Origin of the sequence: Roseomonas sp. KE2513, from assembly GCF_016107305.1 — a bacterium.
In the GTDB taxonomy this organism is placed as follows: Bacteria; Pseudomonadota; Alphaproteobacteria; order Acetobacterales; family Acetobacteraceae; genus Roseomonas.
In genome coordinates this window covers 56,572-110,444 of sequence record NZ_RCVR01000018.1, presented here as the reverse complement: position 1 = coordinate 110,444, position 53,873 = coordinate 56,572, and the positions used below count along the sequence as shown (strand labels likewise).

Below are 53,873 nucleotides of genomic sequence, written 5' to 3'. Positions count from 1 at the left end.
TAGGCATTCTTAGTGGTCACCTCCCACAGCGGCAATCGACAGGGCCGGCTTCATGTTTACGCGCGAGAACGGGTGTGATACCCATTCTCGTGAAAAATTCGGGTAGTGTACCCGATTTATGGAGAAGGTCTCTGCGCTCCGTTCCCACGCCCATTGCTTGCCAGCTCACTGACCTCTCGACGGACAAGCTTCGGGAGTGGACAAGCCGTCGCGCGCTAGTTCCTGCAGATATCCGTCCGGAAGGCAGGGGCTCTCCTGCGAGGTTTACCTGGCAGACGATCCTCGTTCTCCGGCTCGCGGTTCTCCTGCACGACCAGTTCAGCCTTGAACTTCAGGCCCACAAAGCATCGCTGGACAGACTTCGCATGGCGCTTCGATCGAAGTCGTTCGTCGCGCTCTGGGGACAGCGGCTCGCGCTTCAGGGTAGTCGAGACTGGGTGTTTCTTGCCCAAGCCGAAGATGCGCCTGAAGCGGATGCGCTCGTAATTCACCTCGATCCTCACCTGCGCGTGCTGCGGGACGGATTCGCTCTACCTGACGCCGAAGCTTCGCAGGGACAGACGGACCTTTTCTCGCTGCCGGCGATCCACGATCGAACGGTCGCGGTGGACCCACCCGTCGTCAGCGCGCGACCAGGACGCCGGAGCACCGCATGACTGCGTCCGAGCCCCTCTTTAAGTTGCGAGCAAAGCCACTTTCGGGCCCTAATATTCGTCGTGTGTTCTTGTCCTCAAGAGCATGGAAGGTGTGACCGTGATCCCCGCTGCGTTGCAGGGATGGCTTGAACGACTCGGCTACACGGCCGAGCCGGACCTGCTGCATGTTCGAGGCGAGAGCGTCCCGGAAACGCATCCGTATGCGCTCGAGATCAAGGCCCTGCTGAAGCCCGACGGAGCCGTTCGGGCTCAGGCGGTGTTCGACGTCGAGGGCGTGCCCACCGTCGTCTTCGTCGGAAAGGATGGACGGCCCCTCGGTGCCAAAGGCCTCGACGATGCTCGCAAACGCATCTGGAACCAGAATCTCGCGACCGTGGTCATCGAGGTGCGCGGCGACGAAGCGCTCGCGCTTCCCGCCCGCAAGCTGAAGAAGGCGGGCGAACGGCTTCAGTTGAGCGACGCGCGCCCGGACGGCCCCTTCTCAGCGCAGGACGTCGCTACTGCGAACCTGTCGCGCCGAGTGCCGAAGTGGTTTGAGGTAAAGGCGCGTGTCGACCGCAAGCTCCTGTTCAACCTGTCTACGGCCGTCAAGGACCTGACCGAGAACGGCCTCGACCGCGCGCCCGAGAAGGACCGTCGCCGCCTAGCCGAGCTCCTGATGGGGCAGGTGCTGTTTGTCTCCTATCTCGAGCATCGGGAGATTGTAGGACCCACCTATCGGCAGCGGCGCTCGGTCGCGCGGCTTCACGAGCTCGTCGCCTTAGGCGCTCGAGACGGCGTCCGGACACTCATCGATCGACTGCGTGCGGACTTCAACGGCGACTTCCTCGGCGACGATCGCCACGATCCCTGGGCGGCCCTCTCGGCGGACGGATTCGACATCCTGAACCAGTTCCTCCGCCGCACCGATATGGAGACCGGGCAAGGCGACTTCTGGAACTACGATTTCAGCTACATCCCGGTCGAGCTGCTCTCGGGTCTTTACGAGAAATTTCTCACGCCTGAGCAACAGGCCGAGGAAGGCGCGTATTACACGCCTCGCAATCTCGCAATGCTCGCCGTTGATCAGGCCTTTCTGACCTCCGACAACCCGCTCGAAGAGACGATTTTCGATGGCGCGTGCGGCTCCGGGATCCTGCTCACCACCGCCTACCGGCGATTGATTGCGCTCTCGGAGGCCCGTGAAGGCCGCTCCCTGACGTTCACCGAGCGCGGCAAGTTGCTGAAGCACCGCATCTTTGGCGGGGACATTAACTTCATGGCCTGCCGCGTCACCGCGTTCAGCCTTTACCTGTCACTACTCGAAGGGCTCGATCCCGCCGACATCCTGGAGGCGCAGGACAGTGGAGGTGCGAAGCTCCCCCCGCTCCAGAACAGCAATCTTGCGCACGGCCAGGAGCATGGCGACTTCTTCCGTCAGAGCCATAGCTTCGCGGGCAAGCGCTTTTCGCTCATCATCTCCAACCCACCTTGGGCGGAGCCCGAAGGCCAGTCCGAAACCTCCGCGGACGCCTGGGCCAAGAAGGCCGGCGCACCGTTCGTCCGTCGTCAGATCGCCGGCGCGTATACGCTCCGAGCGCTCGACTTTCTTGAGAAGGACGGCCGAACCTGTCTCATCCTTCCGATCGGACAGTTCCTCGGTGGCTCCAGCGCGACCTTCGTCACGCACCTACTCGAGCGGGTTCAACCGCTCCGGCTGATCAACTTCGGCGATCTTCAAGGTCTTCTCTTCCCCACGGCGGAGAACACCTGCCACGTGTTCGTTGGCGAACGTCGTGAGCGGGCGTTGCCGCGGCAGATCCCCTTTCGGGAAACTTTCGATTACCTCGTACCGAAGGCCGATCTGAGCTTGGCGCTCGGCCGGCTAACCATGCAGTCGGCTGACCGACATATCCTGCAGACACGCTCGGTCGCCGAGGACCCGCAACTGCTCGTCACCAACATGTGGGGAGATGCTAGTGACCTCGCGATCTGGACGCGCCTGTCGCTTCGCGGGTCCTTCGCGGACTTCTGGAACGGTCCACAGAACGAGCGGCGTTGGGTCAATCGCAAGGGCATCCATCTCAAGGACAAGAGCCGCGAGGCGGTCAGCTCAGCACCGCTCCGCGACAGGCCGTTCGTGCCGATCACGGCGTTGAGCGCGGGTTCCCCGGTCTTGCACCCGGATCTCCTGAGGCCTTGGCCAGCCAACCACTCAACCGTGGTCGGCCTGAACGACGCCGTGCTGGCGGTCTTCGATGGCCCGAGGGTTCTGTTCCCGGACGGCTTCTCCAAGGAGGAGCAGAACATCAGGGCCGTCTACTACGATGGCCCAGCTACCTTCACGCACAGCGTGGGCGTGATCGCGTCCAAAACGAAGGACGACGCGAAGCTCCTTCAGTTCGCCGCCATCTACCTGCGATCCACCCTCGCGCGCTACTTCCTAATGATGCGTGGCTGGAAGATGCTGTGCGAACGGAATGGCGTTCACTTGGCTGACGTCGAGACGTTTCCGTTTTTCCCACCGGAGAGCGCGCTAAACATTGAGACGGCGCGGGCTGCCCTCGCGCGAGTTGGCGAATATCTCGACGCGTTACGACAGCTTCCGGAACTCGAGCAGGGTTCCCACTATAGTCAGATCCGGGACGCCCTCGACAATGCGGTGTTCGACTATTTCGAGCTGACCGATCCCGAGCGAAAGCTGATCCGCGAGACCGTCAAGGTCCTGATGCCCTCGATCCGGCCACGGAGCTTCAAGAGCTTGGACACGCCAGCACAACATCTTGCCAACGCTGACGACTTCAAGACCTATGCTCAAACCCTGGCGGACTCCCTGACCTCATGGCGCAATCGCACCAAGGGCCAGGGCCGGTTTCTTGTCGATGTCGTCGTAAGCGATCCTGAACGCGCAGGACCCTCGGGCATCATTCGGATCACCTACGATCAAGACGTCACGGAAGCGCCCGTCATTCACACCGACGTCAGCGATGAGATCGTACTGCAAACATTAGCGCAGCTGCGGGTTGCGGGGCTTCGTGCGATCCCGTCGGGAGACTTCCTGACACTGGTTCCGGACACCCATCTGTGGATCGACGGTGCTCTCTACCTCGTGCGGCCGCTCACCCAACGCAGCTGGACGATTCGTCAGGCGACGCGGGATGCCGAGCAGATCGTCCGGAGAGTACAAGCACGCGCTTCACGCGATAAATCCGAGGTGAGCGCGTGACCTCGGCCGATGACTGGCGCGCCGCCTTCCCGCTCCAGCCTGCCACGGAAGCTGTCGAGGCGCTCCGGCAAGCCTGGATCGAACTCGCGACGCGCCCCCTTCGCGACTTTAACCCGAAGACGAAGGAAGACGCCCTCACAAAGCGCTTAAAGATCTACATCGAGAACTACGTCGCGCCGCAGCGCGGGCTTCTGGGGATGTGGGCGGCAGAAGATATTATCGGAGCCATGGACCCGGCAACGGGCGCGATGATCGAGGAGCGTCGGACCGACATCGCCTACGGGTGGAACGATCAAGACCAGGACATGAAACTCGTCTTCGAGTTCAAGCGCCTCGGCCGGCAAAAGCGCCACCGCGATCATTATCTACAGGATCGAGGGCTTGGACGCTTCGTGACCGGCATCTACAGTCGCCGGCAGTCGGTCGCAGCCATGGTTGGCGTCCTTCTGGATCCCGAAGACGAGGTTGTGCCCCCGATCCGTCAGGCGCTCGGCGACGCAGCGCTCGCGACCGCCCTAAGGCTGCGGAAGACCGCAGCCGGCGATCCGCTCACGCGGCCATCGACCTTGTTCACGACCGCTGATTTCGATACTGAGCATGAGCGGGATGCTGCATTCGCACCGTTGCACGGCACGATCAACGTGTCCCACTTCTTCCTGGCGTTCGGCTACGCAGTCTCCACCAGAAAATCCAAGAAGCAAAAGGCCTGACAGCTGCTTCGCTGCGTCGTTCACCCGTGTTCATGAGAGCTGCAGTCCGCGATCAAGGAGAGCGGCCAGCTGGTCCTCTCGGCTCCCGCTCACAGTGGCATTCGCTTGCTCGATGAGGGCAGCAACGACCTGACGAGCGAGGTTGCGTGCGAGAACACGCTCGGCAGTCGAGATCGCGCCCATTGATCGTCCGTGAAGAAACGCGCTACGGACTCGAAACAGCTGCTCGTATTGGTCAGCCAAACTGCGGGTTCCAGTAAGAGCCGCGACCCGGGCAGCTATGCGTTTCGTCGCCCCAAGTCCCTTTTCTGGCTTCGCTCGAAGCTTTCGGTCATGGTCAGCCGGGACCCCGACCGCCGCCTCGATTGCGGTTATGTGGCTCAAAAATTCATCGACGCCGTCGTGAAGATAGGCGCGAGCAAAGAAATGCGCGACTGGAGTCTGGAACAAGGGCGACTGTCGGGCTCGGCAGACGGACTCCCATGCCGCCTCGTTCCAGTCAGAAAGAGAGGCCTCCGCTTGATCTTCAAGCGGAAGCACGACCGGGCGTTCAGCCTCGACAATTTCGCCCCATGCATCGGTTAGAGCCAGCGGCTCCCAACTGAGGCTCTCCGGCGAGGGAGGCGCCTGCGGTCGGACGAAAAGATCTTCGTCGATCGTATACACCCACGGCACCCGAAACCCGCGCCAGTCGACCTCCGGCATACGTGACCAGTCCTCCCAAGGCGCGAGCAGGAGGAAGAACAAGGCGTCCTCCACGGCCAACGGGAAGCGGCCCTTGTGCGGCTCAATGCGCCGGAAATCCTGTCCCATGTCTGTGAACAGCACCGGTACCGCACGCGCCTCCGGCGGCCGGTCGAGTGACACGTCCTCCTCGACGACGAGCCACTGAAACTCGGCAAAGCGCTCCGCTTCGAACAGGGCGCCAGGCAAGGCCCGCGCCAAGCCCGGCGCATCCACCAGCGTCCGGAGCTCGTCAGCGCTGAAGCGGCGCAGTTCGGCAGGCCCGAAGCGCAAACTCGGAAGATCGTCGGCGAGATCCAGTGGCGCCAGATGCCAGCGCCGCGCGTGTCGAACTCGAAGGCCAAGATCGAGGCGACGTGCCGCCTCGTCGGGCGGAAGGCTTAGATGCTGCTGATTCCGTGGTAACCCGCACGGCAGGCCCAGGCTTCGCAGCGCCGTGCCAAGAGCGAACACCGGCTTTCCCACTTCCGGGTAAAGGCTCTGCAAGGCCTCCTTCAGCCTCACGAACTCGGGCGAAGAGAACAGGTTATCCGGCCCCGGCGGCGGCAGACCCCACAGCTCCGCAACAGCGCTCTTCACAGCATCCGGCGGCTGGGTGTCAGTCACGCTCACCGCGTCTTCTTTTTCTTCGGCGCCATGAACAATAGGACTTGCTCGACACTGATCGGGTCACCCAAATCGTCCAATGCGGTGTCACCGAGCTTGCCCGTAGCGCCGGCCAAGGCCCATTTCACCGCCGCATGATTCGCCGGCAGCATCCGCGCGATCCGCTGCGCCGCAGCAGCATCCCGTTCACGAACGATCCAGATCGCGAGAAGCAGCAGGACGCGGCGCTTCTCGATCGTCGACAGCGCCTCCGCCGCCATTACTACTTGGTGGATCTCGGCGCGCAGGGCAACGAGCAGCAGCAGCCGAGACGCCACCCCTTCGATCCGCGTCGTGAGCAGCTGCGGGGTAATCCGACTGACGGTCTCGGGCGTGACCTGCTCTTGGCCCGCGATGAGCGCTCTGGCAGCCGCGAGGCGAACCGTCCGCCGCCCAGGATTAGTGGCAAGCTCGAACAGCTTGCTCTGAAGCCGAGGATCGCCGGCATGCAAAAGGAGGACGAAGATTTCATAGCGGAGGTCGGAGTCGCGCGTGTCGATCGCCAGCCTATAAAGTTCGTTGGTCACCTCGCCTTGTAGCGGCCCGACCTTCCTGATTGCGCCGATCGCCGCTTGCGCGATGGGGTAGTCGTCCTCCTCGCCCTGGTAGGAGGAGCTAGACGACCAGCTGTCCTTTGCGAGAACCAGCAACGCCGAAAGATGCTCAGGATGAGGTTTTGCGTCTAGAAGCTCCACCAGCGCCCTGCGGACAGAGTTGCCCTTGTGGCTGGCAAGCGCGAGCAGCGCGCCGGGCAGTGGCGCCGCCATGGGCGTCGCTACCGCTTTGAGCGCGCTGGAGACTACGGCCGCAAAACGGTGCGACAATGCCGCCTCGAACTCCGGTCTCATGCCGTGCCGGATCGCGACCTCGATCGCTTCTACTGCGCTATTCGCTTCGTCCGTGTTGGCCAGCAGCCACCACACATCGTCGGGGACGAACGTCGGCACGTACTTGTCCAGGGTGACGCGGAACAGGCGCACCGCCTCGCTCGGTGACGCGGCGCGCATCAGCAGTTCGCGCGCATCCTTCGAGAGGATGGGCGCAGCCTTCATTTCTAACGCGAAGGCTGCATCGCTGACCTCCTTGAGAAGCGGCGGCAGAAGCGCCGCTGCTCGCGCGGCGGCTTCACCGTGGCGGGTACCGTCGAAGTCCGACCGCTTGCGGCGCATCTCGCCGAGGTCGATCGCGATCTCGACCAGCCGGCTATCCTGTCCTCGGTCAGCCAGTTCCTGATAAATCGCCGGCAGCCGCTCGGCCGCCTGCTCGGCAAGGCACGCAAGCGATGCTAGCCGCACCTGCGACTCGGCATGCCCCTCAATGATGCGCTCTACCAACGCCTGTTCGAACCCGGGGTCCCAGGCCTTGGTCAGGACGTGCCAGAGGTCGTCCTCGTCCTTGCTTCCGTGGCCCACTGCGAAAGCTCCGGCGACTTCGTTTGGATCCGGCCCCTCCTCCTTCGCCAACTCACGGAACCAGTAGTAGAGCAGGCTGTCCCGGTGCCGATGCGCGACCAGGTGACGCCAGCCCATGGTCTGGCGGACGCGTTGGACATAGGCTTCCAGGAACTCGCCCGCGGTCCAACCATCATCATTCTCGCCAAGATACTCGGCATAGTCACCGCTGTACTCGCCGTTAACGATCGCGAGATGGGTTTCCGCATTGCGCTGGAGATCAGCAGCGCTTGGGGTGCGTACCGCGACAGCGGTATCGACGATCGCCTCGAATCCAGCGAGATCGTTGAGCGCACCTTCTGCAATCGCGTCATAGGTATGCGTAACACCGTAGTGAACAGCCGTGGCCGCTGCAGCCAGGAACGCCGGTGTCAATCCGGGCGCGACCCGCTCGGCCTCCGTTACGAAGTTCACCCCGAAGTCGTCGCGGGCGCGTGGAAGCACGTCTCGAACAAAGGTTTCCACGATCGCCTTGACCGCTGGGTCTGCCCGCATCCGGGCGTACCAAGCCTCGTCGTGCTCCAGCGGGCCCCAGATATGCATCCATTCGAATGTGCGATCCGGCCGGTGAAGGAGGAAGCGCGCGACCTCGGAAACGTTGCTGTCCGTCGACCCTGCCGCCTCGGCGAGGTTGAGGTTGTCCTCGAACTCCTTGCCACCCTTGGCCAGCTCGCTCGCTAGCCAAGTGTCGATCTTGGCTTGAGCCGACGCCGAGGGGGTCGGCTTCAGCTCCGGTGTCCGATCGGAAGCGAGAAGCTGTCGCGCTGATGCGGCGACGCCCCAAGCTTCGCTTGGCCCATCAGGCGACACGAGGATATCGATCAGAACCCGCAGGGTCCTCCGCGCGACAAGGCGGTCACGGTCCAGCGCCTTCTCTATCCCGGCTTCGACCCGGGGATGATAGTAGGTAATCGTGCTTTCGGTTTGGCGCAGGTTCCTGGCCGCCACGAAGAACGTAACTAAGGGCGAAACGCCCTTTTCGAATTGGGAGCCAGCCTCGGCAAGCGACTCTTCGATCTCACGCAGTAGCCGGAGCGAGAGCTTGTCGCTGGCTTTAAGCAATCCCCACAGGACGGCGGCTGCCCGCACGTCCCCTCGCTCCTCGATCTGATCGACCACGGTGCGCTCAATCGAGTCCTGATGCGCCCGCCGGATCGCCTCGGCCACGAGCCCGGCCGAATGGCGCCGCTCCTTGTCTTCAAGCGTCGGCAGGGCGTCGAAAAACTTCTGGATCTCGAGCGGCGTCGCTAACTCCGCCAGGACCGCCCCTTCACTCTCCTTGGCAAGCGCCTGCAGCTTGCGGGGCAGCGCGTCGATCCGAGCCCGGTACAGACGCCGGCGCTCCGGCTGACCGTAATGTTCCGATTCTAATCCGACTCGCCATGGCTTTACCGTGTCGAGCGCCCCCGCGCTCTGGGCGACGTCCAATCGAGATGTTGCAACGATCATCCGGTCCCGGCGAGCCTTGGCGAAGAACTGCGCTAGCTGATCGTTCCAAGGCCGGCTTTTCGGGTCGAAGTCGTAGCGCCCCCACGGATCCTCGATGTCGTAGAGGACAGGCGGCTCTGTCCCGTCGTTGCGCAGCTGGTCGGGACCCAGCGTAATCGGCACCCGCGCGAGGCCGGGAATTTCTTTGCGCAGCTCGTCATAGAGCTTGCGCGTCGCCATTGTCTTACCCGTTCCGGACTGCCCGATGATCAGCGCGGCGTGCCGCTCACCCATCGCCGCACGGAGTTCACCCCAGTTCGTGGGATGGACATAGTGGTCCAGTTCCGGCGAGCTCGCGATATAGCCGTCGTGGCGGCGTATAACTTGCTCGAGTTGCGCGCGCGTCCAGCGTCCGCCGCCCGCGCCGCCGATCCGGATCCGCGCTTGGTCGCGCAAGGCCTTGCGGCAATTGTCCAGTCGGGCGTTGGGAACGCGAAAGCTCTCGGTCAGTAGCGTATTAATATCGTTTGACAGACGTTCCGGGTCTTCGTTGCCGATGATCGCGACCCGCCCCGCCGAGCCCGCAGGCAGAGCGCTTTTGATCCTCGCCGGCATGTCGCCCGGATTTGGCCAGCTTCCCGCCCGACGAATGCGGAGGCCGCGCGTTCCGCCGTTCAGGCCCGCCGAGGTGATCAGCAGATACCGAGCTTTACCATCTTCAATCCGCTTCGCGGCGGACGGCCGAGCCTCGCCGTGCTTTAGCAAGGCTCTTACCCCTGCGACGGTCCACGCATCGCCGCCGCGCAGCTTCGCCTGTACGATCAGCCGATAACCATCCAGCGCCGCCGTGCTCGTCAACCGGCCGGGCTCATTTTCGACGAGATCAGCCTCGATGTCTTCTTCAGAGGCAGGCTCGAGGATCAGTTCTTGCGTCAGGCGGTTCGCCAGAACCAAGTCGAGCGCAAGCCAAACCGAGACGTCGATCTGATACTCGTAACCGGCAAGGGAGTGACCGCCGGACCCGCCGCCGTCCTCTCCTTGCTTACTGTCTTCGCCTACACTCACCGTTTGCTCGTCCACTAGGTCCGTTTCGCCTGGGCATAACACATGGGCAGGCGCTCCTGCAGACCGCGCCGGCAGTCGGTCCGGAAGGCTCCGAGCATCTCGGCCGGCGCATCCTTGTAGATCGTGTCGTCCAGCCCACCGATCAGGCGCACGCAGTCCAGGGTCCGGCGGGTGATGCGAGGCTCTTCCGTCTCGGTGCGTGACATCGGTGTCGGATCCGCGAAGGAAGCCGTGAGCTGCTCATCCGTCGCGCCGTCCACCTTGTTCCGCAGCCCGCAAGGGCCAGTAGCGAGAACAAGGCGGCCATGGCCCCCATGGTGGAACAGGTTGGCCGAACGCCCGACGTGCTCTGTTCCTGCAAACTCTTCGCTCCTTGCCAGCCCAACCGCGGCCAGGTTTCCCTGCCCTGCCTATTCGTCACCTGAACCCGACGCCAGCTTTGAGCGGGTGGCTTCGCAGGAGGCAGCCAGAACACCTCGGTGCGAGCGGGTCCAGCCGGACGGCTCCGACGTCCACCCTCGGCGGTAAAGCGGACATCCGGACACAAGACCTCTACAGCCGCCTTCCACCCTACCCGACGCTAGCCTCCGGCTGGGAGTGATCGCTCGGAACGGCCGGCCTAAGCTGCAATTGACCTTGGTCCGAGGCACCCAGGGCATTAGCCCGTCGAGGCACGAAGAAAGCCTCTGTCGCCGCTTTCCGTTCGCGCCGTTCAGCGGCATCAGGGCGGCTCACTAGAGGAGCGCTCGGTGTCCCCGTCGTCCATCTTCGATGCTATCCCAGTGGTCGGGCCGCTCCTTGCCACCTTCGGCCCATACGGGGTGATCATCCCGCTCGGCTTGGTCGTCCTGTTGCTGTTCTTGGCGGGTCGAGCATTCCCTCGCCCGGCGACCCGACCAGACCAGGTGGCCGCCGTGAGCCGGCAGGAGGTGATGTGGCGGCCGAAGCGCGTTCTCAACCACGGCGAGGCGTCGGTTTATGCCAGCGCCTGCAGCGTTGCGTGCAGCATCGACCCGCACTGGAAGGTGTGGCCACAGGTGAGTCTGGGCGAAGTGCTCAGGACCGAGGGGCGCTCCGAGATAGATCGCGAGGCGTTTCGCTGGATCAACAGCAAGCGGGCCGACTTCCTCGTGGTGGACCGCGAGGGGTGGCCCGTGGCGGTAATCGAGTACCAGGGCAGCGGGCACTACCAGGGGAATGCGCGCGAGCGAGACACCGTGAAGCGGACGGTGCTGGCCCGCGCCGGCATTCGCTACATCGAGGTCGCCGCACCTTTTTGCAAACGCCGCCTTCACCTCGATGCGTTTCTCAGCGAGGAGCTCCGGGCAGCTGCTCCGTAGCACGGCACGCGCAAGCACATGGCTGAGCGAGCAGGCCATCGAGGGCGTCTAGCGCCGTTTCGAACGATATGTCGGGCCGCATTTGGCACTCCGGCACAACAGGCCACATCCCTGGAGCCGAATAGCTCGGGCATTGTCGTCTGGACTGGCTGGACTTGGCCTGGATGTTCTAGGGAAGCACGAGATCGAGCCTGCATAGGAGCTGCAAGTGCCCAGAAAGCGCGTGTCCACACCGAACAGGTCTCAGCATACCGAAGATCCGAACACCAGCAACGATCCGGTGCTTGCCCTTTACTGGAATTATTTCGTTGTAGCCCGACGCGCCTTCGAGATGGTCGAGGAGGCCAAGCGAGCCGCCGCGAACGCGAGGCCTGGCGAGCGCGAAGTCCACTTCTCGAGGTACCAAGCCTTCCTGCCGATGTGGCTCGCAGCCTTGTTCACCACATGCGAAGGCTTCCGAAAGGTCGGCGGCAAGAGGGCGCCTCTTGAGGCGCAGATGGACGCGCTTTTTGAGTCGCTGCGCACGGTGTGGCTGCACACGGTGAACTACCATGACGATGGCACCCAGAAGCAGGGCCGCGCCCCATTCTACGATCCCAAAGCCGGCTGGCTGCAGAAGGCAGCGGATCTGCACAACGCACTGGTCGACTTCTTTCGGGACCATGTCGTAGCTCTTTCAGAGCAGGCCGGGGGTGGCGTAGATAAGCACTGATCGCAGGCACCTCCGCCGCGGTCACCCAGCCTGTCAGCGACCCGGCGGCGTGCCTCCGTAGACAAAGAATACACGCCCGTTTGGTCCGCGGCGTGCCACACATTTCATGTTGATCCAGGTGTCGCGCTCAACGGCTTCCTGCATCACCCAGCCGCGAGGCCCGTTAGGCGTCTCGACCGGCAGAAAGCCGTTGCGGGCTGGCCCTGTCACGGCCACCCATGAAGAGACGTACCCCATGCGCGGCGCGGAGGTCGCGGGCTCCTGAAAAACGAAGGTTTGGGCCGACGGCCCTCCCCGGACACCCCAGCACCGCAGGCCAGGAGCATTCACGGCGTCGGGCACTGGGCGGCCAATGGCCTGCTGCGCCGACACTTCAGGAGAGAAGGTTGTAAGCACGATCACCATCGCGACGTGCGCCAGAAGCGTTCGCACTGGCATCATGACATCCTGGGAGCGCGACGCCGACGCTCCAACTCGAACAGGGAGGCCTCGGACCCGTTCATCATGAAGCTGGCGGCATCCTCGCCAGGTCGCAGGTTGCCGAGGGGGGCATACCGTTCCCACCGTTGAGCGGCCCGCGCGCGCTGGAAGAAGGGAAGTTGGCGATCATTCCCCGGTGGGCCACCCGAGACCTGCTGGTCTATGCGAAAAGCCAGCATATCCAGGACCAGGCAGTTGCGAACGTCCTGAGGTCGCTTGCCTGGCGCAATGGCCGATAGATAGCACTCGTCGATCGCTGCAATGACGCCCGCCATCCCCTGTCGAGCAGAGGCGAAGGTGTAGCGGTCCACGACGAAGTCAATCATCGCCGCGGCAGCCGGAGTAAGGCTCTCACGGCCGGTCACCATGCGGCCGGGCTGTGCGCCTGCAACGAGTGGCGCCGATGGACTGCTCATCTGACATGCCGTCAGGGTCAGAGACAGCAGGGCCACGCCTGCGAGCCGTTCAAAGCTAAGTCCGGTTCTCATCGGCGTTCCCGCTTCTCTTACCAAGGAGGCTTGGCATGTCCGACCCATCCGCGCTTTCGAGCGTCGAAGTCCGGCTTGTACGTTCGTTCAGGGACGAGATGTGCGTTGCTGGCTTAAGGGCCTCGAACTGCGGTGACCTTGCCGCATAGAGAACGATGCTGCCCTCATACCGGCATGCCGTGCGGATAAAGACGAGAAGTCGGTTGAAGTCCTTGTAGACCTTCTCGGCGTGTCCGCGGAACGTCAGCATCTGTCGAAAACCGGTCGCCCAACTCGGCCGTACGAACAGCTCGTACTCACCGTCTTCGCGGATCAGAACTGCAACCTGCTCGATCACAGCGCCCTTTGCGATGGATGTCGCAATTTCGTACTCACGGATTGTCGGTCTTGCCTTGTCAAGTTCAGGCTTGGTGTCGTGTGTTAGCGGAGCCGTTGCTGCAACGCGAGAAGGCTCCTCGCGGATCTCCGTCATCTCGCTGAGAAGCTCTTGCGCTCGGAGGCGCCAGTAACCATCCACCAAACGGGCAAGCGCCGTGTGGCTCAGGTCATCCCCTTGTTGCCGAAATATCGCGTCGGCAGGTCCCAAGGCTCCAGCCAAGAGGATCGCGAAGCCACTGCCACTATCGTAGTTCCAGATGGTCTGGGTTGATCCGGTAAGCTTGGTCACAGCCTTGAAGAACACGGGCGCGTTGGAGGGAAAATGCTCACCCTCGAAGGAGTGCCCGAACGCAGGAGCTTCTTCGAGGGTCACGCTAGACTTCACGTACATATCGCGGCAGCCGGCAGCCGCTAGAATATCGAAGCATCCTGCATGATCGGCTCGCTCGCACAGGATCATGGCTCTTGCGCATAGAGAGTGCTCAATGACGGCATCCAGCACGAGCGGAGCCATACTGGCGATGTCCGACGCCGTCCCTGTCACATGGGAGAGTTCGCGCTCGAGCCTAGTCTGCAGCTGATATCGGCGAACCTCGCGGACCAAACGCTCGCTCTCGTCCTGAACCCGTTGCAGGTCCTTCCCGAGCTCGTTGCACATCCTTCGATAATACATCAGTTCCTTCTCGGCCGCGGCGCGGACGGGCGTGTTCATCAGCCCCTCACCGAGTAGGTAGCCAGCACCCCGGTCCAGTCGAGAGGACGGCTCCGTCCGCAAAGCGGCGCGATCTCGACCCCTGAGTAGAATCCCAGAAACGGCGTGTCGTCTGGTAACGCCGCGGCAACGACGTCGGCCTCCTCCACCAGCGTCCCACTCATCGCACTCGCTCTACCGGCGCAGTCGATGTAGAGACGCAGGAATGGCTGACCTGCGCCATCACCACATGTCGTTGCTTTGGTGACGCGGTTATGTGCCATGTCCAGCATCATCGCCGGATCATTCTGCATCAGCTGCACAAGCGCACCTTTGTAGAAGTCGGGCTCGAAAAGTGTGATGCTTCCTTTGTCACGATCCGCGGTGACAATAAGGCGGTTCACATAGTCGTCCGGCGTGCCATCCTCCCACTGCTCACCCAGCTTGAGCCCGAGCGTCATGATCCTGCTCGGATGACCAGCAGTGTCCGTCAACGGCGCGTCAAGGTGGCCCTCGACGACATCGAGCGCGCGTCGGCCATCGAGTGTGTAGATCTCGGCGCCGTCGATGTCGGTCACCGACATGAAGGAGCTGATCGGCCGCGCGGCGCGCAGGATGATGGCGTCAGCAGTCACGCTCTCCGGAAATACAAGAGCCAGCGCAGCATGCCGCCTCACCGCCCCATTCAGCAGCATCCAGCCGTCGGTCAGGTTGAGGTCGGTCAGCAGTCCTCCCCCCATCGCGGCCATGCCGCCCGGCCACTCGGTCTGGAAGCCTTGCAGAAGGAGCCCGGCCGAGTGCAGGCGCCGCGGCTGAAATGAGAGCACGCTATCGTACAAGACCAGCACGGCCGCGTTGGAGCCATGCTGCTCGCGAACGAGGCGCCCCAGTTGGTGCCCAGCTTCGAGATCGCCGTGCGCGAGCAGATCAACGTAATGGGTGCGCGGAGCGAACTCGGGCGACATGAATGCAACCATGCCGATCTCTGACCCAGAGCAGCTACTGCCCTCAGTGACGATGATGCCCGCACAGGCTCCGCCGACGACGCAGCTCTGCGGATACACTCCGGCGATCGTTTCCACGATGACTTCCGGCGTATGCTTCCCACCGCCAAAAACGAGGAGCATGGTTGGACACGCGCTCGTCGCTCGCCTTAGTTGCTCGCAGCAGCTGAATGTCACCGCATGGGTCGAAGCACCTCGCGCACTGACGACGATGATGCCACTCTCCTTGCGGTAGTATGATTGAGGGCCCTCCCTCCGCCCTCCTGACGTTTCGGCAGCCTCCTCTATCGTCCGGATACGATTCATGCAGGAAGTCTCTCCACGTCGTATCATTAATGATACGTAGGGGCTTATCCTGTGATAAGCTTGCATTTTATCACTTGAGGTTCAAGACTCTATTAACAGTTGCCTATAGGTTCTCCTGCGCGCTAGTCCTTCGCACCGAGACCGGTGTGTTGCTTCCCCCGAGCAGTCCAAAGGTGCCTGGTATGATAGCCTCGAGTATCGGTGAAAAATCCCTAAAATTCACGGCATCCCAGGACAGACCCTTCGTTGGCTCGCGTCTCGTGCCCGTGCGTTACCTCTGCAGGGTTCCACCTGGGATGAACGTGCGGAACCCGCTGCGGCGTACCGACCAGAGTGCGCCATGTCTGTTGCACTCCATGAAGGTGAGTGTCGGCATCGCTTAGAACGCTGCGCTGGCAAGAAAGACGACACATGCACCTGCCGAGCAGACCCCCGGGCATTTCTGCACTGACCTCCACGGCGTCGCAGATCATCGTGCTCGGGTATGCCGAACTCAAGGACCTCGATCGGAAAGTCGCGGACGTCTGCCACAGGATCCGGCTGCTGGACGATCAGTATCAGGCTGCGACCCGAATGGTCGCAGAAGCGGATAGCCGGGGTGATCAGAATGCCTCCGATCGCTTCGAGCGGGAGTGTGCTCGTTCGGCCGAGCGTTTCCTCGACGCCTTGGTCGAACTGGGTTCGACAACGGCCACGTCGCTCGTCGGGATCGGCTTCAAGGCCGCGACGCTTGCTCACTTCCTGCCTCGTTTTCGCGACGAGGTAGCGGAGGAGCACCTGCTGCTGGTGGCGGCTTTCGCCGACGAGGTTTCAGCGTACTATCCGAGGGCACTTGCACGCGGCGAGCAAGAGGAACCCCCCTTGTGCTTCGAAAGCGATGAACTGCGTGCGCTCACCTTCTCTATTGCCGACTACATCTCCAAGCGTGAAGCCTTGCTGGTCTCATTGGCAGCCGCTGCACAGAGCTGCGCGCCCGAACCCGTGCATGCGGTGCCGGGTGAGGCAGAGTACCTCGATAAGGAAAGGTGGCTGGCTGCGCAGCTGATGACGCTGGCTCACCAAGACCTTCACAGCATCACGGAGTTGCTCGGGTTGGCCGGCATCGTCGCCTGTCTCGCGCGGCAGGATCCCGGGGCGGCGATATCGAACTTCGTTATCATTCTCGGCCTCAAGCTCTGCGACACGGTGCTCGTTCGCCTCGTCGTTTGAAATGGGATGGCGCGCCGTTCGCGCCACCGACCGGCACCATGGGATCGTCAAGGTTTGGACGAGGCCCATGAAGCGCATCCTTCTGGCGACGTGCATTGCGTCGCTCCCCGCCTACGCGTTTGCCAATCCCCTCTGTGGCATGCCGGCTTCGGCAGAGATTCCTCCTGCCCTTGCAGCTGCGGCCCCGCTCGCCCTGCCACAGCCTGTCCCGGGAACAGCACCGTCCGCCGCCCGCCCCGCGGGCGCCGACGTCCTTCCAACGCTGCCGGTTCAGCCGCCCCGCGCCGAGGCCGCCGCCGCTACCCCCTCACCCTCCCTGAATGCCTCGGTGCTGCGGCACATCGCTGCTTCTGGTGCTTCGCTCCAGGATCTCGGTGTTCGCGACGGCCTCCGCATGGTCGTGGCTCGCTCCGCAGCCGAGTTCATGCTGCTCAGCGTCGCCCCCTCGGGCGAGGCCATGGTCGCCGGCATCCCGGCGGACCTGTCGGTGACCCGTCTGCGTGAGATCGCGGGCGCCGGCGTCACCGAGCTCGGCGATCGCCACGGTCTGCGTGGCTTCCTTGTTCGCAGCGGGGAGGCCTTCCAGGTCTTCTACGCCACGCCCAACGGTGAGCGCGTCATCCCTGGGGTGATGTGGGACGCCACGGGAAAAAACCTCAGCCGCGAGCAGGTATCGTCGATCGAAGGCGCCATTCCCACTGTCACCATCGGCGACGTTCCCAGCACCGCGACCCCTGCCGCAAGCCCGAGCCCTCGCCCCGTCACTCCTCCGGTAGCCCGCGTCGCGGCCGCGGCGCCGTCGCGAGGTACGCTGGCAATCGCCGAACGCACGGCAGCTGGGTCGGTCGGCAACCCCTCAGCTCCCCATGTCTGGATGTTCGCCGATCCGCAGTGCGGCTACTCGGTCCAGGCGATGCAACGCCTACAGCCGTTGGTCGCCAGCGGTAGGGTCCGGGTTTCGGTGGTGCCAGTGGCAATCCTCGACCACCAGAATGCCGGGCGCAGCACGGCGGACAGCTTGGCGATGCTGAGCCGTCCCACCGAGCAGATGGTGCAGGCCTGGAGCCGCGGCGACCTCCGGGACCCTCCCGCACCGGAAGCGGCAGCGCGGCTGCGGGGCAACATGGAAGCGGCACAGTCCATCGGCCTCCGGGGGACACCGACCCTGGTGTGGCGACGGGCGGACGGGAGCGAGGGGCGGCAGGATGGCATGCCGTCCGATCTCGACGCTCTCGTCGCCTCCATGCAGGGAGGCTGAGCATGTCGATCGACCTCGGCCCCGGTCTGCGGGATGCCGCCAAGGAACCCCGGGGGCGCATGAGCTGGGTGTTGGCAGGTCCCCGATGGGTGCTCCGCCGCTCCGGTGAAGCGGCAGGCACGGGAGAGATCCGTGGCGGGGCCCGGCTGATCCGTCACCTCGCGGCGGCGCTGCGTCGCGGGCAGCCGGTAGGGGCGGGCCCCATTGCAGACGAGTACGGCCGGCTGGATGTCGCGGCGACGGCGTTCGTCATGGGGATCTCCGACAACGAGCTGCGGAGGATCTGGGCTGCCCGCCGCAAGCAGTCAGCGCGGGTGGCCTGGGGTTGCTTCGTGGCCGGCTGGGGTTTCCTAGCGCTCTGGGCCTGGCAGGCGATGGGCACGCCGTGGTCGCAGGAGCGGGTCTGGGCAGCCGTGCAGTTTCTGCCCTTCTGCGCGGCATTCTTCGTGCTGTCGTTCCGCAACGCCTGGCAGAACTGGCAGCTGCGGACGGAACAGATAGGCTCGGCCGGCGACTACCTCCGCACGACCGAGCCCTTCTGGCCAAGCGCGGGTTAGAACGTGCCCGGCGGTGCGGCGGTCGAGCCACCGGCCGCCCCGGTCGCCCAGGGGGCGCGTTCGTAGTCCGGCCGCCCCGCCAGGGCACCGGGATCGTGGGGCCGGACGATGGTGCCGTTGCGGTTCACGACTGGGGGCGCCCAGGTTGCGTTTACCGAGCCGGGCGACGCGAAGGGATCGTAACTCGGGTGCTGGACGGTCGGGGCAGCCGGGGCCGTGTAGCTGCTGACCGAGCGGATATTGCCTCCGCTGCAAGCGCCGAGGGCAAGTGCAGCGACGAGGAGGAGGGTTGAGGAGCGGCGCATAGGTCCATCCTGGTTGATGACACATGCTGCCGGTGAGCGGCGCGAACGAGGCTGCCTACTTGTCGCCTTGCTTGAGGCGCTCGTTCTCCTCCCGTAGGTCGGCAAGTTGAGACGACATACGGGCGACGGCCAGTTCCAAGTCTTCGAGTTGGCCCGTTCTATCGCTCAGCATCGCATTGAGGCCACGTTCAGCCCGCTCCAGGGAAGCGAGTTCCACTTGGCGCTTCACGTCCTGCGCCTCCAGCTCGGCAACCCGGGCGAGCAGCTGGTCGCGCTCGGCCGTCAGTGCCGTGCTGTGCTCACGCCACTGCTCGATGGATCTCTCCTTCGAGCGAACAGAGGCCCTCCAGCCGTCAATGACTTCGTGGACTTCTGCAGCATCGTAGGTCTTGCGACGTGGCGGTTCGGGATTGAAGGCGCGCCGGGTGAACTCCGCCATCCTCCTGTCGCGATCAGCCGCCATGCGACCAAGAAGATAGCCGGCACCACCGCTGATCCCAGAAGTCAGCCCACCTGCTTCATCGTCGTCCATTCTACCCGTCCCGAGGCGAACCCGATTGATCGGTCTGCGCTCTCATCGTGCTGTCCATACCCTCAGGGGTTGCAGCCGTACTACCATGCTGTCCACCTTCAGCCATGAGACGAGAAGACCCAAGCTTTTTCTTTCCCTGATCGGCCGTTTCGGCCACCGCATTTTCGATGCTCTTCAGCGCTCCGGCAGCCCCGACTAAGGCGGCATCCCGGCTGAAGCCGTCCATATCGACCCGGTTGGCCGGGAGGAACCCGATCAGGCGGGGAACGTGGTGCGGCACGAGTGAGATCATCCGGAAAGACATGATCGCCAACACGACGTGACAGAGCACGAAGATGCACATCAGGACGATCACGCCGATGACGTTGGTCACCACCCAGCCGTTGCCCAGCACGAAGCCGGCCGCCACTCCGAACCCCTGACGCAGCAGCCATGACATGCTGGCAAAGATGAAGTAGCCCAGGAACAGCCCGAGTAGCATCAGGACGGGCCGGAACAGGACGTTGAAGGCCAGCGAGTACCCTTCGGTCGCCTTCCCGTGGAGGCCCTCGCCCCGCATGGTCATGTGCGCCAGCATCCAGAGCGGCACGGCGATCACGGCCTCGCACACCAGGATCAGCCACCCCGCCACCCCTGCCAGCCAGATCAGGAAGGGGATCATCGGCAGCACGTAGGCGATGGTCAGGCCGGGGAGCAGCAGTCCACTGGCTAGGGCGAAGATGGCGGGAGAGAAGAACTCCAGTGCCTTCCCGATGCCGGCCGAGGTGGCGCCGAGCAGCCCGCCAACCAGGGGGACACCCCCTGTGGCCGTGGTGGTGGCCTCGGCGCCGCCGACCGCGACCCCCGCCGCGCCCAGAGCCCCAAGGCCGGCCGTGATCATGGCGTGGCCGACCTGCATCAGGCTGCCGAAGGGGTCCGTCCAGACGCTGCCCCCCGGGGCAAGCAGGTAGTTGGTGATGATCCCCAGGAGGGATTCACCCAGGTTCATGTAGCGGAACAGGCGGTCGATCAGCCCAGCGCCGTCCTCTGCGGGCGAGGCGCCAGCAAAGAGGGTGGCACCGCCGATCGGCGTGTTCACCTGGTCGACCGTCGCGACGTGGGCCGTCATCCGGTTCATGAAGGTCTCCACTGCCGCAGTGAAGGGCAGCAGGTCGGCCGTCAAAGCCTGCCCAAGGCCTTGGCCGGTGGGCTTGGTGACGGAGGGCACAGAGCTCATCAGCGACAGGGTGGCCCCGTTGAGCCGGCTGAACTCGAGGTAGTAGGCGCCGGCGGAACTCCAACCCAGCGCCGCGAGGCGGGTCTGGCTGGCGTCGGCGTTGGCCCCGCTGCCGCGAGCGTCGGCCATGGTGTTGCGCAGCTGGCTCATGGCCTGAGTAGCGGCGGCGGTGAGGCGGGTGGTGTAGTCCGCGGTGGCGGCCATCAGCACGCCCTGAAGGGGTTCAAGCGCGTTGGCCCGACGGGTGGCGTAGAGCAGTTGCGCGGCCTGCTGGACCCCGGGCCGGATGCTGGCCTCGATCACGGTGGTCAGGATCTCGCGCTGCTTGGTGCCCATATCGAGGCTCACCCCGGCCACGGCTCCGTCGTTGCCGCCCGAAACCTGCAGGGTGACCGAGCCGCACACCGGCGCGCCGGACTCGTTGCCGGCCGAGAGGCGGTAGTTCCACGTCTCGTAGGTGATGGAGCGGGTGTTGCGGGTGGCGGTATACCGGGTCACCACCGGAGTGGGTGCGGGCACGAGGCCGGGGTTGTTGGAAGCGGCGTTGACCAGGGCGCGGCAGAACTCGTTGCGGATCAGGCCCGCCACGATGGTTCGCGTGCCCGGGACGATAGGGTCGGCGATCACTCGGGCGTCCGCGCCGATGGCTTGCACAGCGCTGGTGTAGACGGCGCGGGCCATGCCGATGCCCCACATGGACGCCTGCACCACGGCCGCCTGCCCGGCACTGAAGCCGCTGGCCAGGGGGAACATGAAGATGGCAGCGAAGCCCAGCCGCAGGGCGAACATGCCGCTCATGCCGTCCGTGAGCAGGCGGCCGGTCTCGGCGCCGCGCCACATCTGCATGATCAGCGAGTAGATCAGGAACACCATGGCAATAGTGGACACGAAGCCGGTCAGGTAGCGGACCAGGGTGCCGACGACGGTGGCGGCGTTGCCGGTGCTGACGGTGCCGGAGGTGCCGCCGACTGGGAACACGGAGCGAACCACCGTGGCGGCCCAGTCGTCGCCGGGGTCGAGAGCCGACCAGCTCATATCTACGCCCGTTTGGGCGAGGGCAGGGCCGGCGAGGAGCAGCGCCGGCAGCAGCAGTCCTAGGAACAGTGTGGGCGGTGGGTGGCGCATCGCATCCTCGCGGGCGGGGTTCCCCGCGAGGATGCGACCGGGCGACGCGAACGGCGCCTAGGGGCCGGGGGACGGGCTGGAGGAGGCGGAGGCGCGTGGCTCGCCCTGGAGGGTGGTGCGGACCGCCTCGGTGGCCCGCCGCACGAGGTCGGCGAAGCGCTGGCCGAGTTCCTCCATCACGTTCTTGCCCTCCTGGCGGGCCGGCACCTGGGAGGCGGCCTCGCCGATCTGGGCATCGAGGCGCTCGAAGCGACCGGTCAAAACCCCTTGGTCCGGGCGCTTGAGCAGGACCGCCTCGGCAGTTTGCCGATCGGCGCCGTACTGCTTCACCGCCGAAACGGCAGCGTCATAGGCGGCAGCGACCCCCTTCTCCTGGACGAGCGCGTTGTTGAACTGCGTGCGGAGTTCGGCGTGGCGGCCGCCTTCGCGCATCTCGGACAGCACGCCCTGGATTCCCTGGGGATCGGACCGAGCGGCCTCGTTGATGCGAGCCATGACGCCGGCACCGGCCTCCTGGGCAAAGCCCCGCAGCGCCTCGACAGCCTTCTGGCCTGACTTCTCGGCCAGCTTCAGGGCAGAGTCGTCGTGGAACCGGCTAACCACGCGTTCGATGCGTTCGCCGATGGGGGTCGGGGGCTGATCCCAGGGTAGTCGGACTTCGGCGCGCGGGTCGGCCATCATGACGATTGCGCGGCCGAGGACGCCGCCGCCCCGAACAGTGGTCGTGGACTCTTGTGCCGATGCCGGCGGACCGGCGGCAGCCGGCTGGGCTTCCGGAGGACGGGACGGACCAGAGGTCTGCTGCAGAGGCACACCGGGCGTGCTGGCCGGGGAAGCGGCCTGCGGACCTTCGCCAGGTGACCTGGCCGCTTGCACCCGCTCCTCTGACTTCGGAGAGGCGACCGCCGCCTGGGCCTGCGCCGCTTCGGCTGCCCGCGGTGGCGGGGTGTCGGGTGCCGGGCGCGGCGGAGCAGGCGGCGGGCCGAGCAGATCCAGCTTGCGCTCGAGGGGCTCAATCTTGTCCAGCACGGCCGGCCGGTTCTGATCCCCACCCTCGCGGCCGACCTCGACGGCGAGACGCCGGATATCGCCTGCCAGCTTGGGGTCGTTGAGCTTGGGGACCTCCCGGAGCATGTCGTGGATACGCTGGTTGGTCAGGCCCGGAGCCGTCGTGGCCAGTTGCTCAAGCTCGGAGCGCAGTCGATCGGGCATGCCTGCCGCAGGCCCGGCCAGGCGCGCGAAGTCCTGGTAGACGTAGGCGACCCGGGTACGGAAGGTGGCGTCGGCCAGCACAGCGGCGTTCTGGCTGTTCATAGCCAGAGCCTCGATCTGCTGGTTCAGCCTTGGATCATGGGCGGCGATCGCTTGCCGGTGCTGATCCATGCGCTCGATCAGCTCCCGAAGCGGGTCCTTCCCGACAGGGGAAGCCGGCGGCGCCTGCGGCGCGGCGGGCATGGTGGCGGACATCGTGGGCTTCCTCAGTTCACAGCGATTGTGGGGGAAGGCATGGGCGTGAAGCCGGTGAAGCCGCGCTCGACATCCACCGCGAGGTTGGCGGCATCGACGGCAGTGGATTGCATCTGCTGGCGGAGACTGGCGAGCGCGAGGTAGTTCGACAGCGCCAGCTGCTGCGCGATTTCCCGGTTGACCGCGGCCGGGGTCATCGCTTGCAGCGACGCCGCCCAGCCCACGTCCGAGAAGCGTCGCTCGACCTCTAGCGCCAACACCTGCATCCACGAGCCCGCGGCTGGCGGCTCGACCCCGCGTGCCCGAAGCTGGGCCTGCTGCGCCTCGTTCAGCGTCACGGTGGGCGCTTGCAGCGCGATCTGATGGCTGAACACCGACCGGGACAGCGACATGCGGGCGTCATAGGCGCGCCGCCGCGCCGCGGCGTCCTGGCCCTCAACCGACGTCAGGTGGTCACCGCGCAGGGCGGCCGGGACAATGGGTTGCACGACGTTGGTGGCGTAGTCGTTGGCCGCGTTCACCTGATCTCCGTCCGCGTAGACCTCGCGGACGAAGCTGACGGCCCGAACGTCGGCGTTCGGGCGCGGCGAGAGTGTGCACAGCCCGGCCGCCGCCTCGTCCTGATCGCAGTAGCGCGACAGGTGCGTGGCGTTGGACGCCGTCATGGACTGCGCTTGCCCGAACCACGCGGGCGTGTTGGGCCCGCCCTCGCCGCGGGCGTCCATGACATCGGCGATTGCCGTGGCGATGCGCGCACCCTGGATCTGAGATTGGTTGGTAGACTGACCGCTGTCCAGGGCGAGGCAGGCCTGCGGCGAGGCTGTGTGCTCGTCGCGGATCTCGGTATTGCGGAGATCGCGGGCAACGCGCGCGTTGGCCATGTTGGAGGCGTCGGCGATCTGCTGGACGGCTCCGATCTGGGCGCGCTGGTAGTTGGCCGTCTGTGTGAAGCCATCGCCCAAGCGGTCGTTCAGCTGGTTGCCGACGCCCGTGAGGCGATCGCTGATGAGATTACCGATGTTGGTGACGTTGTCGTAGACCTTGTCGATCGCGCTGGTCATCGCGTTCTGCGCCTGCTGGAGCAGGAAGTGCGTGATGGCGTCGAAAGTTGGCCACTCGGCATGGGCGATTCTGGGCGCCACGACGAGCAGCCCGCCCGTCATGACGAGGACGGCGGCCGTGGACTTCAAGCGGCTACGCATGAGCTATGTCCTTCCTCACGTTAACGGCCCGTGCTGGGCAGGGTGTATCCGGACGGCGGTAGGGGAGAGCCGTTGACGTAGAGGCTGCCGGTGGTGTTCGCGCCAGTGCCGATCGAGCCGATGGGCGGGCCACCGGCGCCGAAGCTCAGGCGCGGGCACATGACGCCGCCGCCGAAACCCCCGAATCCCAGGTTGAAGCCAGATACGGTGAGGCCGCACTGCGCCGAGCCCAGAGCCGACTGCCATGCTTGGTTCACGGCGGCGCAGAGCTGTCCCTGCACAGCGTCGAGCAGGGAGGTCGGATCGAGCAGGTTGGCGATGACGTTGAGGCCGACGCCGCGGAAGAAGCCGTCCAGGCAGGTGAGGTTCTTCACGCTGCTGGGCGGCCGGATCGCGGCGTCGTCGGCCTGCACGCGCGCGGAGATCGCGTCGGCGGCGGCCTGGGTGAGGGCGGCGCAGCCAACGCTCCCGGTGCTCTGAGCATGAGCCAGGACGGGTATGCTCAGGACCGCCAGGGTAAGAGCGGTGCGCCGCATGGCGAGGAGGGCGAGCCGACGCATCACGCAGCCTCCTTCGCCGGCTCGCCGCAGGCGTCCAGCAGCACCTGCAGGCGCTCGGGGGCAAAGATGCGGCCGAGGAGGTCCTGGCGGTGCAGGGCTTCGAGGACCGTGCGGATGAAGCGGCCCGCCTCGGTGCTTTCACTCCTCAGCAGCAGGGCCTGAACATCGCCCGCGGCGTCGCCAGTCGCCCCGTCGAGCCATTCCACCAGCCGTAAGAGACGGGCGACACCGAGCTGGGCCAGCACCTCCCGGGCGGTCGCCCCTTCGTCCTCCCCAATCCCGCCGCCGATCTGCTCGGCACTGGCCGCGTCCAAGGCTTGGCCTAGGTCACTGAGCAGCGCCCGGATCTCCGAGGCATCTTCCAGTGGCCGGAAGACTGGCGCCCCTGTTCCCGCGAAGCGGGGCTCGGTTCGCTGGAGCCACTCCAGCACATTGGATCGTTCCAGATCGGGCATTGCCGGGCGTCCTTCCACTCGTGGGAAGGGCAGGGTGCCGGTGGCCGACGCGAACGGCGCGGGCCTAGCGTGAGATGGTGACGGTGCCTTGGACCAGGGTCATCCGCAGTCCGAGGGGGCGAATGGCGTCCTGCAGGGCACGGTTCCAGGGTTTCTCGCCGACCCAAGACACAGGAGCACTCGGGTCGATATTATCGGTGTAACGTACTGAAAAAGCAGCCGGAACGATTTGACGGGCGGCAAATGACAGCGGAACGTCCGTCCCGAATCCTCGCGCTGCCGTGAAGAAAACGCTAGGCCTAGCCGTCCGGCGGACGGAGGGCGCTGAATTCGTTCGATTCTCCGTCACATCGGCGGGGGAACCGTCCACCGGCCGCCCGGTGCTGACGGCCGGTCCCTGTGGCGGCCCGGAGGGCGAGAGACGGAAGTCGACTGAGAGTGCTTGGGGAGTGAGCAGGTGTGTCGTGAGAAGCAATGCTGTTGCCAGAGCCATCGGAGCCTCCTTCGTTCTGAGAACGCTGGACTGGATTGGCGCGAACGACAGGGCCGAACCGCTGAGTTTCCGAGCGCGCCGACTTCCGGAACCCTTCGGGTACGAACGATCGGGACGTTGAGATGCGATTTGGGCTGGGGGGGGACTGGGCCATGACCAGGAGAAAGGCTGAAGCTCCGGAAGCCGAGCGGGAAAAAGACGTCTTCCTCGTCGAGGTCGGCAAGCGCGTGCGTGAGCGGCGGATCAGCCTCAAGCTGACGCAGAACCAAGCTGCCGATGCCTGCGGCGTGCCGCAGACGCTGATCTTCTCGACCGAGGCCGGCCTGCAGAACCTCACCTTGAAGACGCTGGCGAAGTTGGCGAAGGGCTTGGAAACGACGGAGCGTGACCTCATGCCGGTCACGCCCGAGGTGCTCGAGCAGGAGAGGCCGCCCCCCCAAACACTGGCCGAGGTCATCGAGAAGCTGGACCGGGTAACCCAGGAGGCCGCCCGGCTGAGCCAACTTGCATCCTTCCTGCTCAAGCAGGCGCAGCACACTGCGCAGCCGCCGCCGGCCGAAGGAGGGAACTCCACTACATAGTAGGGCATACTCACTCTCGGCGGTTGCAGGTGACCAATAGGAGCGATTTTCGCGCGATAACTCTTTTTACATAGTTGCGGCAACTCGCGGTGATGTGTCAGAACGTGAGCACGGAAGGTGGAGAGCCGCTGTGTCCCTGTTGCATGCCCCAGTTGCCGCTCCGGCCCTGCCGGTCACTTCCCTGGCGGGGGAAGCAGTCCTGCAGGTCGGGTGGCGCTACGACACGGCACTTGAGGGCATGGCGGCCAAGGGCCACGGCGTCGCGGCCATCAGCACCTTTCTCGGCGTCGATGCTGCCTTCGTGCTGGAACGCGTCCTCGTGCGGGGGTTGGCGACCCCGCACGACGGAGCACTCCGCACCCGCCGGCATCCGAAAGCCTGGCCAGTCACTCACTTCCGGCGTTTGGTCGACTGCTGGCTCGATGGCTGGAAAGCGGCGAGCACTGCCAAGGCTCTCGGCCGAAGCGTCAACAGCATCTACGCGCAGGTGCGACGGCTTGGCCTGCCCCGCCGCCCTCGCCGAGAGCTGCACCACCCCGCGCCCGACGTAATCGAGCGGATGCAGCAGGAATGGGGGTCTCTCAAAGACACCTACCGCGATCTCGTCAGCCCGCCCGATTCTACCCTGGTCCAGATCATAACCAGGGCCAATGGCGACATTCTGCGCATCGAGCGCAACGCGAACCGCAACGAGATCAGATGGACGCCGGCGCTCGACCACGAGATTTCGGAGCGGAGCTGGGCCAACCAGCACTACAAGGCGATCGCTAAGGCGCTCAACATCTCGCACCGCGCCGTCCGCACCCGACTGTCCCTGCTTGGCATGCCTTCTCACGACCGGGAGGACCTGGTCGAGCACTACGACCCGGCGACCGGCAAGGAGCGGATGCGCCGCTCCGGCTACCGCTGGCGAGAGTGCAGCTTCCGCAAGGGCCAGTACTTCTGGTCGTCCCACTGGGGGGAAACGACCAGCAGGGTCGCGAAGAAGTCCAAGGTCTACCAGGAAGCCCACCTGACGGCCTTCTGACTTTCTCGCCCAGCACCGCGCGCGAGGATGCGCGGACAACCACAGGCGGAACTGGACATGAACGATTACGGCGATGCGCTACCGGCGTCGGCCAATGACGAAGTGCGCGTGGACGACACAGAAAGCGGGGCGGCATCCCCTGATGAAGCCGCGATCGACGCACTGCTGGAGGAACTGACGCAGCGCGTCACGTCAGCCGTGAGCATCTCGATCATCCTTCGAGATCTTCGTGGCGAGTAGCGTGGCGCGGTGCCGTTCGCGTCGGCGGGGCCGACACTCGGTGCTGATATCGAGGAACACCCGATGCAGAACGAAGCCGCTGCCGTCACGCGTCGCCTGAGCGACCCCGACTTTCAAGGCAGAGTTGTCACACGTCTCATCGGCGCGGTGATCGCGCTGTCGCTCGTGACGACGGCCGCCCTGGCGCATTCCTTCTGGTTGCAAACAAGACCGAGCGAGACGCGCTACTTTCTCGTGGACGGCCGCAATCCACCGCGGCCTATCCGCGGCCTGGAGAGCCCGGTGGTGGACGACACGCAGTTGCTGGAGTGGACGGTGGGAGCCGTCCTTGCCGCGTACAACGTCAATTATCACGACTTCGCCAAGCAGCTTAACGCTGCGGGTCGTCGTTTCTCGCTGAACGGCTGGAATACTTTCGCGCGCAGCTACATTGCATCGGGCAACTTCGAGGCCATGAAGCGCGGTCGGCTGACGTGTTTCGCGCAGTCGCAGCGCGCAGCGGTCATCACCGACCCCAAGATCATCGGCGGCAGGCTGGCCTATGAAATCCAGTTTCCCATCGTGCAGACCTGCGAAAACTCGCAGCAGACGAGCCAGCAGAACCTCATGATCACGGCACTCGTCGTTCGCACCAATGACGAAGATCGTCCTGACGGGCTCGTAGTCGACCAGCTGGTCGCGACCGCCCGTTGATCGCAGCAGGAGCGAACGTTGTGAGACCACGCACACTCGTCATTGCCCTGGCCAGTGGGGCGTGCCTTTCGGGCGTCGCCCTCGCCCAGGCGCCGAACCCTTCGCAGCAGCCCGCCGCCCCTGCCGACCGGGGTGCAGTGCGGCAGCGCATGCTGGAGGACGCAATTCCGCTGACGCCCGAGATGATCCGCGATCTGGCGCGTCGCTTCGGCGAGGTGCAGCGCGCCCAAGAGGAAAGCACCGCACTGATCGCCTCGCCGGTAAGTCGTCCGGTCAACGTCACCTTCCAACCCGGTCAGCCCACCTCCATCGTGCAGACCGTGCGCGGCTATCCCACCGCGCTCAGCTTCTTCGACGCCACCGGGCAGCCCTGGCCCATCGCTTGGGACACCAACTCCAACAACGCAAACGTGTCGGGGGGCGGCGGTGCGGGTGTGGGTGGCTGCTCCACCTCGCCAAACGCCGGCCCAGCCGGCCCGGGTGGTCCAGCCGCTGATCTCGCGGGCTTCCACGTCTGTGTGCCGGTGCGCGGCTCCAACACCATCCAGATCACGCCCATGTCGATCTCGCCGCGCGGTGGACTGCTGGTGAACCTGCAGGGCGCTCCCAAACCGATCTCCTTCCTGATGGTGTCCGGGCAAACACGCTACGACGCCGACGTCAGTGTTCACGTCTCAAGCCGTGGGCCCAACGCCCGCATCCAAATCGACACTCGCTCCAACGCTCCGGTAACGGGCGCGCCGTACCTGACGGCGATGCTGTCGGGCGTGGCGCCGGCCGACGCGGTTCCCCTCGCGATCAGCGGCGTGTCGCCCGACGACGTGCGAGCGTGGCGCCTCGGCAGCCAGATCTACCTGCGCACGCGACACACGCTGATGTCGCCGCCCTGGGACGCATCCCAGTACGGCGAGGGCGGCACCACCGTTTACGCGCTGCCAGCGACGCCGGTGGTGCTGCTCTCGGTCAACAACCGCACGGTATCGGCGGAACTGAGGGAGGAGCGCTGATGTCCGGCACCACCATGCGTCGCGGCTTCCGCGGCCCGTTCAACAAGGCCACCAGCGCCGGTCCGATGCGCTTCGTAGTCATCGGAGGCGTCGGCTTGGCGATTACGGGAATCGTTGTCGCCGCGACGTTGGCTGGCAGCGATGCCCTCCCCGAGAGCCGCGCGGCACGCCAGGGCTCCGTCAACCAACTGCCCGGCGGCACCAACTCCTCGCCCTATCAGGAGCGGCTGGCGGTGGCCGAGAACCAACGTCAAGCAGAACAGGCGCAGGCCCGGGGCCAATCCTACACCCCGCCGATCGCGGCCAGCCAGCGGCCGCCCGATCTGGCAGCACTGGTGCCGCCGCCGACGCCGCCGGCCACGGTGGCCCCCGTGACGCTACCCCCGCCAGCAACGCAGCAAAGGCCGCAGGCCCCCACCGCCCCGCCTGCCGCGCCGGTGCTGTTCGAGGCGGCTGCGACCCCGGCGCGGGTCCAGTCGGCCGTTGCGGCCGCCCCGCAGCAAAACCCGATCCGCACGGTGTCCCAGACCACGACGCAGCAGCAACCGATTGAGGATCCGGCATTCCGCGACGCTCTGAACCGCCTGATGGGTGGCTGGCAGGGGCGACCGGGAAGAACCACGGTGACGCTGGCTCCGCCGAACTCGGCCTCTGCGGCGGAGGGCGATGAGGGACGCCGCGGCGCCGCGACGGCACCCTCCCTGGCGCGGCAGGTCTCGGCGGGCGAGGTCGCGCCTGCCGCCGCCACGGTGCCGGCACCGCGTTCCACCGCGACATCGCAGGGCCGGGTGCTGGTTCCGGCAGGCCGCGGCATCTACGCCCACACAGTGCTGGCGGTGAACTCGGAGAGTGGAGGCCCTGTGGTGCTGCAGGCAGATACCGGGCCGATTGCCGGTGCCCGGCTGATCGGTACTTTTACCAAGCCGGGAACGATCAGCCGGCTGGTCGTTCGTATCAACTCCGTGCAGTTCCAGGGCATGGAGATGCCGGCAGAGGGCTTGGTGGTGGCGCCTGACACCATGGAGACGGCCGTTGCCACGAGCGTCGACCAGCGGCTGGGCGAGCGCTTCTTGCTGCCGGCGGCGGCGGCCTTCGTCGCCGGGCTGGGGCAAGCGGTCGCCACAACCAGCAATGCGTTCGGGCAGGTCAGTCCGTTCGGTGGCCAGTCCTTCATCACCCGCCTCAATCCCGAGCAGCAACTCGCTGTCGGTGCAGGAGCCGCAGCTCAGCAGATCGGGCGAGCCTTGGAACAATCTGCACCGCGCAGCGCGCTCGTTCATCTTGCTGCCAATGCGCCAGTCGGCGTGATGTTCCTGTCGAATCTCACAGCGCCGAACTGATCGCCAACAAGGCGCGGCGCCGTTCGCGCCGCGTCCGTCCATCCTGTCGACCTCAGACAGGTAGGGCACCATGGACACCCACGTCTCCGACAACACGCTGATCCCGCCGCTGTCGACGCGGCGTCCCGACATGGCGCTGCCGGGGGAGGAGGGCGAACTGCCCCCCAACTCCCCTGCTGCCGCTTCCGCCCCCGCCGCGCCGCCTCGCAAGAGCCGCCGAGGCGTGTTGCTCGGCAGCGCCGCAGTGGTCGCCGTGTTGGTGGTCGGTGCGGGGGTGTTCCTCATCTCTCCCTACAACACGGTCCTGCCGCTGGGCGTGCAGAACGCAGTCGCGACCGCGCGTGCGAGCGCGGGGAACTCCGTGCGCCACGCCGCCGAGGCGGTCGGGCTGATGGCCCCGGCGGCACAGATGGCTTCGGCGCCCCCACCCGCCACCGTGCCTGCTCCCGCCATCCGCGAGCCGGCGCCGCGCACGTCGCGCGAGGCACAGCTGGACGAGATCATGGCCTATCGGCAGCGCCAGGCCGCTCCCGACCTAAGCCGGCAGTCCAACACGGCGGGGCAGCCGCGCCCTGAGCCGCTCATGCCAGCGGCCGATCGGCGCTCGGTTGAGCCAACGCCCCTGGCGCGCCGCCTTGGCGATGCCCAGCAGGCGGAGCCAGCGCCGCTCGCTCGACGCGTGGATGAGCCTCCGCGCACGGCCGAACCGGCACGTCAGACCGACCCTCCGACAGCAGCCAGGGTGACTGCGATGCCGGTCGCCCCCGCCTCGGCCGTGGCGCCTCCGCCTTCTATACCGGCCGTCGTCGCGGCGCCGGCTCCGGCGCTCGTGGCCCAGGTGCCCGTCGATCCGGCTGGGTCGGGAGCGACGGTTGTTGCGGCGGCCGTGCCCCTGGTGGTCGTCCCTCCGCCGACGCCCGCCACTCCGGCACCGCCTGATCCTGTTGCAGTCGCCGCCAGCTTGCGACCCGCCCCGATGAGCACGCCGCAACAGGTCGATGTGCTCGGCTTGGTCACGCAGATGGCGGTGATTATGCGCAACCGGGAGGAGCGTGACCGGCAGATGCAGGCTGATCTCGCGGCTATGCGCGAGCAGTTGGAGGCCGCCAATGCCGACTTCGGGCGTCGCCTCGCCCTAGCTGAGGCACGGGGGGCGATGAACGCGGCAATGGGTGCGGCCGCCGCCCCGCCCCCGGTGCAGACCAGCGCCAGCCCTCCCCCCGTGCTTCCTGCTCAGGCCGCCGCACCAGCCGCCGCCCGGACGCCAACGTCGGCAGCCCCCACGCAGGCAGCGAACGACGGCACGCGTCGCCGCTACCGCGTCCAGGCCGCCTCGCCTGGCCTCGCCATGCTGTCGGAGGTCGACCGCACCGGCGAAGGCGGCGCGCAGCTGCAGGTGGCCGTGGGCGACGAGGTGTCGGGATACGGCAAGATCACGGCCATCGCCCAGCAGGGCAGCAACTGGGTGGTCCGCGCCGAGCGCGGCACCATCCAGTAGGGCGCGCCGTCATGCAGGGCTTCGTCGACTTCGCGGCCGAGATCGGCATCGCGCTCGCCTACCTCGTGCCGGCCTTTGCCTACCTCGCCGCGATCGGCACCTTCCTGTTCGCCGGATGGGGCTTCTGGCAGCAGGCCCAGCCGGCGAACCCGTTCCGCGGCAAACCGTGGATCCCGGTGCTGTCGCTGATCCTGAGCGGCGTGTTCGCGGCCTTCCCGCGGATCCTGACCCTGGCCAGCAACTCCGGGGGCGGCTCGGTCACCGTGAGGACCGGAGGCGCCTTCGGCTACGTCCCGTCGGTCGGCGCCGGCGGCGTGCTGGGTGCCACACCGGCCGAGACCATCGTAAACGTCGTGCAGGTGTTCCAGGGTTTCTTCCAGGCCTTCGGCGCCATGATGGCGCTGCTGGCGGTGTTCGCCTGGTGGAGCGTGGTGCGGGGTGCCAGCCGCCGCGGACAGGGCGGCTGCCTCGTGCAGTTCGCCTTCGGTGTGGCCCTCATTAACGTGCTGCCGCTGTCGCGTCTGTTGGCCACGATGTTTCGCGCGAACACCTGAAAAAAGACCGGCGCCGCGCGCGCCGATTTCCCGGACTCTCCTTTCAGAGGCGCCGCACGGTTCCTCGGCAACAGGAAAGCGAACTCCGTGAAGTCCATCAGCCCCGTCATCGTCTCCACCTGTCGCCGGTCGCTGCAGGCCGGCACCGCCATGCTGTCCGCCGGTGCGGCCCTGCTCACCTCGGGCGAGGCGTTCGCCCAGGCGGCCGGCACCGGGATTGGAGGGCAGGTCAGCACCATGGCGCAAGAAGCCACCACCGCCGGCGGCAATGTCGGCTCCATGGCCATGTACCTCGCCGCGCTGCTCTGCCTCGTCGGCGGCGCCTGGGCGCTCTGGCAGTCCCGGCAGCCCCAGCAGCGCGAGGGCGGCATGCTCTCCAAAGGGATCGCCGGCCTCGTGCTGTGCGGGCTCTTCGCCGCCGGTGGCACCTGGATCGGCAAGGCCGCGCAGACGACCAGCGGCGGTGCGGCCACCATCACGGGCACCAACGCCCCCGTCACCTTTGGGAACTGATCCCGGTGCGCTTTCTGTCGCTCCCACTGTCCGCCCACCGCTCCGCCTGGGGCGTGGATCCGGTCGGGGTGGAGCGGCAGTGCCGCGGCGCCGCCGCCGACGCTCCCTGCCGGTTCTGCGGTGCCTTCGCCGCCGGCCGGCAGGAGGTGTTTCACCTCGACGGCGACCATGCCAACCACGCTCCCGCGAACCTCGCCGCCGCCTGCAACCTCTGTCACCTCGCTCAGCACCTCGACGTCGCCGCCCGCCAGCGGTCCGCCGTGCTGGCGTGGCTGCCGGAGGTGAGCCAGGCGGCGGTGTTCATGCTCACGCGCTCGGCCCACCTCGCACTGCTCGACGCCGATGCCGACCCCACGCTGGAGGTGCCCCCCGCCAGGGCCACCGACGCCACAGTGGCCGCGTGGCGGGCTCTCAAGGCCCTTCTCGGCCGGGAGGAGCAGGCCCGGGCGCGGCTGAGAACGTCCGATCCCGGCGTGCTCGGTGCGGCTCTGCTGGCGCTCACTTCCGGCGCTTATCGCGGCCGCGCTAACCTGCTGGGGAGCATCCGGCTGGTGCCCACGGGCCGGATGCTGGTGGGCGGCAAGGACATCTATCCCGGCCTGCTCCGCGCCTGGGCCGGCCGCCCCGAGCCGAAGGCTCCCAGTCCCCTCCCCGTTTCCACCCCCGCAGCTTCGAGGAGGGCCGCATGATCGGCGCCATCTCCCGCCTCCTGGCGGGCTTGTCCCTTACCCTGAAGCAGCCGATCGGCACGTTCTGCGACGTCGAAACCACGCACGGCGACGCGCTGGTGACCAAGCATTCCGACTACCTCAGCGTCATCCGCATCGAAGGCATGCGGCGAATGGCCACCCGCGCCGACGTCGAGCGCATCGCGCTCGCCCAGCGGATGGACCTGTCTGGCGCTCTGGAGGACCCGGGCCACGCCATCATGGGCTGGTTCATCTCCGACCCCGACCAGTCGGCCGTCGAGATCGACCGCCTCAACCTCGATTCCTGCCGCACCATCGCGCGCGAGCTGGGTCTGGACGTCGGCGACGTGCTCAACGAGCGCGCGGCGCTCTGGCCCAAGGTCATGCGCTGGGAGGCGGCCTACTACGTGCTGTGGACCCGCCGCTCCGTCCTGACCAAGGAGGAGCGCAAGCAGATGGGGGAGGAGCAGTCCGCCCTGGCGAAGGCCGGTCCCAGGGCCGGTGACAGCCAGCTCTACTATCTCCGGTCGGAGGTCATGGCAGCGCGCCACGACGCGTTCGTGCTGCGCGTCGAGGCCGCCTTGAAGGCCAACGACATCGCCACCCGCGGGCTGGGCGCGCACGAGGCGCTTAAGCTGGTGCGGGAGGCGGTGTACCGGGAGACCTCCGGATCGGACTGGAAGGCAACCCTCATGGGCGACCGGGTGATGCCGCGGGCGACCGAGGACGAGGTTCGCAAGCCGGATGCTGCGCCCGGCATGCTGTGGCCCGCCATCCGCGAGCAGATCTTCCACGCGGACGCAGAGACCCAGGGTGGTCAGCGGGTTCGCATCGGCGACAACGACTACGCGCCCGTTGACATGGCAGTGGGGCCGGAGGACCCCCGGCCCTTTGTCGAGCTGTCGGCCCGGCTGGGGCAGGACCGCATCCCCTGGCGCGGCTCAATTCTGATCGAGGGCGGCGGGCGTTCGGCGATGCTGCTGAAGTCGCTCGGCGCCACCCTGTTCTCGATGTTCCCCGGCAATGCCGACGTGCGCCGTGCCTTCGAGGCGCTGAAGCAGGAGCGCGACACCAACGGTCACGTCGGGGTCAAGCTGCGCGCCTCCTTCGCCACCTGGGCACCCACGGGCGATACCCAGAAACTGCGCCGCCGCGCCTCCACCCTTACGCAACGGCTGGAAGGCTGGGGCAACTGCAAGGCCACCAGCATTGCAGGCGACCCCCTGGAAGGAGCGTTGAGCAGCGTGCCCGCCCTGGCGCTGGCCTCGACCGGCACGCCGGGCATCGCGTTGCTGGGCGACGCCTTCGCGATGCTGCCCTGGAATCGTTGCGCCTCGCCCTGGGAGCAAGGCTCGGTCCTGTTCACCCGTCCCGACGGTGCGATCTGGCCCTATGAGCCCGCTGGCAGTTCCAAGCGCCCGCTCGTGTGCGACATCTTCGTGGCCCCGCCAGGCTCCGGAAAGTCGGTGCTCGCCAACACGATCAACCTCGGCCTGTGCCTCAGCACCGCCGTGCTGGGCTCACGCGGGGCAAAGCTGCCGCTGATCGGTAAGGCCGATATCGGACCCTCCGCCCAGGGGTTTGTGCGGCTGGTGCGCGAGGCGCTGGGACCGGAGCGCGAGCACGAGGCCCTCTTCGTGACCATGCAGTTCCGGGCGGGCTACGAGTTCAACATCTTCGACCTGCAGGTGGGCTGCACCTATCCGCTGCCTATGGAGAAGGCGTTCCTGCAGAACTTCCTGTCCTTGGCCACCATGCCGCCGGGTCAGAACATGCCCTTCGAGGGCCTGAGCCAGCTGATCGGCTACGTCATCGACGAGGCCTACCGCCTCTGTACCGACGTCCCCGGCGGCTCCCCGAAGCCTTACCGGGCCGGTGTCGAGCCGGCCGTCGATGCCGCGCTGTCGAGGCACGGCATTGTGCTGGAGCACGCCGAGCCCTGGTGGCGGGACGTGGTGGACGCCTTGATCGACCGGCAGGAATGGCGGCTCGCCGAGGTGGCGCAACGCCATGCGGTTCCGACCCTTGAAGATCTGGTGGTCGCGGCCAGAGGCGATCAGGTGCGCGACATCTTCGACGAACTGAAGATCTCCACCACGAGCGAGGACGCGATCGGGCTCTTCGAGCGATACATCTACGACGTCATCAAGAAGTTCCCGACGCTGAACGCACCGACCAGGCTGGACTTCGGGCCGGCTCGGATCATCGTGCTCGACCTCGCTGCCGTGGCGCCAACCGGCTCGGCGGTGAACGACCGGCAGACGGAGATGATGTACCTGCTGGCGCGCCACATCCTGGCGCGCAACTTCACCCTGCACCCGGACTACGCCGAATACGTTCCGGAGAAGGTGCGCGATTACCAGCGCAGTCGGTTCCAGGAGATCATGGAGTCGGTGAAGCGGCTCGACTACGACGAGTGGCACCGCACCAAGGGAAGTCCGCAGGTTCGCGATCAGGCTGCACTGGACGTGCGCGAAGGGCGCAAGCACAACCTGCAGCTGGGCTTCGCATCGCAGCGGCTGAGCGACATGGGAGAGGAGCTTGTCGGCCAGTCCACGGGACGGTTCATCCTCAAGACCGGCGACGAGAAGGAGTGCAACGAGGTCATCGAGCGCTTCGGGCTGAGCAAGGCCAGCGCCGACGTCGTGCGCTTCGCCCTGCAGGGGCCGGGCCCGAAGGGGGCGCCGTTCCTGGCAGTGCTGCTGGCCGGGGGCGCGAAGTACGAGCAGATGCTGGTGAACTTCCTGGGGCCGGTGGAGCTGTGGGCGTTGAGCACGACGCCCGGTGACACGGCCCTTCGCAACCGTCTGTACGCGGCGGTGGGCTTCAAGGAGGCGCTCCGGCGCCTGGCGCGGGTGTTTCCACGCGGCTCGGCCGTGGACGAGATTGATCGGCGCAAGAACGAGCGCCTGAAGCGAGGCGAGTTGGACGCCCGAGCAGAGGCGGGTGTGGTGGACGAACTCGCCGCCGAGCTGACCGATGGGCGGGGCCTGGGCATCGTGCTGCGCGACGTGGCGCAGGACAACGAGCCGCCGCGGCGGATGATGGCGGCCGAGTAGGTCAGTCAAGGAGGAGACGCCGTGTGTTCACTTTGAACACACGGCAACGGTCAGCCTGGTGTTATACCAACCGCCTCAGAGTTTGACCTGTGCCCACGAGCGGCGGGTGATGGAGGCGATCTGGTCTGGCGTGCTCATCAGGGCGGACCAGGCGTGGCAGCATGCATCGACGATGGCGTCGTAGCTGTCCCATACGCGATGGCTGAGCAGGTTCTGGCGCAGGAACTCCCAGACGTTCTCCACCGGGTTCAACTCGGGTGCGTAGCGCGGCAGCGGAAGCAAGCTGATGTTTCTGGGAAGGCTCAATCTGGGTGAGGTGTGCCAGCCTGCGCCGTCGAGCACGAGGACGGCATGCGCGCCCGTGTTCACGCAGCGGCTGATCTCGGCCAGGTGGATATTCATGGCCTCCACGTTAACCTCGGGCAGCACGACGGCCGCGCCAACGGCGCGCTCAGGGCAGACTGCACCGAAGAGCCAGGCCCAGGTGTAGCGATGATCGCGCACGGCACGCGGGCGCGTGCCCCGCTTGGCCCAGATCCGTGTCAGCGTGCCCTGCTGGCCGACGCTGGCTTCGTCCATAAACCAGATCTCAAGGGGAGAGCCGGGTGCAACCGCGCCGACGGCTTCCTTCACCCGATCAGTGAAGCCCCCTTAAAAGCCGCCTGCGCGGCGGGGTCGCTCTGCGGGTGCTGTGGCCGCACGGAAAGACGGCGGAAGCGCAGTTTGGTCAGCAGCTTGCCCACCGTGCGCTCGTGCAGGCTGACCCGGAACTCGCTCCCGATCCGCTCCTGCAGGTCACGACAGCGCCAGCGTACGACACCGTCGCGCTCCAGGTCTGGTCCATCCTCAACCCACCGGGCCACCATGGTTGCCTGCTCACTGGAGAGCCGTGGAGCCGGGCCCGGAGCACGGCGGTTTGTCAGCCCGGCAATCCCTTCATCGTTGTAGCGATGCACCCAGTCGCGCAGCGTCTGCCGGTCCATACCGCAGTTCTCGGCCGCCTCCTCACGCGAGGCCCCTTCCAGCACCAGCGCGATCGCCAGCATCCGGCGTGCCGCATTCGCATCACGGCTCCGCGCCGCTGATCTCCGGAGCTCGGCCGCCGAAAGATCCTGTCGCGTGATCGCCAACGCCATCTCAGCCTCCTAAAATCAGCCGTCAGGAGGAGCGAATCACAACCACCGCACGGGCGGGATCACATCCGAGTCAGTTGCCAAGGCGATTGGTATTAGCCAGTTCTCAACCCGAAGGCCGCGGATGCGTCGGAACTCTCCGACATTCGCTGTCACGAGGGTTGCTTCCAGGGCGTAGGCATGCGCGGCAATCAGCAAGTCATTCTCTCCGATCGGCTGACCTGCCGCCTCCAACTCGGCTCTTAGTCCGCCGTACTCAGCATCGGCGGGAACTTCCAGTGCCATCACTGGCACCACATCCAGAAAGGCCTCTACCCGCTCCAGGAGCCGAGGTGATCCCTTCTTGGCACAGCCGTAGCGCAGCTCCGCTGCCACGATGATACTGACGCAGACTGCTGCCCCCGCCGCCCGCGCCTTGCGCGCTGCTGTTCCGCTGGGGTTCCGGATTAGGTCGCTGACGATGTTGGTATCCAACATGTACAGCACGCTCAGAAGATGTCCCGTGTGACAAGCGGCTGATCGTCGATGTCTGGAAGAGATTCCTCCATGGGTTCCCAGCTGTCCAGAAGCACTGAGAGGTTCTTGGACCGGACGGGTTCTAGGATGAGGCGATCGCCGTCGCGGCTGATGATGGCTTCGTTACCAGGGAGTTCGAACTCCACAGGTATGCGGACAGCCTGATTCCGGTTGTTTCGGAATAGGCGCACCTGACGGGGGGTGGGGTTGGATCGCGGCATGTCGGGACCTCCCAGGAAGGGGTATGCCAGACATATGCCAGCCGCCTGGCACTGAAATCAAGGGTATTCCTAATTCGGTACCATCCGCCTCGATGGTGCGACGCGCCGTTCGCGCCGACTGCCCGCACTCTCCGCTTCGACGAGCTGGAGATCCCCATGGCAAGCACACGACTGAGGTTGGCGACGGTACTCGCGGGGCTCGTGGGCCTGGCTGGCTGCGCCGGCACAGGCCCGACCACCGAGATCGTCACCACCGGCATGCCCAATCCCGAGGTGGCGCTGCGCCGCTCTATGGAGCAGGTCGGCCAGCAGATGGCCCAGCTCGGCGGCTTGAACCGCCCAGCGCTGGCCGCCGGCCAAGGTCCGGTGGTGCCGGAGGAGCTCCGGCGTCCGGTGGCCTTCACCTGGAACGGGCCGCTGGCCGACGGCGTGCGCAAGCTGGCCGGGACCATCGGCTACACCGTGGTTGTGTCCGGGGTTGAGCGGCCGCAGCCCGTGCCCGTGGCGGTCAACCTACCCTCCACCACCCTGGTGGACGCTTTCGCCGCCCTGGGCGAGCAGGCGGGCGCCTATGCCACCGTGCAGCTCGACCTGGCCAGCCGCACCGTGCAGGTGGTGCACCATGTCTGAGCCCCGCCGCTCCGGTCCGCGTCCCGCACTGTTGGCCGCGACAGCGCTCGCGGCCCTGGTCCTCGCCCCGGCGGCCCGCGCCGAGGGCAGCGTCAGCTTCCTGGCGAGCCCGCTCATGCCGGGGCAGGCGCAGTATGAGGCCGCCTCACGCACTTTGGCCGACCAGATCAATCAGCCTATCACCGGCGCCGGCACCCTGCCCGTGGTCGAGGGCGTGGAGGCTCCGCCTTCGCTGGAGGCCCTGCAGGCGGCCCGCCCCGGCGATCAAGTGGGCGACGGTCTCGAAACCGGACGTGCCGAGGTGCTGCGCCAAGCGGCCACGATCTACGGCGCCCAGGGTGGCCTCGCGGGCCGGTCCTTCGCCATCAACGAGATGCTGCGCCGCTACGAGGCCCAGCTCACCACAACCTACGACTTCCGTCCGCTGGTGCTCTCGGTCGGGGGCGGCCAGACGCTGATGCGCCCCCCGATCGTGTCGGAGGCGCAGATGGCCTTCGCGCTGGGCGAGAACGGGCAGGTGGCCCGAGAAACCAGCTGCATCTTCGAGATCACACGCGAGGCGCAGCTGACCTCGGCCCCGCCGGACTGGCGCTCCTACCTCGTGCGATCCTGGGGCACTCCGGCCCGGCCGGCCGATGCCGCCCTGCCACGGACCCGTCAGGAGGTGCGGTACTGGGATCGCTGGGTCGCCGAAGGCTGGGCCCAGGGCGAGAAGCAGGCGGTCAACATCTTCCTGTCCGACCTCGGCCGCCTGCAGCGCGACCTGATCGGCATGGCCCGCTTCCGGGTGCTGCTGCGCGCCGGGCTGGTGGAGGAGCCGCGTATCGCCTTCGAGAGCAGCGCCGCCGACGGCGGCCGCTCGCGTCTGGCGATCGGGGATCGCACCGTGCGGATCACCGACCAGCCGGGGCTGCAGCGCAACCCAAGGCGCTGGCAGCCGGGGGCGGGCTGCCGATGAGCGCCGTGCTGGAAGCAGTCCACGAAGACATCGGGCCCTCCTCCGAAGGGTGGCCCGAGCAGGGACTTCGCTGGGTCGAAGACCCCCGCAAGTCCGCCCCTGGGCTGGATTCCCTGCTCATCTGGGCACACCGCCAGGGGGCCTCGCGCATCTCCTTCCAGACCGGCCATCCGGTCTGGATCATGGTTCATGGCCGCAACCGCAAGGCGACCAGCAAGGCGCTGAGCGAGGTGGAGGTGTCCGTCGTGACCAACCACCTCTACGGTGCCGACGGCACCGCCCGCCTGCAGGGCGGATCGGACTTCGACGTATCCTACGCCGTGGCGATCAGCCGCTCCGAGCGGCTGCGGTTCCGCGTCAACGCCACTCCCATCCACACCAGCCGCCGCGGCGGAGCGAACCTGGTGCTGCGCCCCATTCCCGACATGCCCCCGGACCTCGATGCGCAGCTCGTCGAGCCGGAGATTCTCGAGAACTACCGACCGCGGGGCGGCTTCGTGGTGGTCAGCGGCTCCACCGGCTCGGGCAAGAGCACGCTGATCGGCGGCTTCACGGTTGCCAAGCTGAGAGATCCGAACGGCCACTACAACATCGTCGAGGGCGCGGCGCCCATCGAGTTCCTGCTCGACCGTCTCGAGGGCCCGACTTCGACCATCGCGCAAACGGAGATCCCGCGGGATCTGCCGACCTTCGAGGCCTTCATCCGCGGCTGCTGGCGGCGGGAGGCCACTGACATCATCGTCGGCGAGAGCCGCGACGGGGCGACGATGTCCGCATCGCTCAACGCTGCCATGGCGGGCTCGACGGTGACCACCACCATCCACGCCGACGACTTGGCACTGACGATCCAGCGCATGGTGGCGCTGTGCCCCGGTGACGAACGCGACAACCTTGTCACCTCGATCGCTCAGTCACTGCGGCTTATCATCAACCAACGCCTGGTGTTCTCGACGGACGGCAAGCGCACCGCGCTGCGCGAGTACCTCGTCTTCGACGCCCCGCTGCGGAGGCGCCTGATGCAGACCTCTCCCTCCGACTGGCCCGACCTGATCCGCACCACGCTGGAGACGGACGGCCAGTCCTATCGCAAGGCCATCACCCGGGCGCTGGAGGAGGGCCGGATCAGCCCCACCGTCGCCGAAGGTGAGATGAGGAGGATCGGCTGATGTGGAGGAACACCGCACTGCCCATTCGGTTCCTGATGCTGGACGCCCGAGCCTTGCTGCCGGTGCTGTGCTTCGTCACCTACTGGAGCTGGACGACCCTCTACATTGCCCTTCTCGGGACTGCCTTCTTCGGCGTGCTCTCATTCTTCGGGCTGACCCTGCCGGCGCTGTTCCGCATCGTCCGGGGCTGGCTTGTTGGCCGGCTCCGCCCGGCGGTGCCGGCCTGGAAGCGGCGGAGGCTGGCGTGAGCGAGGCGTTAAACCTCGGCGCGGTCGGGCGCACGCTTCAACGGCTGGTGGAGCGCGACGGGCGACCGCTGCTGCTTCGCGACGAGGCTACCGGCCTCGATCACCGGCTGCCCGCGGCATTGGTCGCGGCCCCGGACGGCTTGATGCCGAACTTCCTGGCGGCGGCGAATGTCGTGTGGCGGGCCGCGACGGGTCGGCACCTGGGGATCGAGCAGGAGCACGACCCCGACGCGTTGCTGGGCTACCGGGTGAAAGGCATCCGGGGTGCGCCCTTCTCAGTGGTGATGCTGTCGGCCATGGAAGCCATCGAGCGGACCGGCAGCCCGTCGGCGCTGCCGGTCAGCGATTTCGCCAAGCTCTGGCAGCAACTGCGGCCCTTCGGGGTCACGGATGGGCGCGAAGCCACCCCAAGCCGCCCGCAGGGACCAACGCCATGAGGACATTCCTTCTCGCGGCGCTTGCCGCTGCGGCTGTGGCCGCAGCACCCGCCAAGGCCTCGGTGTCGGACGGCACCGTGGCGGCCGTGACCGAGTGCATCCAGGCCGCGGCGGCACTGCATCGCTTGCCGCCGGGGGTGATTGCAGTGCTGCTGTCGGTAGAGGGGGGCTCAATCGGACGGGCGAGCCAGAACACCAACGCCACGGTGGATATCGGACCGATGCAGATCAACCAGATCCATCTGCCGACCATCGCTCGGCGCTGGAACACCACGACTGCGGCCGCTCGCGAGGCGCTGCTGAACAACTTCTGCGCCAATGTTGAAGCTGGAGCGTGGATCCTGCGGCGGGAGATCGACGGCGCCGGCGGTGACTTCTGGGAGGGCGTGGGTCGCTACCATTCACGCACCGACGTCTACAAGACACGCTATCTCCGCAAGGTCCTGGAGCACGTCATGCGGCTGCAGCTCATTGCCGTGCCAGCAACTCGGATCGCTGCGCACTAACCTCCTGCCGTGTCAGCACATTGCGCGGAAATGGACGGGTAGATTTCGGGCGGGGGCATGTGACTACGCGCCGTTCGCGTCGCGGGGCGGCACGGTTCGCGTGTCGCCACTGGAGCCATCCCAATGTACGTGCCGCCTACCCTCCCCGATCCACCGCAGTCCCTTCGTAACGGTGATGCCATCGATATCCGCGATCTATTGCTGCGCCACCTCGGGGGCGGGCAGACGGCGGGCGACGGCGATCCGCTGACAAGCCGGGCCACTCGCCTGCTGGGCGCGGCAGCAGCGGTGCTGACATGGATGCGGGACCGCGAGGCTTTGCGCCTCGACGGGGCCGCGATCCGCTTGGCGCTGCAGCTGCGCTCGGTCGCCACTCTCGCGAACCGGCGCGCCTTCCTCATGCCGTGCTGGGCCACGGGGTGGTTCCGCGAGCAGCCTGTGCCGAACATGCCCGAGAGCCTGATCTATCCGCTGAACGCCTATCTCGCGGACCTTCCGGGCTACGATACGGCCCTCCCGTATGATGGCCAGCGTGGCGGCGAGGCCCGTCGGCAGCACGCCAGGGTGCTGTTCGTGGCCTTGCCCTCCTGGACCGCCGGGAGGCTCCCGTCGTGAGCGTTGGCAAGGGCACCGGGCGCTCGGGCTGGGCCTCGAGCGACGACTACACTTTTCTCAGTCTCGCCGTGATCGTCGTCGGCCTAGCCTTTGGCGGCTGGATGCTGTGGAGCTACCACCACACGGAGGTGGTGGAGGCGGTCGCAGCCCTGCAGCTGTGGAAGATTTCGGCGCTTTCGCTGGTGACGGACGAACTCGGAGGCCTGTCGAGAATGGTGGCGGTCGCTCGCTACGAGACAGTGACCTTTGATGAGCTCATGGCGATGAGTGGTAGGGTCAACACCGTTATCCGCATACCCGCCGCGGCACTGATCGGCGCTCTGGCCGTCCTGTGTTTCGTGTGGGCGCCGCCGGCCCGGTTCCGGCGCCGGTTCGACCTCGACGGGCTGGCACGGGAGCAGGCGCGCTTCTTCCGCGCGGCCGGTGCCTATCTCGGCCGAGGCTTGCGGCTCGTCCCGCTCGGAACAGGCGCGCCCCGCCCAGCTGACCCTGCCCTTCATCCACACGAGTGGCTGCTCCGCCTGCCGGTGGAACAGAAGGAGGTGGAAGCGGCCACGGGGCCGTCAACCTCGGCGCAGCAGGCAGCTCCCGAGGCGGAACAGGCCGGGAGCGCGGCCGAGGCCAAGCCTAAGCGGAAGTGGCGCAAGCTTCAGGAAGCATCGTCCGAGTACGACGCCGATCGGGTCAGGAAGGGGCTCATCGCCCAGCTCGGGCCGGTCTGGCGTGGTGCAACCGCTGCCCGCCCGCAGTCCCGGGTGATGTTCGCAGCCTTTGCTCTGCACCTGGCCGGCCGTCGCGAGGAAAGCCTCTTGCTGCTGGGCGACTTCGCCGAAGCTCTTGCATCCGACACAGGGCATGGGCCGGCCGGCCCCGAGGCCTTGCTTCCGGTGCCGCCCTCGGTGCTCGCGGCCGCAGACGCGCTGATCGGCGATGGGACGGTGGGCAGGCCGGCCGAGGCCATCACCCGGCACCATGCTTTCGAGACCACCGCGCTCATGAGCCTGCTGAATGCGGCGCGGCTGAACGGAGGCGTTCTGGCTCCGGCGCAGTTCAACGGGCTCAAGCTGGTGGACCGGGGGCTCTGGTACGCCCTGCACTCGCTCGGCTTCCCTGGCCACGGGCTGGGGCAGAACGCCCACCCGAACCCCCGTGTCGAGGCCGTCGGCGCCCGCGCGCACTGGAATGCCGAACGGCAGGCGCGGTGCCCGCTGTTCGAGCCCGACGTGGATTCAGCCCTGCGCGCCGTTCGCGCCGCAATCAAGCAGCATCGGGAAGAGCAGAAGGAGCAGCCGTGATGGCCGGTAGCGACGTGCGAGATCGTGAGGAGCGGGGTTTGTCCCGCGAAGTACCCTCCGGGGCCTGGGCGGCAGGGCCGGACGGGATGCATATCCATGTCCACCTGGCGGAGGCGACAAAGCAGGAGACGCGTCGGTCCTTGCTTCCCTGGCTGGGCGGCGCGGCGGCCGTGGTCGTGGCGTTCGGCGTCGGCCAGCTCACTGCGTCGCCGTCCAGCGGCCGCGCGGCAGATGCCGGCCTTCGGGCGCAGCCCCCGACGGTGATGCGGGCGGTGCCATCCTTGCCGGATGCCCCTCTCCAGCTTGCGCCCGCACGCGGCGCCGAGGTGCAGCTACCGCCGCTCCCGCAACTGCCCCCGATGCTGCAGCAGCAGCTGGCGCAGCCCCCGCGTGTCGTCCCCCCCTCCCCGGCCCCGGTGGTCGCCGGATCGCCGGGAACGCCGCCTCGTAACGCCTTCGGCCTCGAGCGCTGAGGTCGGGGCGATGATTCAGCGGGAGATCTCTGGGCCGCAGAACCAGTTCGAGCGCGGCAGCGGCATGGGCTACCGCGACGTCCGGCCCTTCACCGTCCGCCTCGCGGAGCTGCTCGGAAGCCAGTTTTCGGGTCTCGCACTGACCGCCGGTGCCGGAGTGTCCATCTTCTACCCAGCGTCCATCGACTTGCTGCTGCCGACAGCGGCCATCTACGCGGCCTGGGTGATGCGGCGGCGGGTGAGGCTACCCCTGCGCCTGCCGCGGAGCGCGGACCAGCCGGACTGGAACTATCCCAGCCCGGTGGACCGCAAGCCTCAGAGGGCCGCAGGCTCGATCTTCCTCGGCATAGACCAGGTAACGGGGCAGGAACTCTGGATCACCAACGAGGACGGTCGACAGCACGGAACCATCCCCGGCACCACCGGAGCGGGTAAAACCACCGCTATCCTGAGCCTGCTGGCCAACTCCCTGACCCACGGCTCCGGCTTCGTGCTGGTGGACGGCAAGGCCGATAACAAGCTCTATGGCGAGGTGATGGCGCTGGCACGGCGCTTCGGCCGTGAGGACGACGTGCTGGTCCTGAACTTCCTTGTCGCGTCCGGGATCAAGCAGAGCAACACCTTCAACCCCTTCGCCGGGGGTAATGCCGATGCCATCCGCGAACTGCTGGTGTCTCAGCTGGGCGAGCAGAAGTCCGACGACAGCAACGGTGTGTTCCGCGCCCGCGCGGTGGCCCTGATTGGCACCATTACCCCTGTGCTGGTGTGGATGCGCGATCAGATGGGAATCCCCATCAACATCGAGACGATCCGCTTCTCACTGGAGCTGCGCTCCATCGACATGCTGGCCTCGCACCGCATCTTTCTCGTGCGCGATGCCATCGGCGGCAAGGTATCGGAGATCTCCGTGCCGACCATGCCGGAGGACATCATCTACCCGCTTAAAGCCTACCTGGGTGAATTGCCGGGCTATGACACCTCGCAGCCCTACAACAAGCAGAAGGGCGAGGAGCCGTCCAAGCAGCACGGTTTCGCGCTGTTCTATTTCACCGGCGTATTCTCACAGCTTTCCGTCAGCCTCGGGCACATCTTCAAGGTGCTGTCGGGCGACATCGACATGCGCGACGTGGTGCTGAACCGGCGAATCCTGGTGGTGAACCTTCCGGCGTTGGAGAACTCCGACGACACCCTTGCCGCGCTCGGCAAGATCGTGGTGGCCTCGCTTCGCGGCATGCTGGCACAGCTCCTCGGCGCCAAGCTGGAGGGAGACAGCAAGGAGATCTTCTCGCTCAAGCCGGGCATGGGCGAGGGCCCGTTCCACGTCGTGTTCGACGAGGTGGCGTACTACGCCACCAATGGGATGGACCGTATGCTGGCGATGGGGCGTGGCCTAAACATCATGTTCTGGCTCTGCTTCCAGGAGGTATCGGGCATCTGGGCGCGGTTGGGAGAGAAGACTGCCTCGCTGCTCGGCAATGCCAACCTGACCATCGCCATGCGACAGCAGGATGCCAACCGCACGCGGGAGTGGATCGAGAAGACCGCCGGCGAGACCGAAGTGACTCAGGCCACCTCCTTCGTGGCGGGCGAGGCCGGGCAGTACCGCGAGGGCCCCTCGGCTGAAGTCCGCAAGGTGAACCGGGTGGCGTGGTCTGATTTGCAGAAGCTGCTGGAAGGCGAGGCCATCGTGATGCTGGGTGGACGGCGCGTGTACGCCAAGCTGTTCCACGCTGACGTCAAGGCGGATGGTCCGATCCGTCGGAACCGGCCGCTGATCCTCACTGGCCTCACCAAGGATGGGAAGGAGCCGGGCGGCCGGGTGAAGGATGTCGCGGCGCGGCTGGAAAGCGGACGGGTTCCCCCGGGCCTGCCGGTCACGGAAGATCCTGTGCTGCGAGCCATGGTGGATGCCTTCCGTAGCAGCGACGCCGAAACGCCGGAGGGTCGGATCGCCGCGGCTATTGCCGCTGCCGGCGCGACGCCCCTCCCCATACCGGCCAACGACGTCCTCCCAGAGCCGCCCGTCACGAGCAGCCAGCCCATGATGGAGGCGATGAAGCCGGTCCAAGCCGGCGATGAAGCCGCGAGCTCGCTCCCTGCTTCGTCGGCGCGGATCGTCGCCGCTGATCGCGGTCTCTCGACGTCCCTCTCCGCCATAGAGTTGGCGCACGGCGCCCCGGCGGCCACCGCCGAACGCATCGGCCGGGAGGTCGCTCGCGACGTCATCGAGGCCGGCACGCTCGACCTTCCCGAGCCGCCCGCCATGACGGCCAAGGAATTGGCGGCGCGGCTGAACCTGCTTATCGGGCGGTTGGCGGCATGACCGCGACCGACCTTCCCGGCGCCCGCCCAATCCTCGCTGCCCTCCACCGTCCCGCGACGCTGGCCGACCTGACGGCAGCGAGCGGAGGGTCGGTCGTCAAGGCCACACGAACCCTGCTATACTAGCTTCGGGATGGGAGAGCCGTTGCCTACTGCCTCGACCACTTCATCCTGCCCGGACATCTCCTCGCCCTTCGTGACGATCCGACCGGGACGGACAGGTCGGCAGGCCGCCGCGTGATGGCCGCGCTGACGCAAACTTCGAGTGTGGCCGAGCTCGCCGGACGGACCGGACTGCCGGGGGCCGAAGTCCGTTCAGCGATCTTCGCCTCACCCGGATCGACGCCGTAGCGTCCGTCAGGTCCGAAGGTAAGAGTTGGCGCCGTAGCGAAGGAACCCCGGCGAGGGCATCGCGGCGGCGGATCGAGCACATGGCCGCCCAGGCCGCGGCGATGATCCTGCTGGACGTGCCCCGCACGAGTTGCGAGATAGCCAAGGCCATCGGTTACGGCGCCGCCGTGATGAACGACCTCGTGCAGGGCCTGATGCACAGCGGCGAGGTGCTGCGTGTCGAGCGATCGCGCTACGTCCGTTCCACCAATCCTAGTGTCGCGTCTTTCCAGACCTCGATCTTGGTGCCCTGAGCCGCCCGGGCGCCCGCAAGTGGAAGCGCCGCCACAGCCAGACCGACGCCCAGGATCGCACGCCTGCTGTTCAATGGCGGCACAAAGTTTTCACTCATCACATGGTTCCCTGATTGGCTCGGTGCGCTGCAGCACTCGGCGCTTCGCGTCTCGCTCGCTGTCCTGTTCTCGATAGGTTTGAGGCAGCTAAATTCCCGCCTCCCTCAGCGATTTCGTCCAAGATGGGGCACTCCGGCCGGTGATCACCGTGGCAGGCCGCCGCGATTTCCTCCAGCGCCTCGCACATCCTGGTCAGCTCGACGATTTTGGCGCGCAGTTCGGCCGCGTGCTCGGTCGCGATGCGCTTCACGTCGGCGCTCGCGCGGTCCTCGTCTTGCCAGAGACCGATGAGTTGCTTAATCCGGTCCAGCGGAAGGCCGAGGTCGCGGGCCCTTCGTACGAACCGGAGCGTGCCGATGTCCTGCTCCGAGTAGACGCGGTAGCCCGCCTCCGTTCGCCCCGCCGCGGGAAGGAGGCCCACGCTCTCGTAGTACCGCAGCATCTTTGCAGAGACGCCGGACGCCTTCGCGGCCTGTCCGATGTTCATGGAGATCTCCTCAACTAGGCACCGCTCGTCCTGGTCCCGGCCAAGATGGGGATTCCCACAGTGGGAAGGTAAAGGCGGCGTACTCGAGAGCTCGCGAACTCGGCAACAGATAGTCCTTGACCTTCCCATCATGGGAGACACCACCTTTCTGGGCACCTGAGCAACGAGGGCCCGCTCCACGCGGCCCGAACCGGGGCGGCAAGCATGAGCGGTCACCACACCAGTCACGGGCATCCGCACCAAGACGGACCGCGCTGCGGCCACGACCACCACCATCATGGTCCCGGCCCGGCCGCAGACCCGGGGCTGGTCACCGACCCGGTCTGTGGGATGAAGGTCGATCCGGCCACCTCCAAGCATCGCCTGGAGCATGCCGGGACGACCTTCCATTTCTGCTCGGCCGGTTGCCGGACGAAGTTCCAGGCCGATCCCGAAAAGTACCTCAAGCTGAAAGATGCCGCCGCGGCACCGGCCCCCGCCCCTCGGAAGGGCGCCATCTACACCTGCCCCATGCACCCGGAGATCCGGCAGGAAGGCCCCGGCAACTGCCCCATCTGCGGCATGGCGCTGGAGCCGCTGGAGGTGACCGCCGAGGCCGCCCCTAACCACGAACTAGCCGACATGACCCGCCGGTTCTGGATTGGCTTGGCCCTCGCGCTTCCTGTAGTGATCCTGGAGATGGGGGCTCACATTCCCGGGCTGGGCCTGCACGAGTTGGTGCCGCCTCGGACGTCGGTCTGGGTCCAGTTCCTGCTGGGTACGCCCGTCGTGCTCTGGGCGGGCTGGCCGTTCTTCGTCCGCGGCTGGCAGTCGGTGGTGAACCGCAGCCTGAACATGTTCACCCTGATCGCCCTCGGGACGGGCGCCGCCTACCTCTACAGCCTGGTGGCGACCTTCGCCCCCGGGGCCTTCCCGGAGGGCTTCCGCGGGATGGACGGAACGGTCGCCGTCTACTTCGAGGCGGCCGCCGTCATCACCGTGCTCGTCCTGCTCGGGCAGGTGCTGGAACTGCGAGCCCGCGAGCAGACCGGCGGCGCCATCCGCGCCCTGCTCAACATGGCACCGAAGACCGCACGGCGCCTCAAGGATGACGGGGAGGACGAGGAGGTCCCCCTGGCGGACGTCCAGGCCGGTGACCGGCTGCGGGTGCGTCCTGGCGAGAGTGTGCCGGTGGACGGGGAGGTGCTGGAGGGCGGCGGCGCCGTGGATGAGTCCATGGTCACCGGCGAATCCTTGCCGGTCGAGAAGCAGTCCGGTTCCAAGGTCATCGGCGGCACGGTGAACGGCACTGGGTCGCTGGTGATGCGGGCGGACAAGGTCGGCTCCGACACCATGCTGTCGCGCATCGTGGCCATGGTCGCCGACGCCCAGCGCAGCCGAGCCCCCATCCAGCGGATGGCCGATACGGTGTCCGGCTACTTCGTCCCCGGGGTCATCGCGGTCGCGGTGCTGGCCTTCGTCGCCTGGGCCGCCTGGGGACCGTCCCCGGCGCTCTCCTACGGGCTGATCGCCGCCGTCTCGGTGCTCATCATCGCCTGCCCCTGCGCGCTCGGGCTCGCGACCCCGATGTCGATCATGGTTGGCGTCGGCAAGGGCGCGTCCGCGGGCGTGCTCATTAAGTCGGCCGAGGCGCTCGAGCACATGGAGAAGGTCGATACCCTGGTCGTGGACAAGACCGGCACCCTGACGGAAGGCAAGCCCAAGGTCGTGGCCGTGGTCCCGGCGCCGGGTCTGACCGAGGCCGAGGTGCTGCCGCTGGCCGCCAGCCTGGAGCGGTCCAGCGAGCACCCGCTGGCCGCCGCGGTCGTGGCGGCAGCCAAGGAACGCGGCATGGCCTTCGGAGAACCGGCCGACTTCGCCTCTGTCACCGGTAAGGGCGTGACCGGCACGGTGGAGGGGCGCCAAGTCGCACTGGGCAACGCGCGGCTGATGCAGGAGCTCGGGGTGGAACTGGGCGCCCTCGCGGCCAGAGCGGACGAGCTCCGCCGCGAGGGGGGAACGGCGCTCTTCCTGGCCATGGACGGCAGGCCGGGCGGCGTCATCGCCGTGGCCGACCCCGTCAAGCAGAGCACGCCCGCAGCGCTGGAGAGCCTACGCGCCAGCGGCATCCACATCGTCATGCTGACGGGCGACAACCGCACGACGGCGGAGGCGGTGGCCCGCAGGCTCGGTATCGAGGAGTTCGAGGGCGACGTCCTGCCCGAGGACAAGCACCGTATCGTCCGCGAGCTGCGGGCCCAGGGAAAGGTCGTCGCCATGGCTGGTGACGGCGTCAACGACGCCCCGGCCCTGGCCGAGGCCGACGTCGGCATCGCTATGGGCACCGGGACGGACGTCGCGATGCAGAGCGCGGCCGTGACGCTGGTGAAGGGCGACCTTGCCGGAATCGCGCGTGCGCAGACCTTAAGCCGGGCGACCATGCGCAACATCCGGCAGAACCTGTTCCTCGCTTTCGTCTACAACATGCTCGGTGTGCCGCTCGCCGCTGGCGTGCTCTACCCGGTCCTCGGGATCCTGCTCAGTCCGATCGTCGCAGCACTGGCGATGGCACTGAGTTCGGTCTCGGTCATCGGCAACGCCCTGCGGCTGCGAGCCCTCCGGCTCTGAGGCCATCGCGTGACCATGGCTACAGACATGGTCGCCCTGGGCTTCTACCCAGGGTGGCGAGCGGCCTCATCGACCGCCGCCCCTCTCCGGTTCAGCGGGTCCGCGCACCCGAGGAGCCGCTCATCTGATTGCAGTGCGCCATCATCGCCTGCATGTCCTGCGGAATCGTTCGCCCGGCGCTGGCGTCGGCCTGCATCTGGCGACAGTGCGCCATCATGTCCTGCATGTTCATGCCGGACATGTTGTGGCCCTGCATGCCGGACATTCCCTGCATGTTCTCGTGGTTCATCCCGGGCATGTTGGAGTGGTCCATGCCCTGCATGCTGTCCATCCGCCCCGTGGCGCTGGAAGGCTGCGCCGTCGAGCGGCCCGCGGGCTGGACGGGCAGTTCGGCGGACGTGGGAGCGGATGAGGCTCCCACCGGCTTGAAGGCCGGGGCGCAGGCATCATGCTTGTCCCGAACGCGGGCAGCGGGATCGCCGCTCCCGCTTCCGACCCGCGTCACGTCAGCTGCCGCCGGACGAACCACGCCACGAGCGGCGGCAGCAGGACCCACTGCAGCACCGGCGAGAGCCCGACCCCGAGCAGCGGGACGATCGGCATGGCCTCAGCGTACGTCCACCGCCCGAGCGGGCCCGTTGCCAGCCACTCCAGCACCGCCGTGATCGCGACGCCGATGCCGATGAAACCCGCAAGCTGCCCGGTGCTGGGGGCGAAGATCCAGCGCCCTGTCCCAGCCACCGCGGCGATGCCCCAGAAGGCCACCACCGCGATGACGGCGTCGCCGAGGGTAGCGCTCGTGCAGACCTTGATGGCATCCCAGTGCGACGCCTCGGGCATGCCGCGGAACAGCGGCACTTGCAGAAACTCCCAGGGATAGTTCAGCAGGAAGGCGAAGACCGCCACGTTCGCCGCGGGCGCCTCGAGGAGGCGGCGGAGGGGACCAAGCGGCCGGGCGGGAGCATGGCGCCGATCGGGGGGGCGGTGCACGGACGTCACGCGACGGCGCCATGACCCCGGTGCGTCGGATCGAGAGCGGAGGGCCCGCCATCCGGCGTCCCGCTCACCCATGGACTGGCATCCGCCGCCGGTCGCGCCTGCCCCTCATACATGAAGGTCATCGGCTTCGGTCCCTTGCCGAGGTATTCGGAGCGGAAATATATCACGCGAACCCGGCCACGCGCAGCATGTCGCCCACGGGATTGTCGAAGTGGCAGCTGTCCCGGGCCCATAGGGGGTCCAGGCGACGCTGCCTGGCGGTGGCCCCCGGCTCCGGCGCCAGCCCGTGCTCGACGAAGAGGCGCTCCCCCTCAGGCCGGAGCACCCGGCGCGTTCCGCCGAGGCCGGCACGGGCGTCGCCCAGGCTGCAGAGCGTCCAGGCCATCACGATGGCGTCCACACTGCGCTCCGCGAGCGGGATCGCCTCGGCCGCCGCCAAGTGCGCGGCGCAGCAGCTCCGCCGAGGGGTCGAGGCCGATCACCAGCTCGACACCGGGGCCGTAGAGTGGCAGGTTCAGCCCCGAGCCGGCGCCGACCTCGAGCACCCGCCCTCGCGCGGGCCACACCAGCCGTCGGCGGTAGGACGCAAGATCCTCGGCGCGCATCGTCCAGTCGGTCAGGCGCGGCGGGATCCAGCGCTCATAGGTGCTCAAGGCCTTGCTCCGCGCCAGCGCCCTCAGAGCCCTCCATCGGCCAGACATTGGCGGACCCGTGTCAGCCGCTCGCAATGCCCCTGATGACCTTGCCAGTCCCGCCGCAGTTCACGCAGGTTTCGCCCCGGACCCGGCTGGTGCCGTGGCACTCGGGGCAGATGTCCTCGCCGGTGCCCGGCGCCCTCGCCCGCTGGTCCACTTCCGTCACGGATCTACGCCCGGCGGAGCGGGAGGAGGTTGAGCGGGATCTTTAGGTACGAGGAGCCGTTCGCCTCCGGCTCAGGCAGCCGACCGCCCCGGATGTTCACCTGCAGCGCCTCCAGCATGAGCGCCGGCAGCGGCAGCCCGGCGTCCCGCGCTTCGCGCTTCCGGACAAACGCCTCCTCCGAGATGCCGTCGCGGACATGGATGTTGCGCTCGCGCTGTTCGGCGACGCTGGACAACCACCTGGCCTCCCGACCGCCAGGCATGTAGTCGTGCCCGGTGAAGAGCCGCGTCTCCGGCGGCATTGCCAGGAGGCGTCGGATCGAGCGCCAAAGTGCGCGCGCGTCGCCGCCTGGGAAGTCGGCCCGCGCCGTGCCCGAGTCCGGCATGAAAAGCGTGTCGTGCACGAACGCAGCGTCACCGATCCGGTAGGTCACCGAAGCCGCGGTGTGCCCGGGCGAGAAAATCGCCTCCGCCTCGATCCCTCCCACACGAAAGCGCTCGCCGTCCTTGAAGAGGCGGTCCCACTGCGATCCGTTCGCGGGAAAGTCGGTGAGGTTGTAGATCGTTTTCCACATCTTTTGAACGACCGTCACGTGATCTCCGATTGCTATCGGCGCGCAGCCTAGCCGTTCCTTGAGGTAGTGCGCGGCCGAGAGGTGGTCGGCGTGCGGGTGGGTATCGAGGATCCACTCGACCTCGAGCCCATGTCCTCGCACGAAATCCAGCATGCGGTCGGCGAAGTCCGTTCGCGTCGCCCGGGCGTTCCGGTCGAAG

53 protein-coding genes (1 of these 53 running past the window's edge) are annotated in these 53,873 nt (G+C 66.8%); 32 read left to right on the top strand and 21 right to left on the bottom strand.

Going from position 1 to position 53,873, the window contains the following annotated elements; all coding sequences use genetic code 11:
• The first annotated feature begins 365 nt into the window (after positions 1-365).
• The 3 genes from D9599_RS18335 to D9599_RS18325 all read left to right on the top strand — a co-directional run bounded on the left by D9599_RS18335 (position 366) and on the right by D9599_RS18325 (position 4,571).
• Positions 366-656, top strand: a complete 291-nt coding sequence (locus tag D9599_RS18335; RefSeq protein ID WP_198382724.1) for a hypothetical protein — start codon at positions 366-368, stop codon at positions 654-656.
• Positions 657-747: 91 nt separating this feature from the next.
• A complete protein-coding gene (locus D9599_RS18330; protein WP_198382723.1) occupies positions 748-3,861 on the top strand; it encodes an N-6 DNA methylase in 3,114 nt (1,037 codons plus the stop codon).
• The gene (locus tag D9599_RS18325; protein ID WP_198382722.1) at positions 3,858-4,571 is read left to right on the top strand and encodes a hypothetical protein; all 714 of its coding nucleotides are present in this window, start codon (positions 3,858-3,860) and stop codon (positions 4,569-4,571) included. The genes D9599_RS18330 and D9599_RS18325 overlap by 4 nt, the downstream gene beginning before the upstream one ends.
• A gap of 30 nt (positions 4,572-4,601) precedes the next feature.
• On the opposite strand, the gene D9599_RS18320 is transcribed toward D9599_RS18325, so the two are convergent.
• The 3 genes from D9599_RS18320 to D9599_RS18310 are packed head-to-tail and all read right to left on the bottom strand — an operon-like array spanning position 4,602 to position 10,110.
• A complete protein-coding gene (locus tag D9599_RS18320; RefSeq protein ID WP_198382721.1) occupies positions 4,602-5,927 on the bottom strand; it encodes a hypothetical protein in 1,326 nt (441 codons plus the stop codon).
• Complete coding sequence (locus tag D9599_RS18315) at positions 5,924-9,919, bottom strand: hypothetical protein (RefSeq protein WP_198382720.1); 3,996 nt, start codon at positions 9,917-9,919, stop codon at positions 5,924-5,926. Before D9599_RS18315 ends, D9599_RS18320 begins: the two co-directional genes overlap by 4 nt.
• Positions 9,919-10,110, bottom strand: coding sequence for a hypothetical protein (locus D9599_RS18310; RefSeq protein ID WP_198382719.1), 192 nt, complete (start codon positions 10,108-10,110; stop codon positions 9,919-9,921). Before D9599_RS18310 ends, D9599_RS18315 begins: the two co-directional genes overlap by 1 nt.
• A gap of 543 nt (positions 10,111-10,653) precedes the next feature.
• On the opposite strand from D9599_RS18310, the gene D9599_RS18305 reads away from it, so the two are divergent.
• Together D9599_RS18305 and D9599_RS18300 are read left to right on the top strand one after the other, a co-directional pair.
• Positions 10,654-11,244, top strand: coding sequence for a DUF2726 domain-containing protein (locus tag D9599_RS18305; RefSeq protein WP_198382718.1), 591 nt, complete (start codon positions 10,654-10,656; stop codon positions 11,242-11,244).
• Between the two features lie 208 nt (positions 11,245-11,452).
• The gene (locus tag D9599_RS18300) at positions 11,453-11,956 is read left to right on the top strand and encodes a hypothetical protein (RefSeq protein ID WP_198382717.1); all 504 of its coding nucleotides are present in this window, start codon (positions 11,453-11,455) and stop codon (positions 11,954-11,956) included.
• Between the two features lie 437 nt (positions 11,957-12,393).
• Here D9599_RS18300 and D9599_RS18295 read toward each other — a convergent pair whose 3' ends face one another.
• From D9599_RS18295 to D9599_RS18285, 3 genes are read right to left on the bottom strand one after another with little or no spacing between them, the layout of a single operon-like run.
• The gene (locus tag D9599_RS18295; protein WP_198382716.1) at positions 12,394-12,924 is read right to left on the bottom strand and encodes a hypothetical protein; all 531 of its coding nucleotides are present in this window, start codon (positions 12,922-12,924) and stop codon (positions 12,394-12,396) included.
• On the bottom strand, positions 12,908-14,014 hold the full coding sequence (locus D9599_RS18290; protein ID WP_198382715.1) for a hypothetical protein: 1,107 nt from the start codon (positions 14,012-14,014) through the stop codon (positions 12,908-12,910). The genes D9599_RS18295 and D9599_RS18290 overlap by 17 nt, the downstream gene beginning before the upstream one ends.
• A complete protein-coding gene (locus tag D9599_RS18285) occupies positions 14,014-15,120 on the bottom strand; it encodes an FIST C-terminal domain-containing protein (protein WP_198382714.1) in 1,107 nt (368 codons plus the stop codon). The genes D9599_RS18290 and D9599_RS18285 overlap by 1 nt, the downstream gene beginning before the upstream one ends.
• A gap of 594 nt (positions 15,121-15,714) precedes the next feature.
• Here D9599_RS18285 and D9599_RS18280 point away from each other — a divergent pair.
• The 3 genes from D9599_RS18280 to D9599_RS18270 all read left to right on the top strand — a co-directional run bounded on the left by D9599_RS18280 (position 15,715) and on the right by D9599_RS18270 (position 18,327).
• On the top strand, positions 15,715-16,512 hold the full coding sequence (locus tag D9599_RS18280) for a hypothetical protein (protein ID WP_198382713.1): 798 nt from the start codon (positions 15,715-15,717) through the stop codon (positions 16,510-16,512).
• 67 nt (positions 16,513-16,579) lie between these two features.
• Complete coding sequence (locus D9599_RS18275; protein ID WP_232480650.1) at positions 16,580-17,770, top strand: hypothetical protein; 1,191 nt, start codon at positions 16,580-16,582, stop codon at positions 17,768-17,770.
• A 2-nt stretch (positions 17,771-17,772) separates the two neighbouring features.
• On the top strand, positions 17,773-18,327 hold the full coding sequence (locus tag D9599_RS18270; RefSeq protein ID WP_198382712.1) for a hypothetical protein: 555 nt from the start codon (positions 17,773-17,775) through the stop codon (positions 18,325-18,327).
• Here D9599_RS18270 and D9599_RS18265 read toward each other — a convergent pair.
• From D9599_RS18265 to D9599_RS18235, 7 genes are read right to left on the bottom strand one after another with little or no spacing between them, the layout of a single operon-like run.
• Positions 18,324-18,632 carry a hypothetical protein gene (locus tag D9599_RS18265; protein WP_198382711.1) on the bottom strand — a complete coding sequence of 103 codons (309 nt, stop codon included), beginning with the start codon at positions 18,630-18,632 and terminating at the stop codon, positions 18,324-18,326. The two genes, D9599_RS18270 and D9599_RS18265, sit on opposite strands and share 4 nt — an antisense overlap.
• Before the next feature lie 55 nt (positions 18,633-18,687).
• On the bottom strand, positions 18,688-19,164 hold the full coding sequence (locus tag D9599_RS18260) for a hypothetical protein (RefSeq protein WP_198382710.1): 477 nt from the start codon (positions 19,162-19,164) through the stop codon (positions 18,688-18,690).
• Position 19,165: 1 nt separating this feature from the next.
• The gene (locus tag D9599_RS18255) at positions 19,166-21,505 is read right to left on the bottom strand and encodes a DotA/TraY family protein (protein ID WP_198382709.1); all 2,340 of its coding nucleotides are present in this window, start codon (positions 21,503-21,505) and stop codon (positions 19,166-19,168) included.
• A gap of 57 nt (positions 21,506-21,562) precedes the next feature.
• Complete coding sequence (locus D9599_RS18250) at positions 21,563-22,972, bottom strand: hypothetical protein (protein ID WP_198382708.1); 1,410 nt, start codon at positions 22,970-22,972, stop codon at positions 21,563-21,565.
• A gap of 11 nt (positions 22,973-22,983) precedes the next feature.
• A complete protein-coding gene (locus D9599_RS18245; protein ID WP_198382707.1) occupies positions 22,984-24,174 on the bottom strand; it encodes a hypothetical protein in 1,191 nt (396 codons plus the stop codon).
• 20 nt (positions 24,175-24,194) lie between these two features.
• Positions 24,195-24,734, bottom strand: coding sequence for a hypothetical protein (locus D9599_RS18240; RefSeq protein WP_232480649.1), 540 nt, complete (start codon positions 24,732-24,734; stop codon positions 24,195-24,197).
• Positions 24,734-25,189: a hypothetical protein gene (locus D9599_RS18235; RefSeq protein WP_198382706.1), complete on the bottom strand. Its 456-nt coding sequence runs from the start codon at positions 25,187-25,189 to the stop codon at positions 24,734-24,736. The genes D9599_RS18240 and D9599_RS18235 overlap by 1 nt, the downstream gene beginning before the upstream one ends.
• A gap of 645 nt (positions 25,190-25,834) precedes the next feature.
• On the opposite strand from D9599_RS18235, the gene D9599_RS18230 reads away from it, so the two are divergent.
• From D9599_RS18230 to D9599_RS18180, 11 genes are all read left to right on the top strand, one after another.
• The gene (locus tag D9599_RS18230) at positions 25,835-26,263 is read left to right on the top strand and encodes a helix-turn-helix domain-containing protein (protein ID WP_198382705.1); all 429 of its coding nucleotides are present in this window, start codon (positions 25,835-25,837) and stop codon (positions 26,261-26,263) included.
• A gap of 130 nt (positions 26,264-26,393) precedes the next feature.
• Positions 26,394-27,290 (top strand): hypothetical protein, encoded by an 897-nt coding sequence (locus D9599_RS18225; RefSeq protein ID WP_198382704.1) that lies wholly within the window; start codon positions 26,394-26,396, stop codon positions 27,288-27,290.
• Positions 27,291-27,347: 57 nt separating this feature from the next.
• Complete coding sequence (locus tag D9599_RS18220; protein WP_198382703.1) at positions 27,348-27,530, top strand: hypothetical protein; 183 nt, start codon at positions 27,348-27,350, stop codon at positions 27,528-27,530.
• A gap of 63 nt (positions 27,531-27,593) precedes the next feature.
• Positions 27,594-28,223 (top strand): DotI/IcmL/TraM family protein, encoded by a 630-nt coding sequence (locus D9599_RS18215; protein ID WP_198382702.1) that lies wholly within the window; start codon positions 27,594-27,596, stop codon positions 28,221-28,223.
• A 20-nt stretch (positions 28,224-28,243) separates the two neighbouring features.
• Positions 28,244-29,230: a DotH/IcmK family type IV secretion protein gene (locus tag D9599_RS18210; protein WP_309228653.1), complete on the top strand. Its 987-nt coding sequence runs from the start codon at positions 28,244-28,246 to the stop codon at positions 29,228-29,230.
• Entirely contained in the window at positions 29,230-30,570 is a 1,341-nt protein-coding gene (locus tag D9599_RS18205) for a DotG/IcmE/VirB10 family protein (protein ID WP_198382701.1), read from the top strand. Before D9599_RS18210 ends, D9599_RS18205 begins: the two co-directional genes overlap by 1 nt.
• Before the next feature lie 70 nt (positions 30,571-30,640).
• Positions 30,641-32,068 carry a hypothetical protein gene (locus tag D9599_RS18200; RefSeq protein WP_198382700.1) on the top strand — a complete coding sequence of 476 codons (1,428 nt, stop codon included), beginning with the start codon at positions 30,641-30,643 and terminating at the stop codon, positions 32,066-32,068.
• 11 nt (positions 32,069-32,079) lie between these two features.
• Positions 32,080-32,622: a hypothetical protein gene (locus D9599_RS18195; RefSeq protein WP_198382699.1), complete on the top strand. Its 543-nt coding sequence runs from the start codon at positions 32,080-32,082 to the stop codon at positions 32,620-32,622.
• 87 nt (positions 32,623-32,709) lie between these two features.
• Entirely contained in the window at positions 32,710-33,135 is a 426-nt protein-coding gene (locus D9599_RS18190; protein ID WP_198382698.1) for a hypothetical protein, read from the top strand.
• Positions 33,136-33,140: 5 nt separating this feature from the next.
• Positions 33,141-33,824, top strand: a complete 684-nt coding sequence (locus tag D9599_RS18185) for an HNH endonuclease (RefSeq protein ID WP_198382697.1) — start codon at positions 33,141-33,143, stop codon at positions 33,822-33,824.
• A complete protein-coding gene (locus tag D9599_RS18180) occupies positions 33,821-36,883 on the top strand; it encodes an ATP-binding protein (RefSeq protein WP_198382696.1) in 3,063 nt (1,020 codons plus the stop codon). The genes D9599_RS18185 and D9599_RS18180 overlap by 4 nt, the downstream gene beginning before the upstream one ends.
• A gap of 75 nt (positions 36,884-36,958) precedes the next feature.
• On the opposite strand, the gene D9599_RS18175 is transcribed toward D9599_RS18180, so the two are convergent.
• From D9599_RS18175 to D9599_RS18165, 3 genes are all read right to left on the bottom strand, one after another.
• Positions 36,959-38,019 (bottom strand): IS630 family transposase gene (locus D9599_RS18175; RefSeq protein ID WP_198382695.1). Its coding sequence is split into 2 segments (ribosomal slippage): positions 36,959-37,533 and positions 37,533-38,019, totalling 1,062 coding nucleotides; the frame shifts between segments, so codons are not numbered across the junction.
• Positions 38,020-38,055: 36 nt separating this feature from the next.
• On the bottom strand, positions 38,056-38,493 hold the full coding sequence (locus D9599_RS18170; protein WP_198382733.1) for a type II toxin-antitoxin system VapC family toxin: 438 nt from the start codon (positions 38,491-38,493) through the stop codon (positions 38,056-38,058).
• Between the two features lie 11 nt (positions 38,494-38,504).
• A complete protein-coding gene (locus tag D9599_RS18165) occupies positions 38,505-38,753 on the bottom strand; it encodes an antitoxin (protein ID WP_198382694.1) in 249 nt (82 codons plus the stop codon).
• A gap of 156 nt (positions 38,754-38,909) precedes the next feature.
• Between D9599_RS18165 and D9599_RS18160 the strand changes: the two genes are divergently transcribed.
• From D9599_RS18160 to D9599_RS18110, 12 genes are all read left to right on the top strand, one after another.
• Positions 38,910-39,383, top strand: coding sequence for a DotD/TraH family lipoprotein (locus tag D9599_RS18160; RefSeq protein WP_198382693.1), 474 nt, complete (start codon positions 38,910-38,912; stop codon positions 39,381-39,383).
• Complete coding sequence (locus D9599_RS18155) at positions 39,376-40,341, top strand: type IV secretory system conjugative DNA transfer family protein (RefSeq protein WP_198382692.1); 966 nt, start codon at positions 39,376-39,378, stop codon at positions 40,339-40,341. Before D9599_RS18160 ends, D9599_RS18155 begins: the two co-directional genes overlap by 8 nt.
• On the top strand, positions 40,338-41,507 hold the full coding sequence (locus D9599_RS18150) for a type IV pilus twitching motility protein PilT (RefSeq protein WP_198382691.1): 1,170 nt from the start codon (positions 40,338-40,340) through the stop codon (positions 41,505-41,507). Before D9599_RS18155 ends, D9599_RS18150 begins: the two co-directional genes overlap by 4 nt.
• Positions 41,507-41,755, top strand: coding sequence for an IcmT/TraK family protein (gene icmT, locus D9599_RS18145; protein WP_198382690.1), 249 nt, complete (start codon positions 41,507-41,509; stop codon positions 41,753-41,755). Before D9599_RS18150 ends, icmT begins: the two co-directional genes overlap by 1 nt.
• Positions 41,752-42,192, top strand: coding sequence for a hypothetical protein (locus tag D9599_RS18140; RefSeq protein WP_198382689.1), 441 nt, complete (start codon positions 41,752-41,754; stop codon positions 42,190-42,192). Before icmT ends, D9599_RS18140 begins: the two co-directional genes overlap by 4 nt.
• Entirely contained in the window at positions 42,189-42,698 is a 510-nt protein-coding gene (locus tag D9599_RS18135; RefSeq protein WP_198382688.1) for a lytic transglycosylase domain-containing protein, read from the top strand. Before D9599_RS18140 ends, D9599_RS18135 begins: the two co-directional genes overlap by 4 nt.
• A gap of 123 nt (positions 42,699-42,821) precedes the next feature.
• Complete coding sequence (locus D9599_RS18130) at positions 42,822-43,313, top strand: hypothetical protein (RefSeq protein WP_198382687.1); 492 nt, start codon at positions 42,822-42,824, stop codon at positions 43,311-43,313.
• The gene (locus D9599_RS18125) at positions 43,310-44,608 is read left to right on the top strand and encodes a hypothetical protein (protein ID WP_198382686.1); all 1,299 of its coding nucleotides are present in this window, start codon (positions 43,310-43,312) and stop codon (positions 44,606-44,608) included. Before D9599_RS18130 ends, D9599_RS18125 begins: the two co-directional genes overlap by 4 nt.
• Positions 44,608-45,081: a hypothetical protein gene (locus D9599_RS18120; protein ID WP_198382685.1), complete on the top strand. Its 474-nt coding sequence runs from the start codon at positions 44,608-44,610 to the stop codon at positions 45,079-45,081. The genes D9599_RS18125 and D9599_RS18120 overlap by 1 nt, the downstream gene beginning before the upstream one ends.
• A gap of 301 nt (positions 45,082-45,382) precedes the next feature.
• Entirely contained in the window at positions 45,383-47,404 is a 2,022-nt protein-coding gene (locus D9599_RS18115) for a type IV secretion system DNA-binding domain-containing protein (RefSeq protein WP_309228652.1), read from the top strand.
• Positions 47,401-47,529: a hypothetical protein gene (locus tag D9599_RS31970; protein WP_255531602.1), complete on the top strand. Its 129-nt coding sequence runs from the start codon at positions 47,401-47,403 to the stop codon at positions 47,527-47,529. Before D9599_RS18115 ends, D9599_RS31970 begins: the two co-directional genes overlap by 4 nt.
• 305 nt (positions 47,530-47,834) lie before the next feature.
• Positions 47,835-48,047, top strand: a complete 213-nt coding sequence (locus D9599_RS18110; RefSeq protein WP_198382683.1) for a hypothetical protein — start codon at positions 47,835-47,837, stop codon at positions 48,045-48,047.
• Positions 48,048-48,144: 97 nt separating this feature from the next.
• Here the strand turns inward: D9599_RS18110 and cueR are convergent, their stop codons facing one another.
• Positions 48,145-48,633: a Cu(I)-responsive transcriptional regulator gene (gene cueR, locus D9599_RS18105; protein ID WP_198382682.1), complete on the bottom strand. Its 489-nt coding sequence runs from the start codon at positions 48,631-48,633 to the stop codon at positions 48,145-48,147.
• A gap of 204 nt (positions 48,634-48,837) precedes the next feature.
• Here cueR and D9599_RS18100 point away from each other — a divergent pair, with 204 nt between their 5' ends.
• Positions 48,838-51,240 carry a heavy metal translocating P-type ATPase gene (locus D9599_RS18100; protein ID WP_198382681.1) on the top strand — a complete coding sequence of 801 codons (2,403 nt, stop codon included), beginning with the start codon at positions 48,838-48,840 and terminating at the stop codon, positions 51,238-51,240.
• A gap of 91 nt (positions 51,241-51,331) precedes the next feature.
• Here the strand turns inward: D9599_RS18100 and D9599_RS18095 are convergent, their stop codons facing one another.
• The 4 genes from D9599_RS18095 to D9599_RS18080 form a co-directional block, all read right to left on the bottom strand.
• Positions 51,332-51,562: a hypothetical protein gene (locus D9599_RS18095; protein ID WP_198382680.1), complete on the bottom strand. Its 231-nt coding sequence runs from the start codon at positions 51,560-51,562 to the stop codon at positions 51,332-51,334.
• Positions 51,563-51,741: 179 nt separating this feature from the next.
• Positions 51,742-52,239, bottom strand: a complete 498-nt coding sequence (locus D9599_RS18090) for a hypothetical protein (protein ID WP_198382679.1) — start codon at positions 52,237-52,239, stop codon at positions 51,742-51,744.
• A gap of 163 nt (positions 52,240-52,402) precedes the next feature.
• On the bottom strand, positions 52,403-52,678 hold the full coding sequence (locus D9599_RS18085) for a methyltransferase domain-containing protein (protein WP_198382678.1): 276 nt from the start codon (positions 52,676-52,678) through the stop codon (positions 52,403-52,405).
• A gap of 426 nt (positions 52,679-53,104) precedes the next feature.
• A protein-coding gene (locus D9599_RS18080; RefSeq protein WP_198382677.1) for an MBL fold metallo-hydrolase crosses the window boundary here: on the bottom strand, positions 53,105-53,873 show its 3' portion. 119 nt of this gene lie beyond the right edge of the window; the window shows 769 of its 888 coding nt (coding positions 120-888); its start codon lies beyond the right edge, outside the window; it ends in the stop codon at positions 53,105-53,107.

Coding starts and splice junctions, on each gene's coding strand:
- D9599_RS18155 (WP_198382692.1), top strand. CDS start 39,376: ATGTCTGAGCCCCGCCGCTCCGGTCCGCGTCCCGCACTGTTGGCCGCG.
- D9599_RS18110 (WP_198382683.1), top strand. CDS start 47,835: ATGGCCGCCCAGGCCGCGGCGATGATCCTGCTGGACGTGCCCCGCACG.
- D9599_RS18220 (WP_198382703.1), top strand. CDS start 27,348: ATGAACGATTACGGCGATGCGCTACCGGCGTCGGCCAATGACGAAGTG.
- D9599_RS18200 (WP_198382700.1), top strand. CDS start 30,641: ATGGACACCCACGTCTCCGACAACACGCTGATCCCGCCGCTGTCGACG.
- D9599_RS18285 (WP_198382714.1), bottom strand. CDS start 15,120: ATGCTCCTCGTTTTTGGCGGTGGGAAGCATACGCCGGAAGTCATCGTG.
- D9599_RS18295 (WP_198382716.1), bottom strand. CDS start 12,924: ATGAGAACCGGACTTAGCTTTGAACGGCTCGCAGGCGTGGCCCTGCTG.
- D9599_RS18280 (WP_198382713.1), top strand. CDS start 15,715: ATGCACCTGCCGAGCAGACCCCCGGGCATTTCTGCACTGACCTCCACG.
- D9599_RS18270 (WP_198382712.1), top strand. CDS start 17,773: ATGTCGATCGACCTCGGCCCCGGTCTGCGGGATGCCGCCAAGGAACCC.
- D9599_RS18250 (WP_198382708.1), bottom strand. CDS start 22,972: ATGTCCGCCACCATGCCCGCCGCGCCGCAGGCGCCGCCGGCTTCCCCT.
- D9599_RS18095 (WP_198382680.1), bottom strand. CDS start 51,562: ATGCAGGGCATGGACCACTCCAACATGCCCGGGATGAACCACGAGAAC.
- D9599_RS18245 (WP_198382707.1), bottom strand. CDS start 24,174: ATGCGTAGCCGCTTGAAGTCCACGGCCGCCGTCCTCGTCATGACGGGC.
- D9599_RS18235 (WP_198382706.1), bottom strand. CDS start 25,189: ATGCCCGATCTGGAACGATCCAATGTGCTGGAGTGGCTCCAGCGAACC.
- D9599_RS18215 (WP_198382702.1), top strand. CDS start 27,594: ATGCAGAACGAAGCCGCTGCCGTCACGCGTCGCCTGAGCGACCCCGAC.
- icmT (WP_198382690.1), top strand. CDS start 41,507: ATGTGGAGGAACACCGCACTGCCCATTCGGTTCCTGATGCTGGACGCC.
- D9599_RS18160 (WP_198382693.1), top strand. CDS start 38,910: ATGGCAAGCACACGACTGAGGTTGGCGACGGTACTCGCGGGGCTCGTG.
- D9599_RS18310 (WP_198382719.1), bottom strand. CDS start 10,110: ATGTCACGCACCGAGACGGAAGAGCCTCGCATCACCCGCCGGACCCTG.
- D9599_RS18335 (WP_198382724.1), top strand. CDS start 366: ATGGCGCTTCGATCGAAGTCGTTCGTCGCGCTCTGGGGACAGCGGCTC.
- cueR (WP_198382682.1), bottom strand. CDS start 48,633: ATGAACATCGGACAGGCCGCGAAGGCGTCCGGCGTCTCTGCAAAGATG.
- D9599_RS18100 (WP_198382681.1), top strand. CDS start 48,838: ATGAGCGGTCACCACACCAGTCACGGGCATCCGCACCAAGACGGACCG.
- D9599_RS31970 (WP_255531602.1), top strand. CDS start 47,401: ATGACCGCGACCGACCTTCCCGGCGCCCGCCCAATCCTCGCTGCCCTC.
- D9599_RS18230 (WP_198382705.1), top strand. CDS start 25,835: ATGACCAGGAGAAAGGCTGAAGCTCCGGAAGCCGAGCGGGAAAAAGAC.
- D9599_RS18290 (WP_198382715.1), bottom strand. CDS start 14,014: ATGAACACGCCCGTCCGCGCCGCGGCCGAGAAGGAACTGATGTATTAT.
- D9599_RS18170 (WP_198382733.1), bottom strand. CDS start 38,493: ATGTTGGATACCAACATCGTCAGCGACCTAATCCGGAACCCCAGCGGA.
- D9599_RS18195 (WP_198382699.1), top strand. CDS start 32,080: ATGCAGGGCTTCGTCGACTTCGCGGCCGAGATCGGCATCGCGCTCGCC.
- D9599_RS18150 (WP_198382691.1), top strand. CDS start 40,338: ATGAGCGCCGTGCTGGAAGCAGTCCACGAAGACATCGGGCCCTCCTCC.
- D9599_RS18130 (WP_198382687.1), top strand. CDS start 42,822: ATGTACGTGCCGCCTACCCTCCCCGATCCACCGCAGTCCCTTCGTAAC.
- D9599_RS18255 (WP_198382709.1), bottom strand. CDS start 21,505: ATGCGCCACCCACCGCCCACACTGTTCCTAGGACTGCTGCTGCCGGCG.
- D9599_RS18240 (WP_232480649.1), bottom strand. CDS start 24,734: ATGCGTCGGCTCGCCCTCCTCGCCATGCGGCGCACCGCTCTTACCCTG.
- D9599_RS18275 (WP_232480650.1), top strand. CDS start 16,580: ATGAAGCGCATCCTTCTGGCGACGTGCATTGCGTCGCTCCCCGCCTAC.
- D9599_RS18120 (WP_198382685.1), top strand. CDS start 44,608: ATGGCCGGTAGCGACGTGCGAGATCGTGAGGAGCGGGGTTTGTCCCGC.
- D9599_RS18180 (WP_198382696.1), top strand. CDS start 33,821: ATGATCGGCGCCATCTCCCGCCTCCTGGCGGGCTTGTCCCTTACCCTG.
- D9599_RS18165 (WP_198382694.1), bottom strand. CDS start 38,753: ATGCCGCGATCCAACCCCACCCCCCGTCAGGTGCGCCTATTCCGAAAC.
- D9599_RS18135 (WP_198382688.1), top strand. CDS start 42,189: ATGAGGACATTCCTTCTCGCGGCGCTTGCCGCTGCGGCTGTGGCCGCA.
- D9599_RS18265 (WP_198382711.1), bottom strand. CDS start 18,632: ATGCGCCGCTCCTCAACCCTCCTCCTCGTCGCTGCACTTGCCCTCGGC.
- D9599_RS18205 (WP_198382701.1), top strand. CDS start 29,230: ATGTCCGGCACCACCATGCGTCGCGGCTTCCGCGGCCCGTTCAACAAG.
- D9599_RS18260 (WP_198382710.1), bottom strand. CDS start 19,164: ATGGACGACGATGAAGCAGGTGGGCTGACTTCTGGGATCAGCGGTGGT.